The sequence below is a fragment of the Niabella drilacis genome (genome assembly GCF_900101395.1).
Taxonomy (GTDB): Bacteria; Bacteroidota; Bacteroidia; order Chitinophagales; family Chitinophagaceae; genus Niabella; species Niabella drilacis.
Genome location: NZ_FMZO01000004.1, coordinates 301009 through 358679, shown reverse-complemented (window position 1 = coordinate 358679; position 57671 = coordinate 301009). Strand labels below are relative to the sequence as shown.

Sequence of the window (57671 nt, the reverse complement as noted above, 5' to 3'; positions counted from 1 at the left end):
AGACCCGGTAAGGCCGTGGCGCCGCTCCGGTCGCATAAGCGGGCGTCAATGTACTTTAAATCCGCCGGTTCATGACAGTTCCTGCGGCGGCAGCTCCTACCGGACATTCCCGATCGAGTTCTTTGCTGTTTCGTGCCTTGTTTTTAGGCGGGTGATCTTCACGACAACCGGTTTCCGGTCCAGCACAATCGCAGCATAACCTTCAAAAGCAGTAACCAGTCCGGCCAGTTCAGACGAGCAATCGGTTTCATACACCCCATCGCCATCCAGGTCCGCCATTATCACCACTGCGGCAGGTTCGCCCCGGTTGCTGCGAACGGTATTATTATTCTGTACTGTAGTAGCCTGTGGCAGTTGCCCCGTTGTATAGGTAACACGCGTGTGATTGCTCCTGGATGCATTCTGGTTAAACGCTCTCGTTTCCTGCCCCCAGGCGGTACCCAGGATAAAAACTGCCGCAACCAGGCTTACTGTTTTTTTGATGTGCTGTGCCATGATCTTTTTTTATGGTTAAGAAATCTACCCATAGATCATCGCCGCCCTATTTTTGTTACCCGAGATGTTGGTCAACAGCAATCAGCTTAAAATTGCGCGAAGCACTGGCAGGGTTCGCAGCTTTCCAAATTCCGGCAGGTGCAGGGAATAATAGATCTCCATCAGGTCCAGCACAATGTTCCTTTTATGGGAAGACAGCTTCATACTCTTTAATTCTGCGGGAAGCCGCGCCTGCAACAGCTCGGTGATCAGCAATGCAGCTTCCCGGTCTGCGTAATAAGAATGAGCAGGCGCCTTTTCCATAAACTCTCCGCTCTGCAGGTCCAGCAAAAGCTGCGAAGAAGTAAGCAGGTCCGGCGAAGGGCTCCCCGGGGAAAAACCCAGGATACTGCACAGGTGTACGGCAAAGAAAACGGGAAAATTAGCAGTAACCGTTACCTCCGCCTCATCCAGGGCCAGCAGGCTGTCCTCCATAAATGCAAAAAGATCTTCATTGGATTCCGGTTGCCGGAGTGTTTTATGCAACAGCTCGATCATGAACAGGGCCACGCCATTTTTAAGCACATCGCTGAAAAGGTGCTGGTAGATGGCAGAAAATTTAAACTCCCGGATCCGGTTCAGCGTTCTCAACTCATTATGATACACCACCAGGTCCAAAAGGGCAGCCGGTTGAAAGAAAACGGCCTTGTTGCCACTTCTTTTACCACCGGACCGGACACCGTTTACCAGGTAGGACTGCAGCCCCAGCTTGTCCGTGTACAGGGTAACGATCACACTTGTTTCTCCATACTTCGATGTCCGGAGAACAACACCCTTTACTTTATGTAAGATATCTGCCAAATTTTGTTTACTGTCCGATACCGTTTAAAAATGTTTTTTTTAGTGCAGTTCCCGGGATCCTGCAGATTATAAAAGACCTTTTTGCACAGGTCCACATCACGATAGCTACACTCATCTTCAATACAGGAAAAAGTTTAAATAGGTTCCGTTTCCCGGCGCCCGCAAGGTAGGTTTTTTTACAAATAATGGTCATTTACCGGGCAATGATTAGTTTTGCGGTACATGAGATTGAATCAACAGCACATTGCCGCTGATGACTGTATATTGTTTTTATTGCTAATCCGGCGGGTGAAGCTATGCACTACGGCCACCCACCCCGTTTTCCGGTTCCGGCAAACAAAGTTAAAAATGTTATGCAACTCATTTGATAAATGGCACCCTGTAAACGCCCTGTTTTTTGTTTCTTTGCAACTCATTTTTTAAAGTATACCTAAATTTTATGTGGAAGCAGTCTGGCCGTTTTATTCTTAAATACCGATTCATTTTCCTGATCTTGCTAGCCATTATAACCGCTATTTCCGGATTTTGGGCCAGTAAAGTAGGGTTGAGTTACGAGTTTTCCAAAGCGATTCCCACGAATAACCCCGTAAATATCGCCTACCAGGAATTTAAAAAGAAATACGGGGAGGATGGCAACCTGCTTGTAGCAGGCATCCAGACCGAACAGTTGTTTTCTGAAAAAATATTCAATGCCTACTTACAGCTCCAGGCCGGTTTAAAAAACATACCCGGTGTAGAAGATGTGATCAGCGTACCCACGGCGATCAACCTGGTTAAAGATGTGGCAACCGAGAAACTAACCGTAAAAAAAATATTCCCCGGGGGCACACTAAGCCAGGCACAGATCGATACCGGCGCCGCTGCTTTTAAAAGGCTCCCTTTTTACCAGGGGCTTTTATATAATCCACAAACCCATTCCTACCTGATGGGGCTGCGGATGAATAAACAAGTGATCAACTCTGCAAAAAGAGATGCCGCTATTGCGGCAGTAAAAGCACAGACCGCTGTTTTTTCCGGCGCCACGGGTATCGATGTTAAACTAAGTGGATTGCCTTATATCCGGACCATACTGGCAGCGCGCATTGCGCATGAAATGCAATATTTCCTGGTAGCCTCTATTGTGCTTTCTGCGATCATCCTCCTGCTGTTCTTCCGTTCCTTCAGCTCCATGCTGCTTTCTCTTTCCGTAGTGATCATTGGTGTACTGTTCAGTCTTGGCACCATGCATTTGCTGCATTACAGTATTACGCTTTTAACGGCGCTGATCCCACCGCTTATTGTAGTGATCGGTATCCCGAACTGTATTTACTTCCTCAATAAATTCCATACCAGCTGGAATGAGCTCACAGAGGGGCTTACCGATGAGGAGATCCAGGCCCGCAAGACCTCGCTGAAAAAACAGGCGATCGAAAACATGGTGGGCAAAATGGGGATCGTTACCCTGTTCTGCAACCTGGCCGCGGCCGTGGGCTTTGCCGTATTTGCGCTTACAAAAAGCGAGATCCTGCAGGAATTTGGCGTTGTGGCAGGGATTAACATCATGCTGCTTTTCTTTATTTCGCTGATCCTGATCCCCGCTGTGCTGAGTTTCTTACCTGCGCCCAAATCCAAACATACCCGTTATTTGTTCAATCCGCGGCTGAACCGCTGGCTGAGCCGGTTGGAACGCTGGTCCATCAATCACCGGAAACTGGTCTATGCAGTAACATTCCTGGTGATCGCCATCACCACTATCGGTATTTTCCGGCTGAAGAGCAATGCGCACATGGTGGACGACGTACCGCACAACGATAAGATCTATACAGACCTTAAGTTCTTTGAAAACAATTTCAAAGGTGTGATGCCACTGGAGATCCTTGTGGATACGAAGAAAAAGATGGGTGTTACACGCAACTTTAACAACCTGGCCCGGATCGATTCCCTGGCGCAATACCTGGCTTCAAAACCCGAAATTGCCCGTCCCCTGAGCATTACCGAGGGATTAAAATTTGCCAAACAGGCTTTTTATGAAGGCGACCCTTCCAACTATTCCATGCCATCAGAATTTGAGCTGCCCGGGCTGGCCCAGTACCTGAATATCGGCCGGGATTCCGGTGGGGCATCCAATTCCTCTTTTACGCGGCTGCTTTCCAGCTTTATGGACAGTGCCCGCCAGGAAGCCCGTATCAGCGTTAACATGGCAGATGTGGGGTCACACCGGTTGCCGGAACTGATGAGCGACATCAGCAAGCGCATTAACCAGCTGTTCCCCGAAAAGGACTACAAGGTCAAGCTCACCGGTACTTCCATTACTTTTCTTGAAGGCGGGCAGTTTATCATCGACGGGCTAAAAGAGAGCATTTTCTGGGCTTTCCTGCTCATTGCACTTTGTATGTTATACCTGTTTAAGTCACTGCGTATCCTGCTCTGCTCACTGATCCCCAATATCATTCCACTGGTGATCACAGCCGGCATCATGGGCTGGGCCGGTGTTCCGTTAAAGCCCAGCACCGTATTGATCTTTAGTGTGGCACTGGGCATCGCCATCGATATCACGATCCGGTTTCTTGTTAATTATAAGCAGGAACTACCGCTGCATCAGAACAATGTTTCCGCTACCGTGATACAAACCATTCACAGTACCGGCATCAGCATCCTGTATACGTCTATTGTACTCATCGCCGGTTTTGTCATTTTCTGCTTCAGCAATTTTGGCGGTACCCAGGCCCTTGGCTGGCTCACCTCCCTTACCCTTATTACCGCCACTTTCACCAACCTGATCTTATTGCCGGCATTGCTGATCAGCTTTTCGAAGAAAAAAGAAAACAGTAAATAGAGCGGCCCCGGCATAATGCCCGACGCCGGAAGGCCCTCCTGTAATCAAACGTTTTGTAATCGGGCAATCTGGTTACAGATCGTTTGATGATCATTTTGTGATCAACATTTTCAATTGACGTGAAGGATGCGCAACAGGCCCTGCCATGGTGTACCCTAAAACATGACCGCGGCCGCCGGACCCAAAGCCACATCCAAATAAACTCCGGCCAGCCGGCACCTGCATTGCCTGCAGGATCGCTTTCAGGCTCCCGGACATTCGTTTTATCTCCCTCCGTTCATACACCTGGCCGGCAGCTACCGCTGCATCAATCAGCTTCCGAAATCGCTCTTCGGGAGTACTCCAATAAAGAAAGCGGACTGGTTTTACCAGTCCGCTTTCTTATATCTTTTGTGAAAAATGCTTACTTCTTAGCCGCAGGTTTTGCTGCCGGTTTGGGAGCACCACCCGCAGGAGCCGCTCCGGGAGCACCAGCAGGCTTAATACCCAGTTTTTCGGCAATAGCCATGGTCAGGTCATCAGCGGGAGGCATTACCAGAAATGCACCCGGCTGTAACACATACGTATACCCCTTTTCTTTTGCCACAGCATTCAAAGCGTCCTGTGCCTTTTTAACCAGGGGGCCAAACAATTCGGCTTGCTTTGCCTGGTTGCGCTGGGTAGCATAATCCTGCCAGCCCTGCAGGGTACGCTGCAATGTGCCTACTTCTTTTTCCAGGGTAGCTTTTACGGAAGGCGAAGTTGCCTTTTTCATAGCACTGTCTTTGTCAACAAACTCTTTATACAACTGCTCATATTCACCGCCTATAGAATCCTGGTAAAACTGTTGCAGCTGTTGCTGTTTTCCCTGGAATTCGGGCAGGTTGGCGATAAGAGCATCCAGATCAGCAGTACCAATCTTTTGTGCAGAAACCATAGAACCGGAAGCGATGACCATACCGAGCGCCAGAGCAAGAAATTTTATACGTTTCATTTAAGTTTTTTTGTTTGTCCGTTCCGCAATAGCAGCGGTGGGACAGGTTTTTTAAGTTTATTTTTTATGAATGAATTGTTTCAGAAGTGCTGACGGATCTATTTTACCGAAAGTAACTTTAATACTTCATCACTCTTGTCCAATTTCGGGTCGGCAAATATAATGGATTTCCCCTCACTTTTATCCAAAACCAGGTCATATCCCCGGTCGATCACCAGTTTTTGCACAGCGCGGTTTACCTTTTCCTGCAGGGGAGCCATCAGCTCCTGTCGCTTCTTAAACAAATCGCCTTCAAAACCAAAGCGTTGCTTCTGCAGGTCTCTCAACTCCCGCTCTTTATTAAAAAGATCATCTTCCTTTTTTCTCTTGGCATCTGCGCTCAGCATGGTCCCCTGGGAATCATATTCATCATATGCTTTATCCAGCGCTTCCTGCTTCAGGTCAATTTCTTTTTGCCAGGTAGCCGCCATCTTGTCTATCGAGTTCTGCACCTGCTTGTATTCCGGCATTTTATCAAATATATAGCGGGTATCGATGATGATATATTTTTGAGCCATTGCAGCGGACGCTGAAAACAAAAGCCCCATAACCAGTACAACTAATTGTTTCATGTGTATATTTTTTATTGATTTTAGCCATCCCGAAGGTCCGGGGGATTTTGTATAAAAACTTTCATCGCGTTGAATATTCATCGGCCCGAAAATTTTTATCGTCATTTTATATACAAATTGGTCTTTCTACATGATAGATGCAAAACGTAGTAAAAAGGTTTACTCCGGTTCAAACCCAAGCATAAATGTGAACTTGCCGGCATTCTTCAGCCCCTGGCCAGGCACCAGGCGGTCAATACCAATACCATAGTCAAACCCGAGCAGCCCGAACATCGGCAGGTAAAAACGCATACCCAGGCCTACGCTGCGGCGCAATTTAAATGGATTATACTCCTTATAATCGTGCCAGCCGTTAGCCGCTTCAAAAAAGGCGAGGCCGTAAATGGTACTTCCCGGGTTGGTTACCAGCGGGTAACGCAGTTCTGCCTGGTATTTGTTAAAAATAATGAACATGTTCCGGGTGTCACCTCCGCTTCCGTTATCCGGGTTTACGGTGGGATCCGAGCTGTTGTAGATCGGGTAACCACGCTGGGCAATGATATCAAAACCGGTTAAGGAATAAGTATTACTCATACCGGCATCACCCAACTGAAAGCGTTCGAAAGGCGAATAGTTCAGGTTTTTATTATACCGGCCCATAAAACCGTATTTAGCAGCCAGCTTCAGCACAAACTGCCGGTTCTTGTCTTCTCCCTTCGGGCGGCCCAGCGGTACATACCATTGTGCCCCAAAGCGCCATTTGTGATATTCCACGTTCTTGTACTGGGCCGAATCTGCTATTAATACCGAAGATTTGAAAGCGGAGTAAGGCGGTGTGGCCTGCACACTTGCCGTAAGCTCACTACCACTCCGGGGGAATATGGGGTCCGATACCGAAGACCGGCTGAGGCTCAGCTTAAAGCTCAGGTTGTTTGATGTTCCGTCATTAAAAGGAAGCCCGTACTGGTAACCCATCTTCTTTACTTTATACCGGGTATAGGCAACCGTATAACCGATCGTAAAATAATCATCCGGCCATTTCAGCACTTTGCCCAGTCCCACGCTGATCCCGTTAACTGTAAGGGAGGTATCTTTTGAAAACCGGTAACCGCCGCTCCGGTAGGGATCATAAAAGGATGCGTTATATTTGGTATTGTTGTAACCCAGGGTCAGCGAGGTCCTTTTCTTGCCACCCAGCCAGGGTTCGGTAAAGGAGAAGTTATAGGACCGGTATACGCGGCCATTCGATTGCACCCGGAGGCTCAGCTTCTGGCCATCGCCCACCGGCAACGGATCCCAGGCTTCTTTTTTCCAGATGTTTTTAATGGAAAAGTTGTTAAAGGTAACCCCCAGTGTTCCGGTAAGACCGATCCCCCCGCCCCATCCGGCAGAAAGCTCCAGCTGGTCGGAAGATTTTTCTTTCAGTTTCCAGTTAATATCCACCGTTCCTTCTGCCATGTTAGGTAACGGCTGCGGGTTAATGGATTCCGTTTCAAAATAGTTCAGCGCATTCAGTTCCCGGATCGAACGCATCAGGTCTGTCCGGCTGAACAGTTCTCCGGGAAGGGTCCGCAACTCTCTCCGGATCACATGATCCTTGGTGCGCTCATTGCCCATGATCACTACATTCTTGATCCGCGCAATGGGGCCTTCCACGATCCGGATCTCATGATCAATCGTGTCATTGTAAATACGGGTTTCCACGGGTGTTACCTGAAAAAACAGGTAGCCTTCATCGTTGTAAAGTGTGGTGATGTCATATACATCCTGGCTGGGCTCCAGTCCCAGCTTTTTGTTCAGCACGCTCGCATCATACGCATCCCCTTTGGCGATGCCCAGTATGTTGTTCAGCAATGTATCAGAGAACTTGGAATTCCCCTTCCAGGTAAGATTCCCAAAATAATATTTATGCCCTTCATTTACTTTAAGATCCACATACATGCGGTTATTCTGGATCACCTGTGTATCGGCAATGATCTGGGCATCGCGGTATCCCCTTGAGTTAAAGTATTTGAGTACTTTATCTTTATCTTCAGCGTATTTCTTATTATTGAACTTTGAGGAGCTGAAGAACTTGAACCGGAAATACGGGTCCAGCACTTTCAGCGTCTTTGTTCCGGTAAGGAATCCCCATTCATCCATATATTCATTAAAACTATATACCTGCCGGGGACCATAGGGACTTACATATTTTGAAGGATACAGGGACATACGGGTCATTTCCTTGGTACCTTTCATTTGCTTCTTCAGTTTAGTAGCGTCTACGCTTTCGTTGCCGAAGAAGTTCACCTCATCAATTTTGACCTTTTTTCCCTTATTGATCTTGATCGTAAGAAACGTGGAGTTGGGGTAAACCGGGTCTTTGGACTCATCGAGGTTGGTCACTACATCATAATATCCTTTATCTTCAAAATAGGTTTTTACCACCTGGTGTATGTTCTGCCGGGTTCCTTCTGAGAGAATACGTTGTTTTACAAGCCCGATCTTCTTGGTCAATTCCTCAATTTCTGTCTTTTTGACCCCTTCAAATTTGAAGTTTCCCAAACGGGGCCGTTCTGTAACGGCAATTTCGATGCTTACTTTTTCATTATCCACATGTGTTACAAACACCTTTACATCTGCAAAAAGTTGATTTTTCCAGAGGCTTTGGATAGCTCTTGAAAAGATATCAGAGTTGGGGTATATGAATTGCTGGCCTTTCTGGATGCCCGAAACGGACAAAACAATCGACGAGTCGAGATTCGTGGCTCCTGTTACCTTTACGTCGGCAATCACATATTCCCGGGGGGTCGTGGTTTCCAGGAACTCTTTCAGCCTGGGATCAACGGAAGTGACCGGCGTGGTGTCTACCTGTGCATAGGTATGATGTACCGCAAAAGTAAATATGGATAAAATACAAACTTTGTATATAAAAAAACGCATATAAGGGTTAATGTATTACGGTAATCAATTTTATTTTGCAAAGCAGGAAGCCCTTAGTTTCCTAAATCTGCTACGATCTGTTGCCAGCCCGGTACCCACGCACTTCATTCCTATTGCGGCGGCAAATTAAGGGTAAAATTTGGAAACTGTATGTTAAAAAGCACCAGTATTTGCCGTTTTAGAGCGTTTTATCAAACAAATAAGAAGGTATTATGTTAATTGTGCCGATGTTTTACCAAATCTTCTTTCCCGGTTCTGGTAATCGATAATAGCTTCGTAAAGATTGTTTTTCCGGAAATCGGGCCAGCGGACATCGGTAAAATAAAGTTCCGCATAGGCCAGCTGGTACAGCAAAAAGTTGCTGATACGGTATTCCCCGCTGGTGCGGATCATGAGTTCCGGGTCCGGAAAATTGCTGGTGCAGAGGTATTCCTGTAAAACGTCCTGGGTGATCGCTTCAACAGCCAGCTTCCCTTCCTGCACGTTGCGGGCGATCTGTTGCACGGCGTTCAGCAGTTCCCAGCGCCCGCTGTAGCTGAGGGCCATAACCAGGTTCAGCCCTGTGTTCCCCGCTGTCATTTCCAGGGCTTCATTGAGTTCCCTGCGGGCACTTTCCGGCAGCATCCGCATATCCCCGATCACATGCAGCCGGATCCTGTTCTTATGCAATACCTCGGCCTCCTTACGGATGGTGGACACCAGTAATTCCATTAAACCGACCACTTCGTATTCCGGGCGGTCCCAGTTCTCCGTGCTGAATGCATATAATGTAAGATACCCGATCCCCAGCTCTGCCGCACCTTCCACAATATCCCGAACACTTTCCACGCCATGATAGTGGCCAAAAAGACGGTCCTGGCCCTGTTCCTGTGCCCATCGGCCGTTGCCGTCCATAATAATAGCAATGTGACGCGGCAGACGGTCCTTGTCAATTTTTTGTAACAGATCTGACATACTGGGTGCAAAGTAAATTTAAAATGTAGAATAATAAATGATAAATGTAGAAGTTTATCCGTGTAGGGGACCCACTTCTACATTTTACATTCCCTGTTCTACATATTACATTTCTCAGATAAGATTATTTGCGGCCAGGTATTCAGCCACCTGTACGGCGTTTGTGGCTGCGCCTTTGCGCAAATTGTCGCTCACCACCCAAAGATTCAGGGTATTGGGCTGCGATTCATCCCGGCGGATCCGCCCTACAAACACCTCGTCTTTTTCATGCGCATCCATCGGCATGGGGTAATGCTGGTTGGGCAGGTCGTCTGTAACCACCACGCCCGGGGCGGTTTCCAGCAAATGCCGCACTTCTGCCAGGTCAAAATCCTTTTCAAATTCAATATTTACGGCTTCGCTGTGGCCGCCCATTACCGGGATCCTTACGGTGGTAGCCGTCACCCGGATCGAATCGTCCCTCATGATCTTTTTGGTTTCATTCACCATCTTCATTTCCTCCTTGGTGTATCCATTATCCAGGAACACGTCAATCTGGGGGATCACGTTCAGGTCAATCGGGTATTTATACGCCATCTCATAGCCTTCCTCGCTACCGGCAACTTCTTTCTGCCGCTCTCCCCTGAGCTGGCTTACCGCCTTAACGCCGGTTCCGGTAACACTCTGGTAGGTAGAAACCACGATGCGTTGTGCCTTGTAGGCTTTATGCAGCGGTGCCAGGGCCACTACCATCTGTATGGTGGAGCAATTGGGGTTGGCAATGATCTTGTCGTTGCTGGTAAGCACATCCGCATTGATCTCGGGCACTACCAGCGGTACTTTGGGGTCCATGCGCCAGGCGGAGGAATTGTCTACCACCGTAATGCCGGCAGCCGCAAACTTCGGTGCCCACTCGGTTGAAGTGCTGCCCCCTGCTGAAAACAGGGCCACATTGGGCTTTGCAGCAATGGCCTCTTCCATACCTATCACTTTATATTTAGTGCCTTTAAACTCCACTTCCTTTCCCACACTTTTTGCAGAAGCAACGGGGATCAGTTCCGATACGGGAAAATTTCTTTCGGCCAAGACCTGTAACATTTTAGTGCCTACCAGACCAGTGGCGCCTACTACGGCTACTCTCATTGTTGTTTTTTACTGTTTATCGTTTAAAAAAAAACCTTCCGCTTTTACGGAAGGTCTGTTAAAAATTTATGTTTTGTGTACAAAACTACAAACCCTCCGCCAGGGACTGCTTCTTGGTAGTTTTTGTATGTTTCTTTATCATCATCGGATCGCAAAGGTATAAGGGAAATATATAATTTTCAAAAATAATTTTACCGTGCCTTTACCGGGATCGCTGTTTTTTTACCAAAAAACGGGGCTTTGTTGGTCAGCAGCCACATAATGGTAAACGTGGGAACGATATCGGTACCCGGTAGGATCTCTTCTATAAAATTAAAGACCCCGCCAAACATCCCTTTGGCACCTCCAAAGGTCCTGGCCAGTATAATGGCCGAAACAGGCGCCCAGATAACGTCGGCAAATTCACCCACGCCAGGAATGGTAAAGGACAAACACCCAATAATATCCATCAGGATGCAAAACAGGAGGGAAGGCGATTTTTTTATAGCTGTCATCTTTTTATTTTTATTATAGATTACAAACAGCCCGCCAAACGTTGTATCCGGTCCCGTTATTCACCGATTTTTTAGGGCGGTTGGCCTGGTCAGACCTGCCAGGTCTTAAGTTTAGCCCAGCTCCAGCTCTGTTTCAAAGCTGGTAAGTTCCCTGAAGAGCTGAATACGGTTGCTGAGCTCCTCTTTTGTTAACTCTCTCAGGCGGGTATTTCCAAATTTTTCCACACAGAAACTGGCCATTGCCGAACCGGCAATGATCGCCTTTTTCATATTATTGAAGCTGATATCGCCGGTTTTGGCCAGGTAGCCGATAAATCCGCCGGCAAAGGTATCTCCCGCTCCGGTGGGATCAAAAACATCTTCCAGGGGGAAGGCCGGGGCAAAAAACACTTTGTCTTCATGGAACAATAAGGCACCGTTCTCTCCTTTTTTGATGATCAGGTATTTAGGGCCCATTTCACGGATCTTTTTTGCAGCTTTTACCAGGGAATACTGATGGGTAAGCTCCCGGGCCTCAGAGTCATTCACCATTAAAAGATCCACATGTTTTAATACATTTTCAAGATCCGGCATGGCCGTTTCCATCCAGAAATTCATGGTATCCAGAACGATCAGTTTGGGCTTTTGCTTCAGCTGGTCAATCACACTCATCTGCAGTTTAGGCATCAGGTTACCCAGCATTAAAAACTCCGCACCCTGGTAGCTGTCCGGAACCCTGGGATCAAAATCTTCCAGTACGTTCAGATCTGTTACCAGCGTATCCCGGGTGTTCATATCTTCATGATACAGGCCTTTCCAGAAGAATGATTTCTTGTTGGCTACCTTTTCCACACCTTCCAGCTGCACACCCCTGGCGGCCAGGGATTCCAGTTCTTCCTCCGGGAAGTCATACCCTATAATCGAGATCTGCTGAACCGGTTTTACAAAGTAACTGGCTGCATAAGCCGCATAGGTGGCCGAGCCTCCCACGATCTTGTTTGCTTTGCCAAAAGGGGTTTCAATAGCATCAAAGGCCATAGTGCCTACGGTAATCACGGACATGAATTCTGTTTTTAATTAAAAATACGGCTGCAAAGGTATCTGATTCGGCTGAAGTTTGTGAGTGAAGGCCGGAGGTTTTTTCCAAAATTACTTAGCGGTATTTTGGATAAAAAGCATAGTTTTGGAACATGGCCACCACAACACGTAAACGATCTTCAAAAAAAGAAGAAATTCTGAAAACAGCTGCGCGTATGTTCCGGGAAAAAGGATATGCCGGTACGTCTATGCGTGACCTTGCCGAAAAGATAGGTATCGAGGCTGCCAGCCTCTACAACCACATCCATTCCAAGAGTGAAATCCTGGAGGAAATTATCTTTTCCATTTCCCGTGATTGCCGTGAGCAGCTGGACAATATGGACCCCTCCGGTACTTCCCTGCAGAAAATCGAATCCCTGATCCGTTTTCATACCAAGATGATGATCGATCATTTTGAATCCTATTCCGTAATGGTAAGCGAGTGGATGCACCTGGATGAGGAAAAACTGGGGGAATTTGTAAGTGAACGGCGGCGTTATGTAAAAAAGATCGAATCTATTGTACAGCAGGGTATTGACGGTAAGGAGTTTAAGCCGGTGCTGCCCTATGTGGTGGTGCTCAATATCCTGTCTTCCGTGCGTGGACTGGAGTTCTGGCAAAAAAGCGCCAAAACGCATAGCGCAGAAGTAATGGAAGAAAATATGGTGCAGCACCTGATCGGGGGGCTGAAACTATAAATACAGGATTGCTGGCGCGCTCTTTTTCATTCATGTTCTTGGGGACAAAGCGCCTGATGTGATCTATACCTATACAGTATATCTCCGTCCTCTGCAGGCAGCAAGACAAAGGACCCTCAGAAAAAAGGACACTTCCTTAGAGCCTGTTTAAAATTCATTCAATGGCTTTATTATGGCTGTTTTGGGCTGCAACTGCGTTAAATTTTTCGCCATAGTGGCCTACTATGCCTGCAAAATTTTCCTTGTTTCGCTCCAAAATAGCTTCATAATAAATTCCATCAATAAAATTTAAACAGGCTCTTACCTATTGTTAAATAATTGCCAGGGTTGCACTCATCTTAAAAAAAACAGCCGTTTCACTTTTTAATGCCGCCGTGATCGCCAAGGCGGCTTCACCGGATTCCTTATAGTCGATCGTTGCCCGGAGCTCCGGCGTTTTTCCCGGGTCTACCATGGATAAAAATTTACATTGAGCGGCTTCACCCAGGAACAGTTTTTTGCCTGTTGCCTCTTCGGCAAGCTCCTTTACGATCTGCATCATGCAAACCCCCGGCAATACCGGTTGGCCCGGAAAATGTCCCTCAAAGATCGGATGCGCCGTATTCAGACGGATGCCGGCAGCCACAGCCCCGGCATTGTTTTCAAAAGTTGTTATCGTATACAGCTCATTCTTCAGCATGGTCGTCTATTCTTTTTAAATCAATGGTAAAATTAAAGTTGGTATGCTGGATGTGCATACTTTCGGGTACCCCGTCTTTCATTGTGCCCCTGGTGGCCTCCAGCACCTTCCGCTTCCGGCTTCCGCGCTCCATCCGGATCAATTGCGCGCACGGGATATCTGTAACGTAATAATACACATCGTCCCCTGCGTAAAAAGCATTGTAGCGTTCTGCTCCTTTTTGAAAAACCGAGGAAACGGTGGCCGTGTCTGCCACTTCCATTAACAGCAGTTCAAAATCCTTACGAAGGGTTTTCCGCACTGCCTCTTTATCCATTTTCGGGATGATGCTATGCACGAGAAACCCGTTCTTATGCGAAAACTCAAAATCAAAAAAAGAAAACCCGGCCTCATTGGTAAATACAATACGGGTGGAGCTATCCGGCATCTGTTTGATGAGCAAAAGCCCGCTCAGGTGGTTCCCGGTCACATCGACCGATGTCCGGTACAGCGCCCGCCGGATATGAGGTTTGAATGCAGCAATACAGGCGGTGTTTCCCTCCGTGCGCTGTAATTTTTTATACACCGCGGGTGCACAGCTGCCCAATAAAAGCAGCATACTAACGAGTTGTAAAAAGCGCATCCGGAAGGTTGGTATTTAATTGCTGACCGGAATAAGTGATGATGGTCTGATCGCCCCTGTTATCCACCATCTGTACCTGGCTGACCAGGAAATCAGTTTTCTGCAGGATCACTTTTACCGATCTGAAAAGGGTCTTCATTTCTTTGGTCACCGGTGTCATATCGGCCAGGTAGGTGTTGCCGTTCTCCAGCAGCTTTACAGAAAAGCTGGGGTTGTCGAATACCGTTCCTTTTGCACAATCCATCATCAGCTGGTTGGCCTGCTGGAACATTTTGCTGGAACCGGCAGACATCCGGTTCGTTTTCTGGCCATCCTTAATGCTTACTTTAGTGCCATTGATCACCATCAGGTATCGATAAGGTGTGACATATTCCATACGCAGCAGGTTATTTTTCCTGAAATAGAATTTGCCCTTTGAGGTTACTTTTTCAGAAAGCATGCTCAGGTTCTTGACCTGTATAAAGTCGCTGGCAATACTGTTTATTTTCTGTGCTGCAGCCGCAAACTGTGCTTTAACAGCCGGGGCATTGCTCACGGGCTTGTATTGTGCCCAACCGGCCCCGCTGATCCCCGCCAGCAATAAGATAAAAAATAGTTTACGCATAGGGCTGCAAATTTATTAATTTATCAAGGGGAACCACCTCATACCCTTGCTCTTTAACATATTTTAAAAAATCCGGAAGTATCAATACCGTTGCATGGCTGGTATCATGAAATAAAAAAACCGCACCGGGCTTCAGCCCTCTTTTTACCTTTTCCAGGAGCTTTTCCCTGTCCCTGATCATGGTATCCAGCGACCGCACGTTCCACCCGATAGCAGTGTATCCCATTGCCCGGGCCGCTTTCCGCACATTGGGATTGGTAACCCCATAAGGCGGACGGAACCATTTCATTTGCTTCCCTGTTATATGATGCACCAGGCCCTGCATTTGTTGCAACTCGGCCGTCATTCTTTTTGCACCGTGCATATCAAACCAGAAATCATGATAATACGAATGGCTGCCTACGATATGTCCTTCTGCAAGGATCTGTTTTAGCAGGCCCTCGTGTTCCGCCACCCGGTAACCGATGCAAAAAAAAGTGGCGGGCACCTGCCGTTCCTTCAGAATAGCCAGCACTTCCGGTGTATATTTTTCGATAGGCCCGTCGTCAAAACTGATCGCAATCTGTTTTTTACCGGCATCTCCCGCGCACACTACCGGCATATAAAAATTTGACCCGATATAAAAGCTGCCATAAAAGAGCAGGAGTGTATATATAACGGGCAAAATATAATACCCATACCAGGGCCAGTGCTGCTGCACCTGCAGGAAAATGTACAACACCAGCAGAACAAAAAAAACGATCGTGGTATTTCTGAAGTTTAACATGCAGACAATAAATAAAGCGTCGGGTATTGCAGCTTGTAGTTATTGTAGATCAATACCCGTTGGGGGGCAACCACATCGGAACCTCCCGGTACCTTACCTGTATTTACGATCATGGATGCCAGCCAAAGCGCAAAAGCGGAAGAGGTAGGATATTCCCCGCAAAATTGTTTATAGGTAATGATGGGTTTCCCCGTGAAAAGGGATCGTTTCAGCTCCCCATAATGCTCTTTATGACGCAGATCCCCATTTTCTCCTGTAATTAAAAGATCGATGGAACCGATTGAAACCCCGTTGCTTTCCAGGAAGCTATTAACCAGGTCTTCCGCAGCAACGGCCGGCTTATACCAGGTTTGCATGGCATCCAGCCGGGCCGTACATTTTTCGCCTTTCTCCTTTGCCAGCAGGAAAAATGCAGCACCCTCGCCGGCCATAGTACCATTGGTCGTACTTCCGGTCAGTGTTTCGGTATTGCCGTCCTTTTTGTAAAGACCAAACCGGCTTAAGATAACATGGCTTTTTTCAATGATCTCATCTACTCCGCCAACAAGTACCGTACCGGCTTCTTCTTCATGCATGAGCCCTATTGCATCCATCATGGCTGCTTCAAAAGAAGATCCGCGATGCACGTAGGTATTGTTATAGTGATGGCATTTCAGCATCAGTGCTATCTGTGCGCCTACCGTATTATGGGTCGATTGTATAAAGGCTGTAGGGGACAGCAGCTCCTCATTAAATTCTACCATCCGGGTAAGAAACTGGTCTGTATCCGCCAGGCAACCATAGGCCGTACCCGTAATAATGGCATCGGGCAGGGGCTGCCCCGCATCCTGCAGGCATTCCATTGCTGCAGCTGCACCCATTTTAATGATACGGCTCATCCGCCGGATCAGCTTGGGATCGATATACTTTGAATAATCCGGCTCTTTACAGGCCAGCCGGTCGCCAAGGTATTGCGCAGGGTTCTCCAGCAACTCCTCAAATGTTCCCTGGGGCGATACCGTCCGGGCCGCCCGTACATACACCGGCCCTCCCCCGTTTTGGCGGGCCTTTACAACTTCACCTGTATCCTTATTTTCTGACATTCAGTTATTTTAAAAAGCGAGCTGCGGCTCTAAAGGTCAAAACTAATGTATTTCATGAAGAATCGGCACCGGCAGGGGTGCATATCCCGGTTTTAAAGTTGTCCTGTTTTTTATATCTTCGCCTTTGCCGGGATGAGCAAAGATTGTTTTCCTCCGGCTGTTTGCTATATACCCCAGGCTCATATCCGGAACAATTACCCTGTTTTTATGAAACGTTGCAAAATAAAAAGTATTACCATCCTTTTGCTGGCTGCCATCGCCGGCCTGAATGCCTCTACTGCACAAGAAGCAGTGAACTATGATGAAGCAAAAGTTCCGGCGTTTGAGTTGCCCGCATTGCTCCTTTCCGAAAATGGCACTCCCATCAAAACCGTACAGCAGTGGGAAAGGATCCGGCGCCCGGAGCTGCTGGAAATCTTTGCCACACAAGAGTACGGGCGCACACCGAAAGAAAAAATCTCCGTCCGCTACGAAGTATTAACAGAAAACCGGAAAGCTCTTTCGGGGAAAGCTACCAGCCGCCAGATCCGGTTCATTTTTTCAAACAACGGAAAGCAAACCGAGGCCATTCTCCTTTTATACATTCCTAACCATACGCGGGGTAAAGTGCCTGTTTTTGTAGGATATAACTTTAAAGGCAATCATAGTATGAGCTATGACACCTCTATTCTTTACTCGCCCAATTTTACGCGTGTAAAAAAGCCCGGCAACCCGGATTGGGCCCGGGGCTGCCAGATGAGTCGCTGGCCCCTTGATTTTATTATCAGTAAGGGTTATGCCCTGGCTACCATGTGCTATCATGACATTTTTCCCGACGTGCCGGGGTTTAAAAACTTTGGTATTGCCTCCCTGTTTTCCGGTTATGATTCGTTATCCGGCAAACCTGATGAGTGGCAGGCTATCGGAGCCTGGGCATGGGGATCAAGCAGGATTGTGGATTACCTCGAAACCATTAAAGAAATCGATTCAAAAAAAATTGCCATCATGGGCCATTCCCGACAGGGAAAAGCTGCCCTCTGGGCGGGCGCCCAGGATAAACGGTTTGCGATCGTTATCTCCAACTGCTCCGGGGCCGGAGGGGCCGCCCTCTCAAAAAGAGCCTACGGAGAAACTGTTGAGCAGGTTACAAAAATCAAACCTGCCTGGTTCTGTACCGCTTTTAATCAATATCGCAGCAATGAGCAAGCGCTTCCCTTTGATCAGCATGAGCTTATTGCGCTGGTAGCACCCCGGCCTGTATATGTTGCAAGCGCGCAGGAAGATCGCTGGGCCGATCCAAAAGGGGAATATCTTTCCGCATTTTATGCATCCCCAGTATATACCCTTTATGGGCGTAAAGGCCTTACCAGCATGATGCAGCCGGCAATAGAACGGCCTGTAATGAACGATGTGGGATACCACATTCGTAAGGGTGTTCATGATGTTACACTCTTTGACTGGGAAGCATTTATCCGGTTTGCCGATAAGCATTTTAGCCACAGGCTGTAACAGGATAGGGCGCTATGGTTCCCCATGGCTCGTAAGAACACAGCCCATTGCCCTGGCCTTTTTCTTTATCAGACCTTGCTGAACACCAGCGAACTGCAATTGCCTCCAAACCCGAAGGAGTTGGACAACACATGGCTGATCTCTTTTTTTTCAAGTACGGTTGTAACTGCAAAAGGCAGCTCCTGTATGGGCGTTTGTAGTCTCAGGCTGGGAAATACCACACCTTCCCTGATGGCCAGCACCGCGTATACTGCTTCTATTGCTCCACTGGCCCCAAGGGTATGGCCGGTGTAGGACTTGGTAGAACTCATAGCCGGATAATGGCCTGCAAATAAAGCAGCAATAGCCCGCCCTTCGGAACTGTCGTTATTGCTGGTGCCCGTTCCGTGTACATTTATATAATCTATATCGGCGGGGCTTAAGCCGGCCTTTTTTAAAGCGCCCTCCATCGCCAGCAGGTTTCCCTTTCCTTCGGGAGAAGAGGCTGTCTGATGATGTGCGTCGTTTGCATTTGCCCAGCCGCTTAAGGCACTCACAGGTTTCCTGGCAAGCGTGGCAGCTACCCTTTCGGAAACCAATACCACGTAACCCGCACCTTCACCCAGGTTAAGTCCGCGGCGGTTTTCATCAAAAGGCTGGCAATATTCCTGGTCCAGGATCATCAGTGTATTGAATCCGTTTAAGGTAAACCGCGTCAGCGCATCTGTGCCCCCGGCCACCGCTACATCCAGCAACCCCTGCCGGATCATGCGCGCACCCAGGAAAATGCTGTTGGCAGAAGAAGAGCAGGCCGTACTGATGGTTGTAACAAAATCTTTGATTCCCAGCGCATCTGCCACTACCTCGGTAACGGCTCCGCACTCGTGGTTAACCACCATTTTAAGATCGCCGCCGGAAGCATCCTGCAAAAAGCCGGGGAAAAAATCCTCGGTCTTATCCATTCCGCCTACAGAGTTGGCAGAAATAAAGCCCGTGCGCCATGCGGCAAGCTCAATGCCTGCATCCGCAACCGCTTCTTGAGCCGCAATGGCACTTAGCAATGCCGTACGGCTGACCTCTTCAGGCAGCCCCGCAAGTCCGGCTAATGCATCATTCGACAACTGAACCTCCGCTACCGGCAGGATCTGTTTATGTGCCGACTGTAACCGTTGCATGGTCCGCATTCCCGCCCTGCCCGATGTCAACGCGTCCAGGTTTTCGGCTACATTATTCCCGATTGCCGAAATAACGCCCAGGCCACTTATATAAACGGTTTGTTCTTTTGACATTCATTAGATGTTAGACACCAGATATTAGATTTCAGATGGTGAAAAGCAATGAGTGAAACGTTTGCGATAAGAAGTTTTGGATCAATTGACTATTCACTTCTCACTATTGACTACACCGAATGCTCCAGGATATAATCCGCCATGGTATCTATCGAGCGAAATACATCCTGACCTTCTTCCGCATTTTTTAATTTGATATGATACTCCTGCTGCAGCAATACGATCAGCTCCAGCGCATCAATAGAGTCGAGCCCCAGTCCCTCCACGAACAGAGGATCATGATCCCCGATATCTTCAGGCTTTTTGTCTTCCAATTTTAGCTGTTTAATGATCTGCTCCTTTAAATGGAGTATCAGTTCTTGCTTATTTTTCATCTGCATATTTTTTTTGTTGTCCCGCCCGGCGGAACGATTTTATCGGCGAGATGTAATTCCACATAAGAGACGATTCATGTTTTGAGGTAAGAAAATGAATCTTCTCTTATGCTACATTTCATAATCTTTATTATAAATATCCCACAGGTTTTCTGCGGTAAAAAGCTGTCCGGTTGCGGCAGGGGCCTGCTCCACCAGGAACAGGCAGCCATCCGGCTGTTCATTCATGACATCGATCCAACCGCAAATGCAGGCTTTCAACAGCCCCCGCTGCACCAGGTCGGTCACATACCAGTGTATCCAATCCGCATCAAAGGTCTCCGATATAAAAAAAGCATTTTCACCTTTGAATTTATACCGGATACTGATCTCCCCGATCACGATATTGGGCAATGTATATACAAACAGGGCCGGGCTTGGATAGGCTTTTGAAGCTTCGAGGTATTGCACATCGGCGTCAATGCTGGCATTCCGGTTACTCAATACCATACCGGTTTCTTCCGGCCGGTAAGCCCAGGCCCCCAAATGCACCCTTAACAACATATCCACCGCTACTGTACCCGCTTTACTTAGCAGGTCCATCTTATAAAAGCGGGGATAGTCGATCCCAAGATGCTCATACGCGGCCTGTAAAAATGCTGCACCCTTCTCCGGGGCCCGGAAAATAACGGATCCGTCTTTTACCATGACCCCGTTGCGCAAAACTACCGCCGATGTTATATAAATACGCCCCTGCTCCAAATTTCTTATTACCCGTTATCCTTAAATCCGTTGTTAATATATTCGATACTATCCCGCAAACGAATAGTCTTGGCCAGTTTATGCAGTGCCGTATCATGCTCCTTTACATAGGGGTTGCTGGTATCCCATACATACCCGGCCAGCACCGAGCAGATCATTTTCTTAATATCCGGGTTCTGATCCTTCGCAAAGAAAATGGTGTGGAGGGTAGTATCATACCAACCCATTACATAGCTTCTGAAGGTATTCACCCCCTGCATCATCACCTCGGTATAGTCCTTATCCCAGTCAACCGGCTCTCCCTTCAGGTGACGCACCACCAGTTTGCCGGCGATCTGGCTCGAAACAGTTGCCAGCGTTACACCAGAAGAGAATACAGGATCCAGGAACTCTGTTACATTACCGGTCAGCACAAAACCATTGCCGTAAAATTTTTCAGTAGTGCTGGACCAGGATTGCAGGATCTTCGGCTCCCATAAATACTCCACGCCTTTCATGCGCTCCGCGATATAGGGCTCGTCTGCGATAGCAGCCCGCAACTGCTCTTCGGGCGTGCCGGTATATTTTTCAAAAAAGGCCGGATCTCCTACAAACCCTACCGATGTAACCCCGGTGGCAAAGGGGATCACCCAAACCCAAACATCCGGCTTATGTACAATTACGGTAATGCGATCGGGCTCATCGTCCATCTGGCGGTTTACATCATTCGTATGCACAAACAGTGCCTTACGCGGGGCCAGGTTAGAGGGCTTATCGAGCCCGAAGAGGCGGGGGATCACCCGCCCGTAGCCGCTTCCGTCGATGATGAACCTTGCTTCTATTTGCTTTTCGTTACCATTTCCGTCCGTTAATGTTGTGACCGATGATCCGTCTTCATTAAACCGGATAGCGGTAACCGTCGTTTCATATTCGACAGGCACCCCCTGTGCCTCCAGCCCGTCTGCCAGTGCTTTATCAAAATCGGCCCGGGTTACCTGGTATGCATGGTTCCAGCCATCTGTAAACTGATCGGAGAAAGAATAATCGCAAATTACCCCGTCGCGTACAAACTTGGCACCGGTCTTGCGCTGGAAGCCCATTTTCAATACGCTGTCCAGCAAACCCGCTTCTTCCAGCGCTTCCATACAACGTGGCAGCAGGCTTTCCCCGATTACAAAGCGGGGGAACTTCATTTTTTCCACCACTTTTACTTTATACCCGGCTTTATTTACAATAGCCCCCGCTACGGTTCCTGCGGGCCCGGCGCCAATCACCAGTACATCTGTTTGTTCCATTTGCATATTACAATTCTGATTTAAGGTTCTGCTCTATGATTAAGGCTTCTTTCTTTAAAAATCAAAGTTAGCCCTTCTTTTTACATTTCAATAAGGTATGACTGAGTCCAATGCCATCGATCTGCTCTATAATTTCAAAACCCGCTTTTTCTACACATTTCTTAAAAACCCTTGAGTCATACATCTGGCTGTTGCCATTGGCTATAGCGGTAAAATAGATCGATAGCTGCTGGATACAGAAGGCCGAAGTTTCAAAACGCTGGTTGTCCCAGAATGCCTCCAGTATATAAATGCTGCCGTCATCATTCAGTGCGGCGCCACAACGCTTCATAATGGATACAATTTCTTCCTCAGAAAAACAGTCCAGGAACTGGCTCATCCAAACCGCATCATATCCCTGAGGAAAGACTACGGACTCATCCAGCACATTGGCCGGATAAAAATCAACCCGGTCGGTCAGACCCAGGTCATCAATATTCTTCTTTGCCATTGCTGCCTGGCCGGGCAGATCCACGATCGTGATCTTCACCGCTTCATCAAACCGGGTAGAAGCGAGGGCCCATTTACCGGTGTTACCACCTATTTCCAGCAACTTTTCAATATGATTCTCCGGTTTATAAATATGTTTTAATACAGGCGGAAATGCAATATCGGAAAAGAAATGGTCGTACTCGAACCAGCTTTTTTGCTGCCGGGGCGTAAGCTGCGACAGACCTTCATATACAGTGGACCAGTTGCCCAGTTCCGGCAGCCCGGCGGGCTTTCCGGTTTCGATGGCTTCCTCCAAATGGTACATGGCCTTATAGCAGATATCCTGCACAAAATTCATGTTCACATTGGTAAGCGGGTCATGCAGGATAAAATAACCGGTTTTGGTCAATGCAAATTTTTCATCGGCTGTATACTTTACCAGGTGCATACCGAGGCCGGCTTCGAGCAACACGCGTACGGCATATTCAGAAAGCCCCACTTTTTCACAAATATCTTTTAATGCGATCCCTCCGCTGCGGGCCTCTTCTATCACTTTTAAGATCTGCTTATCCCTTAAAACACGTGCTACCTGGAATACAATGGGTCCATGGGCAATGATCTGTGCCATATGTTTCCCTTCTATTGCCGAGTAGTGCTCTCCTTTGTAGAAATCTATCATTATTAATATTTAAAAGTTAAAAGGTTTAATGTTCCGATTCTTCGTATTGATTCCACTCATCTTCATCCCGCTGTTCTGCCTTTAAGTTTAGCAACCATCATTGAGGTACAGTGCCGGTAGCGATGTACCGGTAGATAATTGATTACAGGATCCGACCCGCTCCTCTCCCGTTATACATTGCAGATCCAATGCCCTGTATAACTGGAATTTTACTTCGCCACAAGTCCCTTTCACAAAACCCGGAAAATTTATACCCGTCAACCGCAAGCTTCTCTTAAAGCCTTCTGCGATATTATCCATCGCAGAGCCGGAAGAGCCTCTTATTTGATCCTTTGAAAAAAGCTCCTTCAAAGTAAAACTACAGATGCGTTTTGACAGTTCTCGTGCGAGTTTCCCTATTTCAAGATCTTCAAACCTGCTGACAGTGCCCATACCCCTAAACTTTTAAACTTTGACAACTACAATAGCCGCATTGCACCCACCAAATCCCGATGCGGTCTTTAAAAAAGCCTGAACCGGTTTTTCAATCAATGTGCTGCACACAGAAATAGGTTCTACGGTTCCGGGGGTTTCAAAGCCTTTTGTCGGAATGATCTTATTGTTACAGAGGGATTCAATGCTGATCACGGTCTCTAACAATCCTGCTGCTCCTAAAGTATGCCCGTAATATCCTTTCAGGCTGTTTACCGGAGCCCCCTGTACCCCCCCGAGGTTGATGGCACGGCTTTCCATATCGTCGTTATAGACCGTGGCCGTTCCATGCGCCGAAATAAAGTCAATATCCGCAGCGCCTGTCCCGGCTTCCTTCATTGCCCGGTCTATGGCCATAAACAGTTCCTCCCCGGTACGGGAAGGGCCGGAGATATGATTGGCGTCGTTGCTTACGCCGCCGCCGCCTATGATGATCTTTTCATTACCGGAAGAGGGATCTGCAGATAAAACGACAGTTGCTGCCGCTTCTCCAAGATTGATTCCATCGCGATTGGCATCAAATGGTTTGCAAAGCGTACCGCTTACTGCATGAAAGGATTGAAACCCTGACAGGATGAACCGCGTGATCAGGTCGGCGCCAGCAACTACGATGGTCTTGTACTTACCGGCATCGATCAGTCTTTTGGCAGTGATAATGGCCAGGGTACCCGAAATACAGGCATGGGAAACGATCACCGGCGGGTTCACAAACCCAAAATGCTTTGCCAGCCGCTCTGCCGAAACCGTTAGCGCCACTTCCTTTTTCAGCTCATCCGTAACCGGGTATTGCTCCAGGCGGCCAATATTCCCCTTTGTGGAAGAAAGGATCAGCGCCGTACCGGGGTCTGACGGATCAATGCCTGCCTGCGTTACTGCATCTGCAACAGAAGCTTTCAGTACCGATTCAAAAGGGGTAAATGAAGGAGTGCCTTCAAAAAAGGCAGGGTCCATCAGGGATGCGCAAAAAGGCACTTCACTTCTTGAAGCATCGTGGTGTATTTTTACCGAAGTTTGTCCGGCACACAGCGCTTCAAAGTTCGCTTTTGCTGTATTTCCCAATGGAGATACAATATTCCGGGATAAAACGAACACCTTCTTCATTCCCTTTTATTTCACAAATTTTTGCTTCCACTCTTCAAAAAAAGCCGGATTGTTCAACAAAAGGGTTTGGGTATCCTTGTCCAGAAAAACCTGTGTCGTTCTCCCGGTGGCCACCAGGGTCCTGTCTGATGCTTTGTAAAGATTGAACCGGAAATTGATCTTGGCCGCTTCGCAGGGCTCGTAAATGGTTTCTACCACTACGGAGTCACCGAACTTCAATGATTTTTTATAATTGCATTCTGCGTGAACGATCGGCACCACCACATTTTCCTTAAAAAAATCGAGATACCCGATACCATATTTTTTCCCGAAGGCCTCCCTGCCATCTTCAAAATAGCGGATGTAATGACCGTGCCAGACAATACCCAGCGGATCGGCCTCATTAAAACGGATGAGGACTTCGGTTGTATCTTTAAGTTCCTTCATTATTTCGATTTCCACGCAGCGTATTTACTGTTTTTGATGTTGTCGATGACTTTTTTGAACCCGGTAGCCCAATAATTCCGGAAGCTAAAACCCATACCCACCGAACCTTCTACGCGTTCTGTGAGCAATATCTTTTTGGAACCGATATCGAAAAGGGTTACCCAAACCGATAATTCCTTTTTGGGTTTATTCATTCCATCTACCACAAATAAAAGTCCCGTACCTTTTTTATCACCGGTGTTAAATCCTTTTACCAGGGAGGTTATATCGCTTTCCTTCAACAGGTTATAATCTTCAGAGCTGGAGGAAAGCAGGGTTTCCGGGTCCCGCTTCTGATTGCGTTTGGAAACAAAGCCCAGGTCGCTGTTCATTTCATCTTTGCGGAAGGCACCGGCGATGTCGTACTTTTTAGCCTCATTCACCATCAGGTCGTTAATACCATCAAACTGGCGGGCCACAATATCATCGGCCTTTGCAGCGGCATCTCCGATCAGTTTTGCTTTTGTAAAATCAATACCAAAATAATAGATCGGTGTTTCCTTATTGGTTAACACCTCATTCAGCGTTTGCGCCTGGCTGTTCAAACCGGCCATTGCGGTACACGCAAAAAGCAATAACAATATTTTGGCTGAGATCTTTTTCATGATTGTGTTGTTTTAAGTTGTTGAAAATTTTTACCCGGCAACAAATATGCGCATTTCACAGGATGCAATAACATCGCCATTTATAGTGATGGCCCCATCAACGATGGTGGCATTGAATACCTGGTTCTTAATATGAATAGACGTTTCCAGCATTTCCCCGACGGCAGGCAGGCGGTTTATCTTTAACTGCTGTACCGCCCCAATAAAGCCAACGGGAACGGGTTTGTTTTCCTGTTTACAGATATAGCCGATGCGGGCTGCCGCCGTTTGAGCAATATTTTCCACCAGTCCGGGCTCTTTTAAATACCCGTCCGCCACCAGGATATTATCTTCCATTACGGTAAACTGTGTTGCAGCCCCGCTGTCATCCGAACGCTCCAGCGTTTGCACCATTACAAAGGGCGGACGTTGCGGAATATATGGTAAAATATCCTTGGCTATGCTCATACTCTAATAAACAGTTGGCATTTCACAGGGCCAACGCGCTAAAATTACAGAAACTTTGGTTTGCAGCGGGAGTTTTTCTCCCGGTTGTTATTTGTATGGGATCAATCGTCATTCCGGGTTCATGAAAGGGGAAATACAGCCATGGCAGCGAAAATACCGGCCGTTTATGACGGGGTTTCATCCCAAAACGGGTAATAGTTATACCATTGATCAGGGTAACGCTTTACTTTCCCGGTCATTTGCGCTACAAAATCGGCCAGGATCGCTTCCGGGCCGGCTTTTTCAGGATGATGGCGGTACGTGGTGGCCGGAGTTGCAAAAAAATGATAATGTTTGTTCGATTCCTTTAGTGCAAACACAAAGGAAACGGGCACCGGCAGTTTTGATGCGATGGTGAAGGGGCCTGCCGGAAACCGGGCCGGAGCACCGAGAAAAGAAGCGGTTAATGTTTTATTGCCCTCCAAAAACCGGTCGGAGTGCATACAAACCAGCTCATTGTTGTTTAATGCCTCCATTATTTCATAGATATGTGTTATATTATCCCTTATAATAATAATGCGCGCATTCCGTTCGCCTGTTACGCCATCAAGATATTCTTTTATTTGTTGATGTTCGCCGTCATACATTACAATATTGATCTTTGTCTGCAGCCGTTTTAACAAATGGCCCGCTATCTCCCAGTTACCGATATGGGCGCTCAGCAGGAGCCCCCCCTTTCCGGCGGCCACCATTTCCCGGAGGTGCTCCTCCCCGTCAAAATCAAAAGTGAACCGGTTCCGGATGCCACTCATCATTACAATGCGGTCAATGAGCGCCTGCCCAAACCAATAATAATTCTGATACCGCAATCGGGCAGCTTTCCATCCTGAAAATTTCAGCCGTTCGTTCAGGTAATATTTTATAGCCCGGTTGGCCCCGGCGCTGAATAAAAAATAGTACGCGGCAACAAACCGCAGCAGGAAGTAAGCCGGTGTGGCGCCCCCGGCTTTAAGAAGGCCTATAAAAATGCTGTAGCCCAGTTTGTTCCCCTTGGAGCTTCCGTCCCAGTTTGCCATTTAATTACATTAAAAGATCCAAATATAGGAAGCCTGCCAGAATGCGCAGGGGCTTTTTATTTGCCGGGCCTTTACCAATTCCTGTGGAAGGGGGAGGACCTGGCGGATATAGCGGTACGCCAATATCAACCCCGGGGCTGATGGTGCGGCACAGCAGTATGTACCAGCTCCATTGCCCCTTATACAATGCTCGAAAAGACTGCCCCCTCCTGCACCGGTGTACAAGCGAGCGTGGCAACAAAGCTGCCCTTTGTACTGCAGCCGGCACAATAAAATAAAAAATCAGGAGTTAAGCTGTCTCTTTTTTCCGGATCTGTGCGTGTATATAATTATAGAAATCACTGAAGGTAACCAGCGGCAGAAAATCGCCGGGCTGCACCTTAAAATGGAAGTTACTTTCCAGGGCTACCACCAGGTCGATATAGTCCAGGCTATCCAGATCCAATACCTCTTTCAGGTTGGCTTCCGGCTTTATCAGGTCAGCATCAGCCTCAAATTCATCTACCAGAAACGCGTTGGTTGTGCTTATTATTTTATCCATGCTTAGCATCAGCTCAAATTACCACTTTTTTACAATGAGGGTGGAGTTGGTTCCCCCAAATCCAAATGAATTGGACAAAAATACATCTATATTTTTATTCGTTGTATTTTTTACAATATTTAAGGCGGCTGTATCGTCATCCGGGTGCTCAAAATTAATATTAGGGGCCATAAATCCATGTTCCATCATAATACTGGAGTATACGATCTCACTGGCCCCGGCCATCCAGCATTCATGGCCCGTCATTGATTTTGTGGAGCTTACCGGTGTATTACAGCCTTTAAATACTTCCGCAATGGCTCTTGCCTCGCTGGCATCTCCTGCCGGCGTACTGGTGGCGTGTGCATTAATATAATCGATCACGCCCGGTTCCAAACCGGCATCATTCAATGCCATTCGCAGGGATTTGGCCGGACCTGCGATGGTGGGGTTGGAGATATGTTCCCCATTTGAAGAAAAGCCATAACCGATCACTTCGGCCAGGATCTTTGCACCTCTTTTTTCGGCGGACTCCAGGCTCTCCAGGATCACTGTGGCGGCACCACCACTCGGGATCAGGCCGTCGCGATCCTTATCAAAGGGCCGCGAGGCTTTTTCAGGCACTTCTTCCCTGATGGAAAAAGCTCCCAATGCATCGAAGGTGCCCATAGATAAATGGTTGATCTCCTGGGCGCCACCGGCTACAATGCAATCCTGCAACCCCATTTTTATGAGGATATAAGCCAACCCTATAGCGTGTGACCCACTGGCGCAGGCTGCACTTACGGTTAAATTGATCCCCTTTAACTTAAAGATCGTGGCCAGGTTCATGGTAACCGTAGAGTTCAGCGTTTGAAATACTGCGGCCGACCCCACCAGCATCGTGTCTTTTTTTTCGCGGATCAGGTCCGTGGATTCGACCACCGCCTTTGCTGAACTGTCATTTCCGTAAAGGATACCGGGTTCCAGCCGCGCCAGGTCATCTTCCGACAGGCCGGCCTCTTTGAACGCCTCAATTGTAGCCATATATGCATACTCTCCCTCTTCGGGGAGCATGATCCGGGAGCGCCGGTCCAGCAATCCTTTTAAAGAGGGCCGTTCTACAAAACCCGTCAGGGCCGACCGGTAGCCAAATTCCTTGCGGACCGGATCAAATATGATCCCCGATCTTCCCTGGTACAACGACTCTTTTACTTCCGGAAGATTTTTGCCGATACAGGAATAAATTCCACGGCCTGTAATCACTACTCTGTTCATTGGTGCAAATTTAACGGGAAAACCAGTTCATATTTGTCACTAAAACAGGCCACACCCGCAAGGGCTGGCCTGTTGATACCTTATGTTTCCTTAAACTATTTTACTGTAAAGCCCGCCTCATGATCGCCCCACAAAAGTGCAACGCGGCCGTTATCATTGATCGTATACGTTAATGCCTCTGCAAATTTTGCGGGCTTTTTGCTCTTTACCGTTACCCGCAGCGCATCATCCGCTTCGTTATACTCGGTACCCCACTGGTCCCATTTTTTGCTGAAAATAAATGTCCAGCTCCCGTTGTTGGTCAGCACGTGCAAACCATATTTCCCTGCAGCAAGCGGCTTGCCATCCACCGTTACATCTTTACTGATCTCAAAAAGGGTGGTTTTATTGGCTCCGGCACGCCAAACAGTGCCATCTTTGGGCTCTACATCTTTACCTATAGTACGCCCTTTTACCGAAGGCTGACTGTAGTTTACCGAGATGGTTACACCCGACTTTACCGTTTTTGATACAGAAGCAGGAGGACTTGCCGGCTTTTTCTTTTCGCCGTTTTGAGCAGATACACCTATTACAAAGCAGACACCTGCCAAAAGAAATAATAATTTTTTCATATACTTTTTTTTAAAAAAATGCGCAAAATGTTTGCCAACAGCGGTACCGGTACAACAGCTATTTTCAACCAGCCGATACGGCTGCGCTAAACCGGCCACTTTTATTATGCCCTATAAAGATATGTAAAAATAAGGACCTCTTTACATCAAAAAAACAGTCAACTCAGCTTTGCCTGTATTCCCCGTCCACGGGGAATACCCATTACAAAAAATAAATATAGCACCAAAGGACGGCAGCTGTTCAGATATCATATTTTGTTAATACTTTCGCACTGATCCGGGAACATTAGCCCATGTTCCGGCCCTTTAATAAACATACTTAAACTCTAAACCACGATGATCAAAGAATTATTCAGATTCACTATGGGGTTATGTATTGGCCTGAGCCTGTACAGTTGTCAAAAACGCAGTGCCCTTGCTGAAGAAGTACCCGCTTCTGTTTCCGCTGCCAGTAATAAACAGTCCCGGCAGCAGGCCCGTCAGGATGAGGCCTACATCCCCGGGCAGGTGCTGGTAAAATTCAAAAACGGGGCTTCCGCCAAAACAAAAGGGAACATTCTTGCCAAACTAAAAGGGAAGTATAAAAATAAGCTCAATCCGAACGCGATTCCCGGGTTTGAGGATGAAGGGGGTATCGACCTGATCGAAACATCTGTCGAAGTTCTTTCAGCGATCGAGCATATCAAGAATGACCCGGATATCGATTTTGTTGAGCCCAATTACATCTATCATACCACAGAAGCGGCCAATGATCCCTATTTCACCAACGCACAATGGAACATGCAGGCCGGCGGATACGGATGTCAGGCCAGCACTGCCTGGACCAATCATAAAACAGGAGCTTCCAACGTGTACGTTGGCGTTGTTGACCAGGGGTATATGTACCAGCATGAGGACCTGGCGCACAATGCAGGGGTTAACCCGGGCGAAATTCCCGGAAATGGCGTTGATGATGATAAGAACGGCTATATCGACGATGTGTACGGCTGGAATTTTTATAGCAATGATGCGGTGCTCTACAATGGCACCGATTATCATGGTACGCACGTAGCCGGGATCATCGGGGCCGAGGGGGGCAATGGCATTGGCGTGGCCGGAGTGGTATGGAATGTAAAACTGCTGGGGGCAAAATTTATGGACGGCCGTATCGGCAACTCTTTTGCTGCGGTACAGGCTATTGATTATATGGTGGCCCTGAAAATTAAACAAAAGCTGAATATCGTGGCCCTTTGCTGCTCCTGGGAAGGCAGCGGCAGTTCCAAAAACCTGGAAGCTGCGATCAAAAGAGCGGGCAAGGCCGGGATCCTGATCATTGCTGCTGCGGGCAACAGCTCCAGCAATAACGACAAAGTTGCCGTATACCCCGCCAATTATAAAGGAGATAACATAATTTCTGTTGCATCCATCAACCAGGCCGGCGGCCTTTCCTATTTTTCCAATTACGGTACCAGATCAGTTGATATTGCCGCTCCCGGTGAATCCATTACATCTACCTACCTGAATAATGCCTATGCAGGAATGAGTGGCACCTCCATGGCAGCACCACATGTGGCAGGCGCTGCTGCACTGTATGCCTCCACACATCCCGGTGCGGGCATGAAAGAGATCAAAAATGCGATCCTCTCCGCGGCTATACCTACTCCTTCGCTTACAGGAAAATGTGTTACAGGCGGAAGACTGGATATCAGCAAATTTTAAAAACCGTATTACTGCTCATAAAAAGAGGTTGCCTGTCCCAGCAACCTCTTTTGTTTTAAATCGCTTTTAACAACCGGAAGCCTATTGGCTTTAAACCTTTTTCCTTACCCGCATTCAAATAATAAAAACCCGTTTGTTAACGATCTAATTACTATGCTATGAAAGCTTTTAAAATCTTTATTTGCGGAGCGTTGTGTATCCTGTTCCTCAGCGGGCTTGGAGCCTGTACGGTAAACGCCTATCCCCGTACACACCGACATCGCGTTTGGGTTCCCGGTCATTGGACTCCGGGCTATCAGGGTCATTCCCATTGGATGCGGGGGCATTATGAATACCGTTAGTGACGGAAATAAAAAAGCTCCTGCAGGAGGAGCCTTTCTGTTCCAAATGACCGGGCCCGTTAAAGCCGGTCCAGTTCGTTCTTTACAAATTCCATGAGCCCTTTAATATGGTTGGGCGACAGATCGAACCTTAATCCTGCTGCTTCAAAAAGCCGCGGCAACGGTTCGGTTCCACCCAGGCTGAGCGCCTGCACATAATGATCCAGCGCCTGCTCTTTATTGATCTTGTATTGCTGCCAGAGACCAATGGCACCCAGTTGGGCAATGCCATATTCGATATAGTAAAAGGGTACTTCGTACAAATGTAACTGGCGCTGCCAGCTGAAATTGCGGTAATCCTCCAGCCCGCTGGTATCCAGTGTTTGCGGAGTAAAGGAAGCCAGGATATTTTGCCAGGCCGTCAGCCGCTCCCCACGGGTATGGGTGGGGTGCTCGTAGATCCAGTGCTGAAACTGGTCAATGGTCGCGATCCAGGGGAAAATGGTGAGCACCCGCTCCAGCTGCTGCTCATGCGCCCGTTTTAATTCTTCCGGCGTTTTGAAAAATCCGGTCCAGTGCTCCATGCTGAACAACTCCATACTCATGCTGGCCACCTCGGCAATTTCCGTGGGGTACTCTTTAAATGCCGACAATTGCAGTGAATGGGTTAAAAAGGAGTGAATGGCATGACCGCCTTCGTGCACCATTGTCGTTACATCATCCATAGTGCCTGCCGCATTCATAAATATAAAAGGCGCGCCCGTTTCTGCCAGCGGGCAGTTATACCCGCCCGGGGCCTTTCCCTTGCGGCTTTCAAGGTCAAGCCGCCCCATTTCATTCATCTTCCGCAAACAATCCCCAAAGAAAGGTTTCAGCTCATTAAAGCAGTGAATGGCTTTTTCTACCAGCTCACTACCGGTACTAAAGGGGCGCAGGGGCTCGGTGCCCTCCGGTTCTGCATCAATATCCCAGGGGCGCAGCTGCTCCAGCCCCAGCTTTTCTTTTTTCTGCTGATAGATCTTGTCCACCAGCGGCAGCACATGTTCTTTTACCGCTTCGTGAAACTGGAAACAGTTTTCCTTGCTGTAATCAAACCGGCCCAGTTCTGCGAAACGATAATCGCGGTAATTTTCAAACCCTGCATTTAATGCCACCTGGTGCCGCTTCTTCAGCAGCGTATCAAAAAGGTCATCCAGGGCCTCCTGGTCCTGCAACCGCCGGTCGCCGATCTTCCGGTATACGCTTTCGCGCAGTGCCCGGTCCGGGCTTTCAAGAAATTTTGCCGCCTGCTGCAGGGTATATTCCCTGTCATTTACGGTAACCGTCATTTTTCCCGCAATGGCGCCAAACTGCTGCGCCTCTACCGCCAGCTCCGATTGCAGGGGAATGTTTTCTTCCCGGAACAGCTCAATATTTTTCTTAACATTCCGGAGATAGGTAAAAAATCCGGGACCTGTAAGTGCCGCTGAAAGCGGGCTGCTGATCAGTTTCCGGTTCAGCTGGTCGGCATAGGGCTGCATCCAGGGCTGGATCTCCGTCATAAAGAAGGTAAAGGATTCGGCCAGTGCGGTATCGGTTGTATCCCTTGTCATATTGATCTGCCGCCAGCAGGCTTCTTCGCTTACCACGGCCTCCAACTCGCTGGTATCCTTTAGCCATTGGTCCAGTTCCCCGTGGTTTGTAAGTGCTCTTTCAGCAAGATCTTTAAAATAGGGCTCGAGGGTATTCCAGTCCGTTATCTTAAAATTTTCCGGTAAAAAGCTCCGCTTTAACGGTTGAATATTTGCATCTAATTTCATGTTCATTATTTTTTTGATGTTTTACGGCGGGGTTAAGGTGCCAAAATGCTCCCGGCAACCGGCAACAGCAATATACTTTATAAAAAGCAAACCTCCCCAAACAATACGCCCCCGCTGTAGCGGGGGCCGTATCAATAACAATATAACCGGATGATTAATCTTCTTTCTTTTTGGCGGCCTTCTTGGCTGCAGCTTTCTTGGCCGGCGCTTTTTCCTTTTTGCCGGTTCCCTCCTCTTCAGATATTGTTTCCTTTTCTTCCTTTGCCTTTGCCGCGGGCTTCTTTTTAGCGGGTGCCGCCTCTGTTTCTTCTGCCACTTCCGGCTCCCCGGTTTCCGCTTCTTCTGCCTGCGTTAACTTAATCTCGATATTGTTCTTTTGCAGCAGGTCGAACCATTTTACGATCTTCTTCATATCGGAAACATACACACGGTCAAAGTCCATATCGGCGTATACTTTCTGAAAATAAGCCCGGACAGCCTTGTCGTCCTTTACATCAGGTAAAGGGGTGGTATCCGCTTTCATGACAGTGAATACATCCACCAGGTTTACATTTTCCCGTATGGTATAGATCTCAATACTTTCCAGGTGAGAGAACTGGTGAATGCGGGAAGACGCAAATTTGGTCGTTTTATCATTCAGGGAGCGCACGATGGCTCCATCATTTTTACTGCTGATCAGCTCAAATAAGCCCGATAATCCACTTACAGCAACTAACTTATTATACTCCATGGTCATTTTTTAAAAGCCGCAAGATAAATGACTTTTTCTAAGAATATGCCTAAACATGTTTATTTCTACCATTCTTTTAAGATTTCCGGCAAAAACAGCAGAAACCGGCAGCCATTTATCGGCATTTTTAGCACTTATCAAAAATGCAGACCGAAAGTTTAAACCCTTTTCATCGTCCAATGAACTTTATATCCCCTATTTATGAAGCATATTGCAGTCTTATTTGTACTCGTGATGACAGGAATCGTTGTAAACGGTCAATCCATAAAAGGTACTTTGATGGATCCCGTTGAAGGTACCACCGTAAGCGGAGCTACCGTGCAGCTGGAAAATGCCGTTGATTCTACCGTAAAAGCATCTGCACTTTCCGATAAAGAAGGCAGGTTCAGCTTTGGTAACCTTAGCCTGGGCGCCTATATTTTAAAAGCGACCTCGATCGGCTTTGAGCCCCTGGAAAAAGCCATTACCCTTTCGGACACCCTGCGGGATGCAGACCTTGGGGACGTTTATATACCCAAAAAAACCACAACGCTTGAAGGTGTGGTGGTCATAGCCTCGGCCCCTGCCGTGAGCCAAAAGGGAGACACCACGCAATTCAGTGCCAGCCAGTATAAGACCAACCCGGACGCCACGGTTGAGGACCTCATAAAAAAAATGCCCGGCATCACCGTTGACCGCGGTGGAAATGTAACGGCCCAGGGGGAATCAGTAAAAAAAGTAACCGTAGATGGTAAAGACTTTTTTGGCGACGATGCTACAATGGCCATCCGGAATCTTCCGTCTGAAGTAGTAGATAAGATACAGGTTTTTGACCGCATGAGCGACCAGGCCCAGCTGACCGGCTTTGATGACGGCAACTCCCAGAAGTCTATCAACATTGTCACCAAATCCGGTATCAGGAACGGCCAGTTTGGGCGCATTTTTGCGGGATACGGCACAGACAGCCGTTATACTGCCGGTGGTAATACCAGCTTTTTTAACGGCAGCCGGCGGATCTCGCTGGTGGGGAACTTCAATAATATTAACCAGCAGAACTTTGCCCAGCAGGATCTGCTGGGTGTTACCTCAAGCGGCGGACGCGGCGGCGGCGGCGGAAGAGGCGGCGGTGGCGGTTACCGCGGGGGCGGAAACGGAGGCGACTTTATGGTGGGCCTTACCCCCGGCATCAGTAAAACCAATGCCTTTGGTGTGAACTATGGCGATAAATGGGGGAAAAAAATTGATGTAACAGGCAGTTATTTCTTCAACAACCAGTATTCTACCAACGAGTCTGAAACCAATACGCAATACCTTACCAACTCCCGGTTTGTCAACAGTAAGAACTTTAACACCTCGAATAATAACAACCACCGTTTTAACATGCGCCTGGAATACAAGATCGATTCCAGCAACTCTATCTATTTTATTCCCAGCCTGAGCTTCCAGAACAACAGCTCCAATGCACAATCGGAAACACATACCTACCTCCTGCCGGAAGGGGGGAGCGTTGATTCCCTAAACAATGCGAACGGACATTCCAGCTCCAACCGGAGCGGGTTCAACATCAACAATAACCTGATGTACCGCCACTCTTTTGCCAAACAGGGCAGAACCTTCTCCATCGGCCTCCAGACCTCTCATAACAAAAACGATGGTACCTCTTTTAATTATAATATGCTGAACTATTATAATTCCGGAACACGCCTGGACTCGCTGGTGAACCAGTACCGCGATAATAATACAAACGGGAACCAGTACCGGGCCCGTGCTACCTATACAGAACCGGCCGGCCAGCAGGGAATGTTCCAGTTTGAGTACAGCTACCAGGTACAAAAGAACAAAGCCGACCAGGAAACCTTCGACTACGACGGAAGCGGGTACAATGACTTTAACCAGCTGCAATCCAACAAATTTGATAATACCATTAAGACCCATTCCGGCGAAGTGGACTACCGCCTGGGCAAAAGCAGGGATAACCAGTTATCTGTGGGCCTGAACTTTGAAAATACCTTATTGCAAAGCATGCGGGTGTACCCTACTGCCTCAGCCGTGAATCAGACCTTTAATACCTTATTGCCCAATCTCCGCTGGATGAAAAAGATCGGAAGATTCAGCAATATCCGGGTATTTTACCGTATGCGGAACGATTTTCCCAATATCAACCAGCTGCAGGACGTTGTGGATGCCAGTAATGCGTTGAGTATCAGCAGCGGTAATCCGGAACTGAAGCAAACAACCACCAACTGGGGGTCTGCAAGATATTCCTATACCAATACCCGCAACAGCCAAAGTTTTTTCCTGAACGTATTTGGCCAGTTGTCCAATAATTATATTACGACAGCTACCTATTTCCCGATGCAGGACTCAATTATCAACGGGGTTGAGATCAAGAAAGGCGCCCAGTTCAGCAAGCCGGTCAATATGAACGGGTATAAAAACCTTAATACCTTCTTAACCTACAGCCTGCCGCTGAAACCGATAAAATCAAACCTGAACATTAATACCGGGTATACCTACCAGGAAGCGCCCGGCATGATCGACTACCAAAGCACCCGCACTACCAACCAGGGTATTTCCGCCGGCCTGGTGCTGGGCAGCAATATCAGTGAATATGTGGACTTCAGCTTATCCTATAATGCCCAGTTCAATAATACTACCAGCACCGACCAGCGCACTACAGCTAACCGCTATGTAACCCAAACGGGAGGCTTTTTTGCGAACCTGCTCTCCAAGAGCGGCTGGTTCCTGCAAAATGACCTTTCTTACCAGAATTATTCCGGTTTGACGGCCGGCATGAATCAATCCTTTTGGCTTTGGAATGCAGGCATCGGCAAAAAGTTCCTGAAAAAGCAGGCAGGCGAGCTGAAGCTCTCCGTTTTTGACCTGCTGAACCAGAATCAGAGCATTTCCAGGACCGTGAATGCCAATTATATCACCGACGCCCGCAACATGGTATTACGCCAGTATTTTATGCTCACCTTTACTTATAGCCTGCGCAATTTCGGTAAGGGCAAAACCTCCGCCCGTGAAGAGGGCGGTGAGCGGAGGCGTGAATGGCAGGGAGGTCCTCCGGGTATGATGCGTGGCGGCGGCCGCCCCGGCGGGCCAATGTTTTAAGCAGTACTATTTATTTTTTTTGTAATATCGCTGAATTAACCGGTATTACATTGCTGAAAGAAGAAATACTTGTACAGGAATTAAGGCAGGGCAATGAAGCCGCGTTTAAAGAGGTGGTAGATACCTATCAGAACATGGTCTATAACACCTGCCTGGCAATTGTAAAGAGTGAAGAGGATGCGGAGGACATTGCACAGGAAGTATTTGTCCAGGTATTTCAATCGATCCGCTCTTTTAAGGGGGAGTCTAAATTATCAACCTGGATCTACCGGATAGCCACCACAAAATCGCTGGATTTTGAGCGGAAAAAGAAGCGGAAAAAGCGGTTTGGCTTTGTACGCAGCATTTTCGGAGAAGACAGCCAGGTAGTGGTGAACCCTCCCGATTTTCAACATCCCGGCGTGGTACTGGATAAAAAGGAAAATGCCTCGATCCTGTTCAAAGCGATCGACCAGCTTCCTGAGAATCAGAGAATTGCATTTATTCTGAACAAGGTGGAGGGCCTTAGCTACCAGGAGGTAAGTGAAGTGCTGGAAACCTCGGTATCTTCTATTGAATCCCTGCTCCACCGGGCAAAGAACAACCTGAGAAAGATACTGGAAAAGGATTATAAGCCCCGGGAATAAAAGAAAAGTTTAAAAATGACGTCAAATACTATTTAATCAGATATATTTAGGGTATTAGAGACATCATCAAACATGTTAAATCCGTTTATTGATGAAAGAACAAGATCATATAGAAGCCATCCTCAATAGTTTCGACGGCCTGAAAAGGGCTGAATCGAGGCCCTTTATGTATACAAGGGTCCGGGCCCGTCTGAATGAGGAAACCAATTTCTGGACAAAGACCAGCAGCATCATCGCAAAGCCGGTTGTGGCGATCTGTTGCCTGGTGTCGGTTGTTACGGTGAATGTGTATCTTATTATAGATGCAAACAGTAAGCAAAAGACCGAAACGGTATTCACAGCAGGAACAGAATCGGATATTCTGCAAAATGAGAATTTTATCCTGGCGTCCAATACCAGCTATGATTTTAACAAATAACAGGAATGAACAATTCGGCACGTAACAGAACCCTTATTTTTATCATCGCCCTGCTGCTGATCACCAATCTGGCATTACTGGCATATACTTTCTTCTTTTCAAAAAAGCCGCACCCGGAGAGGGAGCGGGAAGGGTTTACCGCAGCCCTTAAAAATGAAGTGGGATTTACCGATAGTCAGATCGAACAATTTAAGCAACTCAAACAAAAGCAATGGGCCGGCGCCAAAGCAGATATGGAACAGATCCGGAAGATCAAGCAACAACTTTTTGATCTTACCAGGCGACCTGTTGTTGCCGACAGCACGGTTGAGGCCCTGGCAGATTCTATTGCCACACTGCAAAAACAGGCAGAGGTAAAATCGTTTCATCACTTCAAAGCCACCCGCGCCATCTGTACCCCCGAGCAGCAACCAAAATACGACTCCCTCATGACAAAGATCATCCGGCAGGGCCGGAACGGACGTCCTATTCCCCCGGGACCTTCGAATAAATAAAAAATCAAGCCCCTTGCAACTTTCTTACCTGCAAGAAACCTCTTGTAGTATATAAATGGTATCAAATAGTATAATTTTGTAACATGAGAAACAGATTTATCCTGGTTTTAGGCCTGTTTTTGGCATTGAGCACCTCCATTTATGCCCAAAAGGAAGGAGTTGGGGATAAGGTGAGCGCGGTCCTGACAAAATTTGATGCGGCCATTAAACCTGACAAGGCCAAAAGAAGCAGTATTGAAACGATCTTTACAGATTTTTATACGGCACAGGACAAGCTGCGTAATAATATACAGGGTTCTTCCACCCTGGCGCAGGGGCTGCAGCAGGATTACCAGAGTGTAAGAAAACAAAATGAAAACCTCTTTACAGAAAGAGACAATCAGCTTAAGAAGGCGCTGAGCGCTGAGGAATATAAGAAGTGGAAGGAAGATATAGAGCCTTCGATCCGGAAAAGCGGAAAAAAATAGTCCAGGCTTTAATTTACTGTAAACAACCGCAGGATATCCGTTTCCGGCAACGTATCATGATCCTGAACAACTGCCACCTGGCTACCGTCAGAAGCCCAAACTACAGAATGGATCTCTTTTTTTGAAAGTGGCAACTGTGCTTTTGAAAAATCGCTGATCCTTACCACAAAAGTCTCCCGGTCATTGTTTACATAGCATAAAAAACGACCATCCGGACTCAGCCAGGCTTTTGTAAATTCAAAATCAACCGGTTTTTTTGCCGTCAATTTCCCGGATTGATAATATGTTATAAAACTGGTATCTTCCGTCATCAGGTGATTATCGTCCAGGTAAACCAGGCGGTTTTGCGGAAGGAGGGCAAATTTAAAATCCAGGTTACTGAAATGGCGGATACCAAACTGGTGCAGGGTGTCATTTCCACGCATTAATAAATGAGCGTATTCATTTGCAAGCCCGGGAGCCGAATCCTGCGGACTGTATACCGTAAATGCATATTCATCGCCTGAGCCATATACATCTCCCATAAGATCATAAAGCCGGTGCTGGATCCTTGCGCCCCGCAACAGCTCCGTTTTTTTTGTAACCAGGTTATACCGGTGAAATGAAATGCCCGCTGCATAAGGGCCGTTTACAGCATCCCCGGTTTTATAAATGATCCGGGCCGAATCAATGAATACGGGCTCCATCAAAAAACCGTGGGGGGCGGCCACAGCTACTGCCGTTTTTTTCGACGGCAGGTCAAAGATGCGGATATCATTCCCCCGGAGCGATCCTGCCACAACTTTTGCATTACCAAGAGGTTTTTCCTGGTGCGTATAAACAACCCGCCGGCTGTTTGGCGAAAACCGGGGGGCCCAGCCATAATCCAGGAGCATCTGACGGCGGCTGGCTATATCATAATGCACAACAACCGGGTCCAGCCGGCGGCTGGTATCGCCCCGGGTGGTAAGCAGGTTTTCAATTAATTTTTCTTCTGCTGTACTTTTGACGGGCACAGCACTCCCGTTGCGGAGCCGTTTTACAAAAACCAGCTGATCCCCTTTGTTGTTTATGGAAACGCCCTGGATAATAGATCCCTTCTCGAACCACTCCAGCAGGCTCTGAACCTTTGGTGCTTGTGCTAACATACTCCCGGGAAAAAGGAGCAGGAAAAACGTTGTAATCAATTTTATCAATGCTGAATCCTTTTAATTGCAATCGTATATCTTATCAACTATAAGACGCTCCGGGTGCTGTTTTGTTGTCCTATGCCCAATTATTTAATTTTTTTTAGCATATGGCATAAAGCCAGGCACGATGCCTTTCTCTTTTGATGGCAACAACACAAAATAAATAAGTGTGCCCCCATCGCGGGTTTACCTGCACAGGATACCTGAAACCGGGAACTATACCGTTAAGCCGCAGACCTTTTTTATGGTACGCACCACGCCGTTCTCGTTATTATCAAATTCTGTAATGTATGCTGCTGCCGCAATGATCCCCGGGTGTGCGTTCTTCATGGCATAACTGTATGTTGCAGCTTCCATCATCTCCAGGTCATTCATATAGTCTCCAAACACCATGGTTTGATCCCGCCCGATCCCCAGCTGCTCCTGTACCAGTTTTATTCCAATGCCCTTATTGGCATCCCGTGCGGTAAAATCGAGCCAGCGCTCGCCGGCAACAGCCACTTTGTATGCAGTTTCAAATTGCCTGAAATGCGGATAACTGTTGGTTTCCGCGTTGATCAGATCGCAGAGGGATACTTTTAATATGGGGTCCGGAACTTTTGTAAGGTCGGGAACAATCTGGTAATGCTGATAATATTGCAGTGCCTGTTGCAGAAGGGTTTCATCATTGTCTTCCATATAGGCCCGGTCTTTGCCACAAAGTACAGGGTATACCTTATTCAGCCCCCGGGCCTTTTGCACAAAAGTAGTAACAGCCTCCGGATCCAGCATTTTCACCAGTAATTCAGCTCCCTGGTAGGTTACAAAACTTCCATTGTCTGATAAAAAATAGGTGCGCTCCTTTATTGGCGCAAACAGTGCCAGCAGGTTATGATGAGGGCGGCCGCTGGCAATACCCAGCACTATGTTTTGCTGCGCCAGTTGTTTTTCAAGGTCCCAGAACTCCTTAGGCAGTTCCTTTTTGTCATTTAATAAAGATCCGTCCAGGTCTGTAACAATAAGTCTGATCATAAAATGCCGCAAAGGTAATACCCCTGCGGGGAATGTAAAATATCCAATAAAAATATTATTGTCCAGCAAACCACTAAATCATGCGCTCAATGAATCTTAAAACATTGACTATACTGCATTTTTGATTTTCATTTCAAACCCTGAGGGGTATATAGTGCTGAATAATGCGGTGTTCTTCCGGCGTGTTTTTAAGGCAGATGCCCGCCTGCGTGAATGCGGCAAACTACACGAATGCATCCGCAGGCAGGGGCCGGTTCCTCCTTAGGCTACGCCCCATCAAACTGTGTAAAATTCCCGGGATGGCCGCCCGTTTGCGGATAGCGAACCCGGTTGCCTTCATAAATTGGCCCATCATAACAGTTGCTTTCTGCTTCGGGTATTGCCAGTGGTTGTAGACATGGGCGCCGGAGACTTTTTAAATGTCTACAAATGCGTGTCTACAACGCATCTTTATTGTTTGGGTACGGATATTGGTAAAAATCAAAAAGAGGTTCGCTTCCCCAGGGAGATTCTGTGCCATTGCCACTGGATCTGTGTTCCGAACGTTCGGGACACAGATCCTTTTAATGCTACAACGATGGCCTCGTTTTTAATTTAGAAAAGCCCAACCCCCTCCACATTTCAGCGCTTCTGTGGCAAAGAGAGGAGATGCTACCAGATCCGGATCCGGTCTTCCGGCTTTTTGTACAGCTTGTCGCCTTCTTTTACATCAAATGCTTTATACCATGCATCCATATTCACCAGCGGGCCAATGGTACGGTAAGGTCCGGGAGAATGCGGATCGGTTAATATAAACTGGGCTGCCGTTTCGGGCAGGATATTTCCTCTCCATACCTGTGCCCAGGACAGAAAGAAGCGCTGATCCGGCGTAAAGCCGTCTATCTTTTTATTGGATTGTCCCTGCCGGGTCATTTTAAACGCTTCATAGGCCAGGCTCATCCCACCCAGGTCTCCAATATTTTCACCCAGTGTCAGTTTTCCGTTCACATGCAGGGTGTCCAGCACGGTATATCCATCAAACTGCCGGGCAAGTGCTGCGGCCTTTGCATCAAATTTCTGCCGGTCTTCATCCGTCCACCAGTTCCTCAGTGTACCATCTGCATCATATTTGCTTCCATTGTCATCAAAGCCATGCGACATTTCATGCCCGATCACCGCACCAATTCCTCCATAATTTACCGCATCATCTGCATTGGGATCAAAGAAAGGGAATTGCAGGATCCCCGCGGGGAAAACGATCTCATTGAGCGTGGCATTATAGTAAGCATTTACTGTTGGAGGCGTCATTCCCCAGCGCTCCCTGTCCACGGGCTTCCCAAGACGGCCGATCATAAAATGATATGCCCAGTTATTTACATTTCTTATGTTCTGGAAAAAATGGTGGCGATCAATGGTCAGGCCCTCGTAATTTTCCCATTTATCCGGGTAAGCGATCTTGGGTCTGAAGGCAGCCAGTTTTGCCAGGGCCTTTTCTTTGGTAGCCGCGCTCATCCAATCCAGGCCTTTGATCCGGATCGCAAAGGCTTTCCGGAGGTTGGCCACCAGCTCTTCCATCCTTGCTTTGGCCGCGGGCTTAAAATATTCCTTTACGTATAATTGCCCCAGCAGCTCTCCTATATTACCATCCGTTAATGAAGACATCCGCTGCCAGCGTGGCGTCTGGATCTTTTGCCCGGTGAGCGCCTGCGTAAAAGCAAAGTTCGCGTTTACAAAAGCAGTGCTCAAATAGGGCGCTGCGCCTTTCAGGATATTCCATTGCAGGTATACTTTCCAGTCGTTAAGCGGAACCGTTTTTAAAAGGCCCGCCACCGTTGCAAAAAATGCCGGGTTATTCACGAGCACACTGTCCTGGCCTTTTACATCCAGCTCCTGCAAGGTTGTTTTCCAGTCAAGACCGGGAGTAGTTCCGGAAAGATCAGCCAGGGAGAACTTATTATAGGTTTTATAGGCATCGCGCATTTCCACCCGGCTGAGCTGTGCTTCCGCCAGCTGTTTTTCGATATTAAATACGATACTGGCATTTGCCGTTGCCTGATCCGGATTTGCTCCTACCAACCCGAATAACCTGGAAACATAGCTTGTAAAAGCCGCGCGTATCTGAACCGACCGCTGATCGTCCTTTAAATAGTTATCCCTGTCTGGCAGCGATGTTCCCCCCTGGCCTAGCTGGGGGATCATGACTTCTACATTTTTACGGTCCTGCCCCACGTAGAATCCATACAATGGGGATGCAATACCATTGCTGCGGAGCTGGTTGATCTTTTGCAGCAATTCCGGCAATGTTTTTATCGCCTCTATGGAAGCCAGGTCCTTTTTTATGGGATCATGGCCCAGTTTTTCAATGGCTGCACTATCCATGCCTGCGGCATAAAAATCCCCTACCCTCTTTTCAACAGATCCTGCCGGGGCACTTTTATTGGCCCGGGCTTTCTCCAGGATCGATTTTACAGCGTTGATATTGAAATCGCGCAGCATATTAAAGCTTCCCCAGCGGGTTTCCTTGGCAGGCACAGGGTTATTTTTTACCCAGGTACCGCTCGCATATTCGTAAAAATCATTGCCGGGTATTACCGAAAGATCCATATTTGAGCGATCTATGAATTGCCGTTGCTGCGCCTGCACCGGCCCGGCAAATAAAAAACAGGCGCTGACACCTGTAATCCCTATTTTTAAAAATTGATTCATTTCATTGTTAAATTAGGGTGTGAAAATAAATATTTTTCAATTACCAATGCTGGCCTGTTTTAAATTTTCAAAACAAGCCTTTGTTTTCTTTGCGGGGATGTAGAGTAAGCAATATCAAGTGAAAAGTAAAAAAGAATCCGCTACCAGATCCGGATCCGGTCTCCGGGCTTTTTATACAATTTATCTCCCGGCTTTACCTGGAATGCTTTGTACCAGGCATCCATATTGACCAGCGGGCCAATGATCCTGTACCGGCCTGGCGGATGCGGGTTTACAAGGATGGATTGTGCTAGATCTTCTTCAGACAGATATTCCTTCCAGAGCTGTGCCCAGGAAAGAAAAAAACGCTGATCGGGGGTCAATCCTCCGGTTTTTTGACCCGATCTTCCTTCCGGCGTCATCTTAAAGGCCTCATAGGCCACACTCAGGCCGCCCAGGTCTGCAATATTTTCTCCCAGCGTCAGCTTTCCATTTACATGAATACTGTCCTGCACCGTGTATTTATTAAACTGCGCTTCCACCATTTTGGTTTTTGCTTTAAATTTCTTTTCATCTTCCGCCGTCCACCAGTTTTTTAAGTTTCCATCTGCTGCATATTGCGCACCCTGGTCATCAAACCCATGTGTCATTTCATGGCCAATTACCGCCCCAATGCCGCCATAGTTTACCGCATCATCCGCATTGGCATCAAAAAACGGGGGCCGAAAGATTCCTGCAGGGAAAACGATTTCATTCCGTATGGGATTATAATACGCATTTACCGTTGGCGGTGTTGTTTCCCAGCGCTCCCGATTTGCCGGCTTTCCAAGCCAGCTGATCATGAAAAGATATTGCCAGCGGCGAACAGCTCTTATATTCTTAAAAAATGTGCCCCGGTTTATCTCCAGCCCTTCATAATTTTCCCATTTGTCAGGATAACCTATTTTAAGACGGATGGCCGCCAGCTTGGCCAGCGCTTTTTGCCTGGTAGCGGACTCCATCCAGCTCAGCCTCTTTATCCGTATTTCAAATGCTTTTCTTAGATTGGCCACCAGTTCTTCCATCTTTGCTTTTGTTGCCGGGGCAAAATATTCTTTTACGTATAGTTGTCCCAGCAGTTCTCCAATACTGCCATCGGTTAACCATGAAAGCCTTTCCCATCGGGGAGTTGGGATCTCACCAGGCAGCCACTCTCTTGTTACAGCAACACTTGCTTTTACAAAAGGATGGCTCAGGAACGGAGCGGCCTCTTTCAGTATATTCCATTTCAAATACAGTTTCCAATGATCAAGCGGAACTGTTTTCAACAGGTTAGCAACCGCGGCAAAAAACACCGGGCTGCTTACCAGTACGCTATCCTGCCCTTTTACTTCCAGTTCCGACAGGATTGTTCGCCAATCTAACCCCGGTGTGGTTTTGGAAAGATCGTCCAGGTAAAACCGATTGTTCACACTATTTATGTTGCGCATTTCCACCGGGCTCAGTTGTGCTGCCGCTAATTGTTTTTCAATATTAAAAATGATTGCTGCATTAACGGATGCTTTCTGCGGGGAAACTCCTGTTAAGCCAAAAAGCGTAGCACAGTATTTTGAATACCTGTTGCGGATCTCAAGAGCGTACTTATTATCCTTTAAATAATTGTCCTGGGCAAACGAAGTGCCGCCCTGGAACAGGAAGGGAATGATAACCGACGCATTTTCGGGGTCCTGCACCGCAGAAAACCCGTAAAGCGGGTAGGCGATGCCGTTGGTACGGAGATGATTTATTTCTTTCAGCAGCTCTGGAAGGGTCTTTATCGCATCAATAACAGCCAGGTCTGTCTTTATGGGTGTGTAGCCCAGTTTTTCAATGGTCATAGTGTCCATTCCCGCTGCATAAAAATCACCCACCCGTTTTTCTACTGAGCCAGCCGGCGCTTTTTTGTTGACAGCAGCTTTCTCAAGTATTGATTTTAAATCCTTTACATTAAAACGCTGCAGGAGATCAAAATTGTTCCCAACCTGGTCTTTACCCCAGGGAGTATTTTGAACCTGAATACCGAAGGCATAGCTGTAAAAATCATCGCCTGGTTTCAGGGAAGCTTCTTTGGTTGCCGGGGTAACAGCAGGTTGTTTCTTTGGGATCAGCAACATAATCGTTGTCAGTAAAAGGCCTGCTCCAGCCGCCCATATTCCCACCTTTATAAAGCGGTTCATTTTGTGTACCAGGTTTTTATAAAAATAAAGAATTTCCGGCCAGCGTTTTGAATGTGCATTCCATTGTGCATAACAGGTTCAAAACCCACTTTTCGGGTGCATAACCGCCCTTTTTGGTGTATAACCCTGTTTATAATAGCTGCAAAACAATCGGGGTAAAAATTTGGAAAGGGTTGTTCCCGGGTCGTACCTTCAAATTGCATTTGATGAGAACAATTAATTTATTAAGCGGTTTTGTCGGATGCACCAACAGATTCTTTGACATCCTGGTTTGAGCAGCACAAAATTTGCCGGGCAGCAATGCGGGGCAGCGTATGTGTTCTGAAGCCGGGGATCAGAAATCGTCTTCGCTTAATAAAGCATGGACGGGGCCCTTATCCAAAGGTTAAACAGCTGCAATACCGCAAGGTAGCGGAGCGTTCGACATGAGGTAAGTGCAAACACCCGCCCGGAATTTTAAGCAAAACAGCGGAAGCCTTGCCGGTTGCCGGGGATCCATCCGTTTTAGCTGTGCCGCCTGTAAAAGGGATGTACAACTGTTACACGGTTTCCAGACAGCAACAAAGCAGAAGCTATTAAAAAAGCATCGGGTTCGTAAGTGATAAACCGGGAAACTGGTTTTGAAACAAAAAACACGATGCTTTTTTGCTTTTAAGCCTGTAAACCTGTTAGGTTTTAGAAACCTAACAGGTTTACAGGCTTATTCTTTATCCGCCAGCTCACTGATCAATTCAGCTACCAGTGCCGACCAGCCGGTTTGATGACTGGCGCCCAGTCCGCGGCCGGAATCTCCATTAAAGTATTCATAAAACAGGATCAGATCCTGGTTTTCCGGGAGATTGAAAAACCAGTTATATTCTCCATATATGGGGCGGTTGCCGTCCTTGTCTTTCTGAAACAGGCTGATCACCCGCCTGGATAATTCTGTTGAAATATGGAACAGGTTCATCCGATTTCCGGATCCTGTAGGATATTCCATCAAAAAAGAATCATGATAAAACTTGCCCAGTCTCCTTATAGACTGGATAATGATAAAATTGATCGGGATCCAGACCGGTCCGCGCCAGTTGGAATTGCCGCCAAACATATCGGATGTGGAATCACCCGGATCGTACTGGATGGAGTGCACTTCCCCGTTAATGGTAACCGAGTAGGGATTGGCTTCGTGGTATTTCGACAATGCCCGGATACCGCCTTCAGATAAAAATTCACTTTCATCCAGCAGGCGGGTCAGCAGGGCCTTCAACCGGTCGCGCTGTACCAGGGACATCAGCATTTCCTCGCCATCCCCCTTTTCTTCATTGGGCCAGAACAGGTCATTTTTTAACCGGTAATTCTTAAACCAGCTAAACCGTTTCTTAAAATCAGGAAGTTTTTGAAAAACCTCCCGGCTCATGATGTTCACCGCATACAGGGAGGTCAGTCCCACAATGGAACGGATCTTTAACGGCTGCGGCGGCGCATCGCGCATACACAACACATCATAGAAGAACTGGTCCTCCTCGTTCCACAGTACATGATCATTTAATGCTTCTGCAATTAAAACAAAGTGCTCAAAGAACTTGGTCACCATATCTTCAAAAGAAGGATCAACTACCGCAATTTCCAGGGCAATGTCCATCATATTCAGGGCATAGATCCCCATCCAGCTGGTGCCGTCCGCCTGCTCCAGCTGGATCTCTCCTTTATCATGATAACTGCGGTTAAACACCCCGATATTATCCAGCCCCAGGAAGCCGCCTTCAAAGATATTATCCCCCTTCAGATCTTTCCGGTTGATCCACCAGGTAAAATTGATGGTAAGCTTGTTGAATACCTTTTTCAGAAAATCGATATCTCCTTTTCCCTTTGCCTTCTTTTCAATTTCATAGATCTCCATCGCCGCCCAGGCCTGTACAGGCGGGTTTACATCGCTGAAATTCCATTCATAAGAGGGCAGCTGCCCATCCGGTTTCGTAAACCACTCCCGCATCAGCAGCAGCAGCTGGTTCTTTGCAAATACCGGGTCTACCACAGCCATGGAAATACACTGGAACGACTGATCCCAGGCCGCATACCAGGGATATTCCCACTTATCGGGCATAGAAATAATGTCCTGGTTCTTGAGATGCGTCCAGTCGCTGTTCCTTCCTGTTAGTCTTGAAGGAACGATGGGCGTAATACCATCAGATACACTGAGCCAGCGCTCCACGTCGTAATGATAATATTGCTTGCTCCACAGCAACCCGGCAAGAGCCTGGCGCTGCACCCGCGCCATACCCGGGTTTACTCCCCGTGGGAAAATGGCCTTATAGAAGGCATCTGCTTCCCCCCGCCGCTTGTCAAACAACTGCAGGAACGCATCATCAAAAGGCTGCTGGGTAGCCTGGCTGGTAAGCCGGCAATAAATAGCAATGGTTTCACCCGCATTAACGGAGCGTTTAAACACGGGCGCAAAGCGGGTACCATGTTTCCGGTTACGCAGCGCTTCCGTATTCGTTCCTTCAATGATCGCATCCTGGAATGCATCTTTTACAAAAATGCTGTTATTGGGCCGCCCGAAAAGCTTTTCAAAGTTTGTTTCATTATCCGTAAACAGTGCATCATCTGCACCCTGGAAATAAAAATAATAATCGCCGATCCGGTTGTGCCTTGCCAGTACGGTATGATCGTTGACGAGGGATATATCCGGAACAGCGGTATTGGATCCGTTGGACCACCGGTTATAGAACCAGAGCAGGGGCAGCACGGTTATGGGAGCTGCTTCACTGTAGCGGTTGGTGATATTGATCCGTATAGCGATGTCGGTACTGTGCTGTTTAGCATAGGTCACCTGCACATCAAAATACCTCCGCTCATTAAAGATACCGGTATCCAGTATCTCGTATTCCGTTTCGTTCTTTCCCCGGCTGCGGTTCTGCTCCCGCAATTGTTCGTAAGGAAAGGCCTGCTGGGGATATTTATACAGGTATTCCATATAATAATGCGTAGGCAGGTTATCCAGGTAGAAATACAGTTCTTTTACATCCTCTCCATGGTTGCCTTCATTATTTCCCAAACCGAATAGCCGCTCTTTCAGGATCTTGTCCTGCCCGTTCCACAGGGAGATGGCAAAACAAAGATTCTGAAAATAATCCGAGATACCGGCCAGGCCATCTTCTCCCCAGAGATAGGCCCTGCTGTTAGCATGGTCAAAGGGAAAATAATTCCAGGTATCCCCGTTCTGGCTATAGTCTTCCCTTACCGTTCCCCACTGGCGCTCGCTCACATAGGGTCCCCATTGTTCCAGCGGGATGGCTTTTTTTGCATTTGCTGCAAGTCGTTTATGTTCTTCTGTCATTAATCTTTACTTTAAATAAAAGCCTCCATATATGTAAATATGGAGGCTGCAAAAATATCTTTTTTAAAATAAACGGGGGTTACCTGCTACTTAGTAGTACTTATAAACGTTGTATAGTACTTTTTTATCATAGTCCGTTAACATGGGCGAGCTGTCGTTCTGGATAAAATGCAGTTTAAATGCCTGGATGGCATCTGCGGGGATTGCGGTATTATATCCAATCACTCTCAATGCCAGCAACGCGTTAAAGTCGGCAGGGGGTTCTGCCAGGTTAGCAGAATCGTACCAATAGCCAAAGCCGGCATCTGCCAGGCGCTTCCAGGGGAAGTACTTGCTGGGGTCATTTTTTCGTACGGGTGCGATATCGGAATGCGCGATAAAGTTGGCCTGCGGGATACCGAATTTATCCTTCAGGTAATCCAGCAATTTTAACAGGGCGCTGATCTGCGCTTCCGGAAACGGTTCCTTACCGTTGTTGTCGATTTCAATACCGATACTGCAGGAGTTCATATCGGTAACAGCCCCCCACTTGCTTTTTCCGGCATGCCAGGCCCTGAAATATTCATTCAGCATCTGGTAAGTGATCCCATCCTTCCCTACTACAAAATGTGCGCTTACCCCGGTACGGGTAACGGAGAAGGTGAACAGGGTCTGCTCTGTGTTGTCCTGTGCCGTATGATGCAGGATCACAAAATTGGGTTTCCGGTTGTCAAAATTTACAGTAGTATACCACCTGGAGTTGATGGCCGGGTTTTGCGGGTTGGGCACCACAGCCATTTGCTTAAACAGGTTCTCTGTTGTTTTATAATAGGCCGACTTTGCTGAAGTCTGCTGAATGCTGTCTGTAATATACCGGTAATAAGCCGGGGAGCGATACCCCGCCGCCTTTGCTTCGGCTGCCGTTACAGTAGCCGCTTCTTCCTGCCGTCTTTCGACAGCGGTATTTACCTTCCGGGTTTCCTCTGTTTTTTGCTGTTGCCGGGTAATTTGCTCGGGTTTGGTAAAAGTGGTCTGGCCAGGGTTCCGGCCGTTATTTTCCGCTGGCTGCTGGTTAGCGGGCGGCGATGTCTTGGACAACACATTCCTTCGGGCAGGTTGCGAAGTGCCACAGGCGTACAGCACCACCATCAACAACGCCATTCTAAATAATGCTTTGCTGCTCAACATTTCTGATCGTTTCGTTCAATGAATCTATAAAATAAGGCCGTTTCCTCACGTGAAAGTAACGAAAAACCTCGTAAAATGACCGATTCCGGCCAAAATTGTGCATTCGAACAATTTATTTTATGATTTTGTTAATGCAGTATTACCTTTAGAAAAAAAAGTTTATGGCTGCAAGATTTGGTATGATCGGATTGGGAACAATGGGCCGGAACCTCGTATTAAACATTGCCGATCATGGGTTTGAAGTTTGCGGTTACGACCGGGATGAGCACCAACGTAAAATCACCGAAGCAGCAGGAAAGGGCAAACCCGTTTCCACTGCCGCCTCTTCCGCTGAGCTGGTCGCAAAACTGGAAACACCCCGCATCATTATGTTATTGGTTCCCGCCGGGAAAATTGTAGATGCCGTGATCGGCGAACTGGTGCCGCAATTGCAGAAAGGCGATATCCTGATCGATGGAGGCAACTCGCATTTTATAGACACCGAAAGAAGATACCAGGAACTGCAAAACTCGGGCATCCATTTCATCGGGATGGGCGTTTCCGGTGGCGAGGATGGCGCCCGTTTTGGTCCCAGCATGATGCCGGGAGGAAACAAAGAAAGCTATGAGCTGGTAAAAGATATCCTGGAAGCCATTGCGGCCAGGGCAGAAGGCGAGCCCTGTGTGGCCTATATGGGTCATACCGCTGCCGGGCATTATGTAAAGATGGTCCATAATGGTATTGAATATGCGGTAATGCAGATGATCAGCGAAGTATACGGGTTGCTGAAGAACGAAGGCATGACCAATGCGCAGTTTGCCCACCTGTTTGAAGAATGGAACCAGGGCGAACTGCAATCCTTCCTCATCGAGATCACAGCTGCCATCTTTAAAGAAAAAGATCCCGAAACCGGCAAAGACCTGATCGACCTGATCCTGGACAAAGCCAAACAAAAAGGCACGGGGTTATGGACCTCCGAAAGTTCGCTGGAGCTTAACGTGCCCCTCCCCACCATCGACATTGCCGTTTCCATGCGCTACCTGTCGGCGCTTAAGGACGAACGGACTGCTTTTTCAAAGCTATACGATCACCAAAACCAAAAAACCGGTACCAACCTGGAGGCGCTTAAAGATATTTGCCGCGATGCATTGCATTTTTCGTTTATGCTGGCATATGCACAGGGCCTGGAGCTGCTGCAGGTAGCATCCGCCAATTACAATTATGAGATCGATATCAAGACCGTGGTAAAAGTATGGCGAGGTGGTTGCATCATCCGCTCAGTGTTGTTGAAGGATCTGTTCAACGCCTATGAAAAAGAGCCGGCATTAACCAATATCATCGGGTCTACCCAGTTTTCCGGTGTATTGAAAGAAAAGCGTAAGGCGATCGTGCAGTTCCTCAAAACCGCGATGGACGCGGGCGTGGCGGCTTCGTCTATTTCCTCGATACTGAATTATTTTGATGCCTATACCACGGAGCGCCTGCCCGCCAACCTAATACAGGCGCAGCGAGATCTGTTTGGGGCGCATACGTATGAGCGCATTGATAAACCAGGAAGTTTTCATACGGACTGGCCGTATACACCGGCAGAAGCAAAGTAGTGTTGTTGCCACAGAGGCACTGAAACACTAAACTTCTGTGCCTGGACAGCAGTCCATACAGCGCGTTATTTTGCTGCTTTAAATACCGGGGTTTTATTTGTCTCTTTATATAACTTCGTGACTCAGTGCCTCAGTGGCATCATGACTTAAACCGTTTATATGAGCTTTAAACAAACACCCGCCAATATTGTCATTTTCGGCGGCTTTGGAGACCTTTCCTGGAGAAAACTGATCCCGGCATTCTATAATCTTTTTATCTATGGCTATATGCCGGAAGAGTTTGCGATCTATGCCGTACATTACCAGGGTATGCCTGAAGATTCTTTTGAAAAGCATATGCTGGAGGGCGTAAATAATTTCTCCAGGAGCGGAAAGGCCAAACCGGAACAGTGGAATCAATTTATTAAAAAGCTTTATTTCTTCCAGGGCGATTTTACACTGGATGATACTTACACCCGGCTCAAAACCATTTTGAATAAGAATGATAAGGACTGGAAGAAACGGGCCACCCGCCTGTTCTATTATTCCGTAGCACCTACATTTATTGATCCCATCTCCAAATCTATTTCCAAATACAAACTGGCACCGCAGTCCAATAAGGACCGCATTGTGGTAGAAAAACCCTTTGGTACCGACCTGGCATCTGCCAGGGCATTAAACAAGCTGCTTAAAGATCATTTTGAAGAGAACCAGATCTACCGCATTGACCATTACCTGGGCAAAGAGGTAGTGCAGAACCTGCTGGCCTTCCGGTTTGCCAATTATATTTTTGAACCGTTATGGAACCGGAATTTTATTGAGAATGTACAGATCAGCGTAACCGAACAGGTAAGTGTGGGTACGCGCGGCAGCTATTACGATAAAAGCGGCGCCCTGCGCGATATGATACAGAACCACCTGATGCAATTACTTTCCGTAGTGGGTATGGATTGTCCGAAAGGCAATGATGCAGAAGCCATCCGCAATGAAAAAGTAAAAGTGCTTAAGAGCGTGCGGCCGTTTACTGCAGCCGCTATTGCATCAGATGTGGTGCGGGCGCAATATACGGCCGGTGAAGTAGATGGACAGCACCAGCAGGGTTATCTCCAGGAAACCAGCATCACCAAAGGTTCCACAACGGAAACCTATGTAGCGGCCAAGCTTTATATCGACAATGACCGCTGGAAAGGCGTTCCCTTTTACCTGCGTACAGGCAAATGTTTGCAAAAACAATCCTCCCTGATCGTGATCACCTTCAAAGATTCTCCCTTTAAAATATTCAGGGATGATGTAACGCCCAACCAGCTCATCATCAGCATACAGCCGGAACAGGAGATCACGTTGTTGTTTGAAGGAAAAGTGCCCGGGCCCGTGATGAAACTGAAACCCGTTGAAATGGATTTCACCTATTATGAATCCTTTACTGAACAGCCACCGGAAGCCTATGAAACCTTATTGCTGGACGCACTGGAGGGCGATGCCACCCAGTTTATGCGGGCAGACCAGGTAGAAACAGCATGGAGCATTGTAATGCCTGTTTTACAGGAATGGGAAAAGAATGGCAAAACCGGGCTGGAAAAATATCCGGCCGGAAGCTGGGGCCCAAGAAAAGCAGAACAACTGATCAAAAAAGATGGCTTTCAATGGGTACTGATGCCGCCGCCTAACGACAGAGACCGCTATATTTGCAAAGAACGCAGAAAAGAAATTAAATCATGAGCAACCCGATTCAACTTATTTGGAAAGATAAAGAAGCCTTAAGCATTGCAGCTGCTTATCATTTTGTGAGCGCCGCTGCAAAAAGCATTGCCGCCAACAACCGTTTTACCGTAGCCTTCTCTGGTGGCAGCACGCCCAAAAGATTGTTTGAAATACTGGCTACGCCGACCTTCAGTAATAATATCGACTGGAAAAAAGTATTCATTTTCTGGAGCGATGAACGTTTTGTGCCGCATACCAGCGATGAAAGTAATTATAAAATGAGCCGGACAGCTTTGCTGGATCATATCCGCATTCCCCGGAAAAATATTTTTGTCACACCAACAAAGGGAGAACCCGCGGCCTGCGCTTCGGAATATGAAGCCAGTGTAAAAGCAATCCTTGGTAAAAGCGCGCAATTCGACTTAACCTTGCTCGGCATGGGAGATGACGGGCATACCGCTTCCCTGTTTCCGGGCACCACCATCTTAACTGAAACAAAGCGACTGGTAAAAGAAGTTTGGGTAGAAAGCAAGCAAACCTGGCGCATCAGCTTTACCTATACCCTGATCAATAAAAGTAAGGAAGTAATGTTCCTTGTGGGCGATGCCAATAAATACCCCATACTGAAAAAGATCTTTGCAAAGAATTCCAAACTGCTTTACCCGGTGCAAGGTGTAGCGCCGCAGAAAGGACAAACCATCTGGATGCTGGATGAGGCGGCGGTTACGGGGAAGTAATCGCGGAGGCCAGATATCATTTCTAATTTAGCTACCGATAATGATGAGTCCAAAAAAGCGCTTGATTTTGTTATTATTCCAGCTGTGTATATTGCCTGGAGCAACGGTGGTTGCCCAAAACAGCGACACATCAAAAAGCAGCGAGCCTGTATATTATAGTCCGGGCGGCACTTACAGCGACTGGTATTTCCCCGCCAAAGAAGGCTATGCGAGCCTGGAATGGACCTTTGTACCGGTTGCGGATCCTCCGCCAAGCCTGGCAAAGCAGGGTTTATTGCATTACTATGCCTATAATTTTTCGCTGGTAAATGCCACTGGCAATATTGGTAGTGGCTATGCGGGTTTTCAGACAAATGGTGTTTTCAAAAATTCGTTCCAGGGTAAAGTGATTAACTTTTCCATCTGGGGTTCCAATGGCGGAAAATCAAAGGGAATGGTAAATGCCGCCAATGATGAAAGTGGTGGCTATCAGATCATGTATCAATACAACTGGACTCCCGGGCAGCAATACCGGTTTGAGCTGAAGCAGGGCCCCAGTGGCGAAGACAGTCTTGGCAAATGGTGGGGCTTATGGGTAACCAATAAAAGTAATGGCGCAACAGATTTTATAGGGGAGCAACGGGTGCCGGCGGTAATCAACGGCAAAAGTGTTGTATTGTGGAATGCACATACTTCTATGTTTGGAGAAGATCTGCATTGGTGGCAGTCTTTAAACGGCCATACAAAATATAAAGACCAATCCAGCTTTCAACCCTCGGCAATGGCGGCAATAGATATTACTGCAAACGGAGGCACAATAAAGCCCGTTAAATTTGTCAGTTTTATCAATTCAGGCAAACCGGTAACCGGCAGTAATGGCTTTAAGTCCATAAATTCCAAGGTGTCTATTTACCAGGACACTACTACTTTCAATGTACAACACAATCTGGGTTATTGGGCTTCGCCGGCACCTAATTACCTTAAGAAATAAGCAGCGTGCCATTGTTTTGTATGATGCCGGTGCCACAAATCCCCAGAGCACTAAAAAAACATCAGGGGTTTATATAAATGCGCGCCGCAGCACCGTTGCGCGAAATACAACCAATATAGCCGACAGCCAACTAAAATCCAAACCAGTTATCCCTTTCAATACCCACATACCAGCCATCTTCCCGTTCTTCCACCGGATAGGTTTTTAAAAAGTAACCTTCACCGGTGGTGTTGCGGCCTGTTTCCAGATTGAATTTGTAGCGGTGTACCGGGCAAACAATATCTCCCTGTACGTTTACATAGCCTCCCGCTAACGGAGCAGCGGCGTGCGGGCATTTGGCGGCACAGGCAAAAAGTCGCTCATGAAACCGCGCAATGCATAAATGCCTGCCGCCGATCTTTATTTCTGCCAGGTTCTCTTCATTAAAATTCAATTCATTCGGGTGCAGGGCAAGCAGGTGCCATTCCAGTTTTTTGCTCATGGCACTAAATTAAACTTTTAAGCGGCAAAAAGTTTTTAACGCATTAAATCCCTTCCTAAAAAAACATCGTTTTATACGGGTACCGTACCTGGTAAAGCTCTTTTACTTTGTTTAAGATGGTAGAGCGCAGCCCTTCTACATTCCGTCTTTCGGTTGCGGCAACAAATACAGCATTACCACCGGTCTCGTGGTTCCAGCGGTCATAAAGGTCTTGCAGGATCTCCTTCTTGGTATCTTCACCCAGCCACTCGTCAAAGGTCTGTTGTTCATACAGATCCATTTTATTAAACACGGTAATCATGGGCTTGTCAAACGCTTTCAGCTCCTGCAGGGTTTTATTTACCACCGCCATCTGGTCTTCATACTGCGGATGCGAGATATCGATCACGTGAATTAATATATCGGCCTCCCGCACCTCATCCAGTGTGCTTTTAAAGCTTTCAATGAGATGGTGGGGCAATTTGCGGATGAACCCTACCGTATCACTTAACAGGAAGGGTGTATTGTCAAAAACCACTTTGCTGGTAGTGGTATCCAGGGTAGCAAATAATTTATTTTCAGCAAACACTTCACGTTTGCTCAGCAGGTTCATAATGGTGCTCTTGCCCACATTAGTGTAGCCTACCAGCGCCACGCGGATAAACTCCCCGCGGTTCTTTCGCTGGGTGGCCGATTGCTTGTCGATCTCTTTTAAGCGGTTCCGCAGCAACGAAATCTTTTCCCGTACAATACGCCGGTCAGTTTCGATCTCTGTTTCACCTGGCCCCCGAGTACCGATGCCTCCACCCAAACGTTCCAGGTGCTTCCACATCCCGCGCAAACGCGGCAGAATGTACTGGTACTGTGCCAGCTCTACCTGGGCCTTGGCTTCGGCGGTTTTAGCCCTGCGGGCAAAAATATCCAGGATCAGGTCCGACCGGTCAATGGTCTTTACCCCAATGGCTGTCGTAATATTATTGATCTGAGCCCCGGAAAGTTCATCATCAAAAATGACCAGGTTCACCTGGTTAGCTATTGCATACTGGCGTATTTCTTCCAGCTTTCCTTTTCCTACAAAAGTGCGGGAATCCGGGTGCTGTAACTTTTGTATAAACCGTTTCTTTGTTTCCGCTCCCGCTGTTTCGGCCAAAAATGCCAGCTCATCCAGGTACTCTACCACCTGTTGCTCCGTTTGGTCCTTGGTTACCACCCCAACGATCACCGCCGTTTCCGTTCCTTGTATGATGTTCTTTTTATCAAGCATGAATGGGCAAAGTTACAAAGGCTTCGGCAGATGGCATAAATTAAAGAATGCGTAAATTAAGCTTACAGAATCCACGGATTTCCACAGATCTCTTTTGCTGCTCGTGTAAGCCGGGTCCAGGAGCAATAGCAATCATACGCACTATCAAATACTCATTATGTGAACATCTTCGAGAAAAAACAGACCGCTGGCTGGCGATGAGCAGGCTCCAAATCAGTATAATAATGCACTCACGGATTGCGCAGATTTTCACAGAAGGCCTTAACGG

The 57671-nt window shown here is 47.5% G+C and carries 51 protein-coding genes; 13 read left to right on the top strand and 38 right to left on the bottom strand.

The window, feature by feature from the left end; all coding sequences use genetic code 11:
- Positions 1-96: 96 nt before the first annotated feature.
- Positions 97-495, bottom strand: coding sequence for a hypothetical protein (locus BLS44_RS10000; protein ID WP_090389924.1), 399 nt, complete (start codon positions 493-495; stop codon positions 97-99).
- A gap of 81 nt (positions 496-576) precedes the next feature.
- On the bottom strand, positions 577-1335 hold the full coding sequence (gene recO, locus BLS44_RS09995) for a DNA repair protein RecO (protein WP_090389923.1): 759 nt from the start codon (positions 1333-1335) through the stop codon (positions 577-579).
- 493 nt (positions 1336-1828) lie between these two features.
- Here recO and BLS44_RS09985 point away from each other — a divergent pair, with 493 nt between their 5' ends.
- Complete coding sequence (locus tag BLS44_RS09985; protein WP_245729172.1) at positions 1829-4150, top strand: efflux RND transporter permease subunit; 2322 nt, start codon at positions 1829-1831, stop codon at positions 4148-4150.
- A gap of 403 nt (positions 4151-4553) precedes the next feature.
- Here BLS44_RS09985 and BLS44_RS09980 read toward each other — a convergent pair whose 3' ends face one another.
- The 7 genes from BLS44_RS09980 to BLS44_RS09950 form a co-directional block, all read right to left on the bottom strand.
- Positions 4554-5123, bottom strand: coding sequence for an OmpH/Skp family outer membrane protein (locus tag BLS44_RS09980; protein ID WP_090389920.1), 570 nt, complete (start codon positions 5121-5123; stop codon positions 4554-4556).
- A 98-nt stretch (positions 5124-5221) separates the two neighbouring features.
- Entirely contained in the window at positions 5222-5734 is a 513-nt protein-coding gene (locus BLS44_RS09975; RefSeq protein WP_090390010.1) for an OmpH/Skp family outer membrane protein, read from the bottom strand.
- 159 nt (positions 5735-5893) lie between these two features.
- Positions 5894-8635: a BamA/OMP85 family outer membrane protein gene (locus BLS44_RS09970; RefSeq protein WP_090389919.1), complete on the bottom strand. Its 2742-nt coding sequence runs from the start codon at positions 8633-8635 to the stop codon at positions 5894-5896.
- Between the two features lie 210 nt (positions 8636-8845).
- A complete protein-coding gene (locus tag BLS44_RS09965; protein WP_090389918.1) occupies positions 8846-9589 on the bottom strand; it encodes an isoprenyl transferase in 744 nt (247 codons plus the stop codon).
- A gap of 114 nt (positions 9590-9703) precedes the next feature.
- On the bottom strand, positions 9704-10711 hold the full coding sequence (locus BLS44_RS09960; protein WP_090389917.1) for an aspartate-semialdehyde dehydrogenase: 1008 nt from the start codon (positions 10709-10711) through the stop codon (positions 9704-9706).
- A 191-nt stretch (positions 10712-10902) separates the two neighbouring features.
- Positions 10903-11205, bottom strand: a complete 303-nt coding sequence (locus BLS44_RS09955) for a hypothetical protein (protein ID WP_090389916.1) — start codon at positions 11203-11205, stop codon at positions 10903-10905.
- Between the two features lie 111 nt (positions 11206-11316).
- Positions 11317-12246 carry a PfkB family carbohydrate kinase gene (locus BLS44_RS09950; protein WP_090389915.1) on the bottom strand — a complete coding sequence of 310 codons (930 nt, stop codon included), beginning with the start codon at positions 12244-12246 and terminating at the stop codon, positions 11317-11319.
- A gap of 128 nt (positions 12247-12374) precedes the next feature.
- Between BLS44_RS09950 and BLS44_RS09945 the strand changes: the two genes are divergently transcribed.
- Entirely contained in the window at positions 12375-12959 is a 585-nt protein-coding gene (locus BLS44_RS09945) for a TetR/AcrR family transcriptional regulator (protein ID WP_090389914.1), read from the top strand.
- Between the two features lie 310 nt (positions 12960-13269).
- Here BLS44_RS09945 and BLS44_RS09940 read toward each other — a convergent pair whose 3' ends face one another.
- The 5 genes from BLS44_RS09940 to BLS44_RS09920 are packed head-to-tail and all read right to left on the bottom strand — an operon-like array spanning position 13270 to position 16712.
- The gene (locus BLS44_RS09940; RefSeq protein WP_090389913.1) at positions 13270-13638 is read right to left on the bottom strand and encodes an ApeI family dehydratase; all 369 of its coding nucleotides are present in this window, start codon (positions 13636-13638) and stop codon (positions 13270-13272) included.
- Positions 13625-14236, bottom strand: a complete 612-nt coding sequence (locus BLS44_RS09935) for a flexirubin biosynthesis protein LolB2 (protein ID WP_245729171.1) — start codon at positions 14234-14236, stop codon at positions 13625-13627. The genes BLS44_RS09940 and BLS44_RS09935 overlap by 14 nt, the downstream gene beginning before the upstream one ends.
- A 1-nt stretch (position 14237) precedes the next feature.
- A complete protein-coding gene (locus BLS44_RS09930) occupies positions 14238-14864 on the bottom strand; it encodes a flexirubin biosynthesis/transport protein LolA2 (RefSeq protein WP_090389911.1) in 627 nt (208 codons plus the stop codon).
- Positions 14857-15630 (bottom strand): polysaccharide deacetylase family protein, encoded by a 774-nt coding sequence (locus tag BLS44_RS09925; protein ID WP_090389910.1) that lies wholly within the window; start codon positions 15628-15630, stop codon positions 14857-14859. The genes BLS44_RS09930 and BLS44_RS09925 overlap by 8 nt, the downstream gene beginning before the upstream one ends.
- Positions 15624-16712, bottom strand: coding sequence for a beta-ketoacyl synthase N-terminal-like domain-containing protein (locus tag BLS44_RS09920; protein ID WP_245729170.1), 1089 nt, complete (start codon positions 16710-16712; stop codon positions 15624-15626). The genes BLS44_RS09925 and BLS44_RS09920 overlap by 7 nt, the downstream gene beginning before the upstream one ends.
- Positions 16713-16919: 207 nt before the next feature.
- On the opposite strand from BLS44_RS09920, the gene BLS44_RS09915 reads away from it, so the two are divergent.
- The gene (locus tag BLS44_RS09915) at positions 16920-18200 is read left to right on the top strand and encodes an alpha/beta hydrolase (protein WP_090389909.1); all 1281 of its coding nucleotides are present in this window, start codon (positions 16920-16922) and stop codon (positions 18198-18200) included.
- A 68-nt stretch (positions 18201-18268) separates the two neighbouring features.
- Here BLS44_RS09915 and BLS44_RS09910 read toward each other — a convergent pair whose 3' ends face one another.
- The 14 genes from BLS44_RS09910 to BLS44_RS09840 form a co-directional block, all read right to left on the bottom strand.
- Positions 18269-19468 carry a beta-ketoacyl-[acyl-carrier-protein] synthase family protein gene (locus BLS44_RS09910; protein WP_090389908.1) on the bottom strand — a complete coding sequence of 400 codons (1200 nt, stop codon included), beginning with the start codon at positions 19466-19468 and terminating at the stop codon, positions 18269-18271.
- Between the two features lie 110 nt (positions 19469-19578).
- Positions 19579-19842 carry a phosphopantetheine-binding protein gene (locus tag BLS44_RS09905; RefSeq protein WP_090390008.1) on the bottom strand — a complete coding sequence of 88 codons (264 nt, stop codon included), beginning with the start codon at positions 19840-19842 and terminating at the stop codon, positions 19579-19581.
- 111 nt (positions 19843-19953) lie between these two features.
- On the bottom strand, positions 19954-20583 hold the full coding sequence (locus tag BLS44_RS09900; RefSeq protein WP_245729169.1) for a hypothetical protein: 630 nt from the start codon (positions 20581-20583) through the stop codon (positions 19954-19956).
- Between the two features lie 8 nt (positions 20584-20591).
- Complete coding sequence (locus tag BLS44_RS09895) at positions 20592-21863, bottom strand: NAD(P)/FAD-dependent oxidoreductase (protein ID WP_090389907.1); 1272 nt, start codon at positions 21861-21863, stop codon at positions 20592-20594.
- A 61-nt stretch (positions 21864-21924) separates the two neighbouring features.
- Entirely contained in the window at positions 21925-23007 is a 1083-nt protein-coding gene (locus BLS44_RS09890) for an SAM-dependent methyltransferase (RefSeq protein WP_090389906.1), read from the bottom strand.
- Positions 23008-23094: 87 nt separating this feature from the next.
- Positions 23095-23439 carry a four helix bundle protein gene (locus BLS44_RS09885; RefSeq protein WP_090389905.1) on the bottom strand — a complete coding sequence of 115 codons (345 nt, stop codon included), beginning with the start codon at positions 23437-23439 and terminating at the stop codon, positions 23095-23097.
- A 12-nt stretch (positions 23440-23451) separates the two neighbouring features.
- A complete protein-coding gene (locus tag BLS44_RS09880; protein ID WP_090389904.1) occupies positions 23452-24579 on the bottom strand; it encodes a beta-ketoacyl-[acyl-carrier-protein] synthase family protein in 1128 nt (375 codons plus the stop codon).
- A gap of 6 nt (positions 24580-24585) precedes the next feature.
- Entirely contained in the window at positions 24586-25005 is a 420-nt protein-coding gene (locus BLS44_RS09875; RefSeq protein WP_090389903.1) for an acyl-CoA thioesterase, read from the bottom strand.
- The gene (locus tag BLS44_RS09870) at positions 25005-25649 is read right to left on the bottom strand and encodes a hypothetical protein (protein WP_090389902.1); all 645 of its coding nucleotides are present in this window, start codon (positions 25647-25649) and stop codon (positions 25005-25007) included. Before BLS44_RS09870 ends, BLS44_RS09875 begins: the two co-directional genes overlap by 1 nt.
- Positions 25650-25679: 30 nt before the next feature.
- The gene (locus BLS44_RS09865) at positions 25680-26096 is read right to left on the bottom strand and encodes a hotdog family protein (RefSeq protein WP_090389901.1); all 417 of its coding nucleotides are present in this window, start codon (positions 26094-26096) and stop codon (positions 25680-25682) included.
- A 164-nt stretch (positions 26097-26260) separates the two neighbouring features.
- On the bottom strand, positions 26261-27151 hold the full coding sequence (locus BLS44_RS09860; RefSeq protein WP_090389900.1) for an LpxL/LpxP family acyltransferase: 891 nt from the start codon (positions 27149-27151) through the stop codon (positions 26261-26263).
- Between the two features lie 289 nt (positions 27152-27440).
- A complete protein-coding gene (locus tag BLS44_RS09850) occupies positions 27441-27692 on the bottom strand; it encodes a phosphopantetheine-binding protein (protein ID WP_090389898.1) in 252 nt (83 codons plus the stop codon).
- An 18-nt stretch (positions 27693-27710) separates the two neighbouring features.
- A complete protein-coding gene (locus tag BLS44_RS09845; protein ID WP_090389897.1) occupies positions 27711-28928 on the bottom strand; it encodes a beta-ketoacyl-[acyl-carrier-protein] synthase family protein in 1218 nt (405 codons plus the stop codon).
- Positions 28929-29023: 95 nt separating this feature from the next.
- Positions 29024-29539 (bottom strand): DUF2911 domain-containing protein, encoded by a 516-nt coding sequence (locus BLS44_RS09840; protein WP_090390006.1) that lies wholly within the window; start codon positions 29537-29539, stop codon positions 29024-29026.
- Between the two features lie 336 nt (positions 29540-29875).
- Here BLS44_RS09840 and BLS44_RS09835 point away from each other — a divergent pair, with 336 nt between their 5' ends.
- Positions 29876-31237 (top strand): S8 family peptidase, encoded by a 1362-nt coding sequence (locus BLS44_RS09835; protein WP_090389896.1) that lies wholly within the window; start codon positions 29876-29878, stop codon positions 31235-31237.
- A 400-nt stretch (positions 31238-31637) separates the two neighbouring features.
- Here BLS44_RS09835 and BLS44_RS09825 read toward each other — a convergent pair whose 3' ends face one another.
- Together BLS44_RS09825 and BLS44_RS09820 are read right to left on the bottom strand one after the other, a co-directional pair.
- Positions 31638-33356, bottom strand: a complete 1719-nt coding sequence (locus BLS44_RS09825; protein WP_090389894.1) for a M3 family oligoendopeptidase — start codon at positions 33354-33356, stop codon at positions 31638-31640.
- Positions 33357-33510: 154 nt separating this feature from the next.
- On the bottom strand, positions 33511-34086 hold the full coding sequence (locus BLS44_RS09820) for a DUF5606 family protein (RefSeq protein ID WP_176954369.1): 576 nt from the start codon (positions 34084-34086) through the stop codon (positions 33511-33513).
- A gap of 201 nt (positions 34087-34287) precedes the next feature.
- Here BLS44_RS09820 and BLS44_RS09815 point away from each other — a divergent pair, with 201 nt between their 5' ends.
- From BLS44_RS09815 to BLS44_RS09795, 5 genes are all read left to right on the top strand, one after another.
- Entirely contained in the window at positions 34288-37182 is a 2895-nt protein-coding gene (locus tag BLS44_RS09815; RefSeq protein ID WP_245729168.1) for an outer membrane beta-barrel protein, read from the top strand.
- A gap of 50 nt (positions 37183-37232) precedes the next feature.
- Complete coding sequence (locus BLS44_RS09810) at positions 37233-37808, top strand: RNA polymerase sigma factor (RefSeq protein WP_090389892.1); 576 nt, start codon at positions 37233-37235, stop codon at positions 37806-37808.
- A 91-nt stretch (positions 37809-37899) separates the two neighbouring features.
- Positions 37900-38226: a hypothetical protein gene (locus BLS44_RS09805; RefSeq protein ID WP_090389891.1), complete on the top strand. Its 327-nt coding sequence runs from the start codon at positions 37900-37902 to the stop codon at positions 38224-38226.
- A 5-nt stretch (positions 38227-38231) separates the two neighbouring features.
- Complete coding sequence (locus BLS44_RS09800; RefSeq protein ID WP_090389890.1) at positions 38232-38720, top strand: Spy/CpxP family protein refolding chaperone; 489 nt, start codon at positions 38232-38234, stop codon at positions 38718-38720.
- Between the two features lie 83 nt (positions 38721-38803).
- The gene (locus tag BLS44_RS09795) at positions 38804-39187 is read left to right on the top strand and encodes a hypothetical protein (RefSeq protein ID WP_090389889.1); all 384 of its coding nucleotides are present in this window, start codon (positions 38804-38806) and stop codon (positions 39185-39187) included.
- Between the two features lie 8 nt (positions 39188-39195).
- Here BLS44_RS09795 and BLS44_RS09790 read toward each other — a convergent pair whose 3' ends face one another.
- The 6 genes from BLS44_RS09790 to BLS44_RS09755 form a co-directional block, all read right to left on the bottom strand.
- Positions 39196-40314 (bottom strand): hypothetical protein, encoded by a 1119-nt coding sequence (locus tag BLS44_RS09790; RefSeq protein ID WP_245729167.1) that lies wholly within the window; start codon positions 40312-40314, stop codon positions 39196-39198.
- Positions 40315-40572: 258 nt separating this feature from the next.
- A complete protein-coding gene (locus tag BLS44_RS09785; protein WP_090390003.1) occupies positions 40573-41367 on the bottom strand; it encodes an HAD family hydrolase in 795 nt (264 codons plus the stop codon).
- A 651-nt stretch (positions 41368-42018) separates the two neighbouring features.
- The gene (locus BLS44_RS09775; protein ID WP_090389887.1) at positions 42019-44052 is read right to left on the bottom strand and encodes a M13 family metallopeptidase; all 2034 of its coding nucleotides are present in this window, start codon (positions 44050-44052) and stop codon (positions 42019-42021) included.
- Positions 44053-44192: 140 nt separating this feature from the next.
- On the bottom strand, positions 44193-46226 hold the full coding sequence (locus BLS44_RS09770; RefSeq protein WP_090389886.1) for a M13 family metallopeptidase: 2034 nt from the start codon (positions 46224-46226) through the stop codon (positions 44193-44195).
- 700 nt (positions 46227-46926) lie between these two features.
- On the bottom strand, positions 46927-49545 hold the full coding sequence (locus BLS44_RS09760; protein WP_090389884.1) for an MGH1-like glycoside hydrolase domain-containing protein: 2619 nt from the start codon (positions 49543-49545) through the stop codon (positions 46927-46929).
- Between the two features lie 90 nt (positions 49546-49635).
- Complete coding sequence (locus BLS44_RS09755) at positions 49636-50712, bottom strand: N-acetylmuramoyl-L-alanine amidase (protein WP_090389883.1); 1077 nt, start codon at positions 50710-50712, stop codon at positions 49636-49638.
- A 161-nt stretch (positions 50713-50873) separates the two neighbouring features.
- Here BLS44_RS09755 and gndA point away from each other — a divergent pair, with 161 nt between their 5' ends.
- The 4 genes from gndA (at position 50874) to BLS44_RS09735 (ending at position 55679) form a co-directional block, all read left to right on the top strand.
- A complete protein-coding gene (gndA, locus tag BLS44_RS09750; protein WP_090389882.1) occupies positions 50874-52292 on the top strand; it encodes an NADP-dependent phosphogluconate dehydrogenase in 1419 nt (472 codons plus the stop codon).
- Between the two features lie 159 nt (positions 52293-52451).
- Positions 52452-53990, top strand: coding sequence for a glucose-6-phosphate dehydrogenase (zwf, locus tag BLS44_RS09745; protein WP_090389881.1), 1539 nt, complete (start codon positions 52452-52454; stop codon positions 53988-53990).
- On the top strand, positions 53987-54709 hold the full coding sequence (gene pgl / locus BLS44_RS09740; RefSeq protein WP_090389880.1) for a 6-phosphogluconolactonase: 723 nt from the start codon (positions 53987-53989) through the stop codon (positions 54707-54709). The genes zwf and pgl overlap by 4 nt, the downstream gene beginning before the upstream one ends.
- Before the next feature lie 67 nt (positions 54710-54776).
- On the top strand, positions 54777-55679 hold the full coding sequence (locus BLS44_RS09735; protein WP_143019714.1) for a DUF3472 domain-containing protein: 903 nt from the start codon (positions 54777-54779) through the stop codon (positions 55677-55679).
- A gap of 130 nt (positions 55680-55809) precedes the next feature.
- Here BLS44_RS09735 and BLS44_RS09730 read toward each other — a convergent pair whose 3' ends face one another.
- Together BLS44_RS09730 and hflX are read right to left on the bottom strand one after the other, a co-directional pair.
- Positions 55810-56160 (bottom strand): Rieske (2Fe-2S) protein, encoded by a 351-nt coding sequence (locus BLS44_RS09730; protein WP_090389878.1) that lies wholly within the window; start codon positions 56158-56160, stop codon positions 55810-55812.
- Positions 56161-56215: 55 nt separating this feature from the next.
- Positions 56216-57403 (bottom strand): GTPase HflX, encoded by a 1188-nt coding sequence (gene hflX / locus BLS44_RS09725; RefSeq protein WP_090389877.1) that lies wholly within the window; start codon positions 57401-57403, stop codon positions 56216-56218.
- Positions 57404-57671 lie beyond the last annotated feature (268 nt).

Bases quoted from the DNA above. Each gene is read 5' to 3' on its own strand.
- BLS44_RS10000 (WP_090389924.1), bottom strand. From the start codon at position 495: ATGGCACAGCACATCAAAAAAACAGTAAGCCTGGTTGCGGCAGTTTTT.
- BLS44_RS09980 (WP_090389920.1), bottom strand. From the start codon at position 5,123: ATGAAACGTATAAAATTTCTTGCTCTGGCGCTCGGTATGGTCATCGCT.
- BLS44_RS09975 (WP_090390010.1), bottom strand. From the start codon at position 5,734: ATGAAACAATTAGTTGTACTGGTTATGGGGCTTTTGTTTTCAGCGTCC.
- BLS44_RS09970 (WP_090389919.1), bottom strand. From the start codon at position 8,635: ATGCGTTTTTTTATATACAAAGTTTGTATTTTATCCATATTTACTTTT.
- BLS44_RS09965 (WP_090389918.1), bottom strand. From the start codon at position 9,589: ATGTCAGATCTGTTACAAAAAATTGACAAGGACCGTCTGCCGCGTCAC.
- BLS44_RS09960 (WP_090389917.1), bottom strand. From the start codon at position 10,711: ATGAGAGTAGCCGTAGTAGGCGCCACTGGTCTGGTAGGCACTAAAATG.
- BLS44_RS09955 (WP_090389916.1), bottom strand. From the start codon at position 11,205: ATGACAGCTATAAAAAAATCGCCTTCCCTCCTGTTTTGCATCCTGATG.
- BLS44_RS09950 (WP_090389915.1), bottom strand. From the start codon at position 12,246: ATGTCCGTGATTACCGTAGGCACTATGGCCTTTGATGCTATTGAAACC.
- BLS44_RS09945 (WP_090389914.1), top strand. From the start codon at position 12,375: ATGGCCACCACAACACGTAAACGATCTTCAAAAAAAGAAGAAATTCTG.
- BLS44_RS09940 (WP_090389913.1), bottom strand. From the start codon at position 13,638: ATGCTGAAGAATGAGCTGTATACGATAACAACTTTTGAAAACAATGCC.
- BLS44_RS09935 (WP_245729171.1), bottom strand. From the start codon at position 14,236: ATGCTGCTTTTATTGGGCAGCTGTGCACCCGCGGTGTATAAAAAATTA.
- BLS44_RS09930 (WP_090389911.1), bottom strand. From the start codon at position 14,864: ATGCGTAAACTATTTTTTATCTTATTGCTGGCGGGGATCAGCGGGGCC.
- BLS44_RS09925 (WP_090389910.1), bottom strand. From the start codon at position 15,630: ATGTTAAACTTCAGAAATACCACGATCGTTTTTTTTGTTCTGCTGGTG.
- BLS44_RS09920 (WP_245729170.1), bottom strand. From the start codon at position 16,712: ATGTCAGAAAATAAGGATACAGGTGAAGTTGTAAAGGCCCGCCAAAAC.
- BLS44_RS09915 (WP_090389909.1), top strand. From the start codon at position 16,920: ATGAAACGTTGCAAAATAAAAAGTATTACCATCCTTTTGCTGGCTGCC.
- BLS44_RS09910 (WP_090389908.1), bottom strand. From the start codon at position 19,468: ATGTCAAAAGAACAAACCGTTTATATAAGTGGCCTGGGCGTTATTTCG.
- BLS44_RS09905 (WP_090390008.1), bottom strand. From the start codon at position 19,842: ATGAAAAATAAGCAAGAACTGATACTCCATTTAAAGGAGCAGATCATT.
- BLS44_RS09895 (WP_090389907.1), bottom strand. From the start codon at position 21,863: ATGCAAATGGAACAAACAGATGTACTGGTGATTGGCGCCGGGCCCGCA.
- BLS44_RS09890 (WP_090389906.1), bottom strand. From the start codon at position 23,007: ATGATAGATTTCTACAAAGGAGAGCACTACTCGGCAATAGAAGGGAAA.
- BLS44_RS09885 (WP_090389905.1), bottom strand. From the start codon at position 23,439: ATGGGCACTGTCAGCAGGTTTGAAGATCTTGAAATAGGGAAACTCGCA.
- BLS44_RS09880 (WP_090389904.1), bottom strand. From the start codon at position 24,579: ATGAAGAAGGTGTTCGTTTTATCCCGGAATATTGTATCTCCATTGGGA.
- BLS44_RS09875 (WP_090389903.1), bottom strand. From the start codon at position 25,005: ATGAAGGAACTTAAAGATACAACCGAAGTCCTCATCCGTTTTAATGAG.
- BLS44_RS09870 (WP_090389902.1), bottom strand. From the start codon at position 25,649: ATGAAAAAGATCTCAGCCAAAATATTGTTATTGCTTTTTGCGTGTACC.
- BLS44_RS09865 (WP_090389901.1), bottom strand. From the start codon at position 26,096: ATGAGCATAGCCAAGGATATTTTACCATATATTCCGCAACGTCCGCCC.
- BLS44_RS09860 (WP_090389900.1), bottom strand. From the start codon at position 27,151: ATGGCAAACTGGGACGGAAGCTCCAAGGGGAACAAACTGGGCTACAGC.
- BLS44_RS09850 (WP_090389898.1), bottom strand. From the start codon at position 27,692: ATGGATAAAATAATAAGCACAACCAACGCGTTTCTGGTAGATGAATTT.
- BLS44_RS09845 (WP_090389897.1), bottom strand. From the start codon at position 28,928: ATGAACAGAGTAGTGATTACAGGCCGTGGAATTTATTCCTGTATCGGC.
- BLS44_RS09840 (WP_090390006.1), bottom strand. From the start codon at position 29,539: ATGAAAAAATTATTATTTCTTTTGGCAGGTGTCTGCTTTGTAATAGGT.
- BLS44_RS09835 (WP_090389896.1), top strand. From the start codon at position 29,876: ATGATCAAAGAATTATTCAGATTCACTATGGGGTTATGTATTGGCCTG.
- BLS44_RS09825 (WP_090389894.1), bottom strand. From the start codon at position 33,356: ATGAAATTAGATGCAAATATTCAACCGTTAAAGCGGAGCTTTTTACCG.
- BLS44_RS09820 (WP_176954369.1), bottom strand. From the start codon at position 34,086: ATGGAGTATAATAAGTTAGTTGCTGTAAGTGGATTATCGGGCTTATTT.
- BLS44_RS09815 (WP_245729168.1), top strand. From the start codon at position 34,288: ATGAAGCATATTGCAGTCTTATTTGTACTCGTGATGACAGGAATCGTT.
- BLS44_RS09805 (WP_090389891.1), top strand. From the start codon at position 37,900: ATGAAAGAACAAGATCATATAGAAGCCATCCTCAATAGTTTCGACGGC.
- BLS44_RS09800 (WP_090389890.1), top strand. From the start codon at position 38,232: ATGAACAATTCGGCACGTAACAGAACCCTTATTTTTATCATCGCCCTG.
- BLS44_RS09795 (WP_090389889.1), top strand. From the start codon at position 38,804: ATGAGAAACAGATTTATCCTGGTTTTAGGCCTGTTTTTGGCATTGAGC.
- BLS44_RS09790 (WP_245729167.1), bottom strand. From the start codon at position 40,314: ATGTTAGCACAAGCACCAAAGGTTCAGAGCCTGCTGGAGTGGTTCGAG.
- BLS44_RS09785 (WP_090390003.1), bottom strand. From the start codon at position 41,367: ATGATCAGACTTATTGTTACAGACCTGGACGGATCTTTATTAAATGAC.
- BLS44_RS09775 (WP_090389887.1), bottom strand. From the start codon at position 44,052: ATGAATCAATTTTTAAAAATAGGGATTACAGGTGTCAGCGCCTGTTTT.
- BLS44_RS09770 (WP_090389886.1), bottom strand. From the start codon at position 46,226: ATGAACCGCTTTATAAAGGTGGGAATATGGGCGGCTGGAGCAGGCCTT.
- BLS44_RS09760 (WP_090389884.1), bottom strand. From the start codon at position 49,545: ATGACAGAAGAACATAAACGACTTGCAGCAAATGCAAAAAAAGCCATC.
- BLS44_RS09755 (WP_090389883.1), bottom strand. From the start codon at position 50,712: ATGTTGAGCAGCAAAGCATTATTTAGAATGGCGTTGTTGATGGTGGTG.
- gndA (WP_090389882.1), top strand. From the start codon at position 50,874: ATGGCTGCAAGATTTGGTATGATCGGATTGGGAACAATGGGCCGGAAC.
- zwf (WP_090389881.1), top strand. From the start codon at position 52,452: ATGAGCTTTAAACAAACACCCGCCAATATTGTCATTTTCGGCGGCTTT.
- pgl (WP_090389880.1), top strand. From the start codon at position 53,987: ATGAGCAACCCGATTCAACTTATTTGGAAAGATAAAGAAGCCTTAAGC.
- BLS44_RS09730 (WP_090389878.1), bottom strand. From the start codon at position 56,160: ATGAGCAAAAAACTGGAATGGCACCTGCTTGCCCTGCACCCGAATGAA.
- hflX (WP_090389877.1), bottom strand. From the start codon at position 57,403: ATGCTTGATAAAAAGAACATCATACAAGGAACGGAAACGGCGGTGATC.